Here is a 57,671-nt window from a genome sequence, read left to right as displayed (position 1 = left end):
CTTGCCGTCGTCCGCGAAGTGGCGGCGGCGCACGGCGGACACGCGCGCCTCGACGGGGGCGCCGCATTCGTGATTGAAATTCCATGGCAAACATCCTCATAGTCGACGACGACGCGGCCTTTCGCGATGGCCTCGCCGAAACGCTGGCCGATCTCGGTCATCGGGCCGTCGAGGCCGCATCCGGTCGGGCCGCGCTCAGCGCGCTGCGCGACGGCGGCGGCATCGAATGCGTCTTTCTGGATTTCCGCCTGCCGGATCTGGACGGGCTGGCCGTGCTCGCGCAACTGCGTGACGATCCCGCGCTGGCCGCGATTCCGGTCGTCATGCTGACGGCCCACGCGACCAGCGACAACACGATCGAAGCGATGCGGCTCGGCGCATTCGATCACCTGACGAAGCCGATCGGGCGTCGGGACATCGCGCAACTGCTCGAACGCATCGTGTCGGCGAATCAGCCGCCCGCGCCGGCGCCCTCCGACAGCGGTTTCGCGGGCGAACCTTCCGCGGACCGACCGCGATTGCTGGGCGTGAGCGCCGCGATGCGCGACGTGCAAAAGCAGATCGGCCGGGCCGCGATGAGCGACGCAACCGTGCTCCTGACCGGCGAGACGGGCACGGGCAAGGAGGTGGCGGCGCGCGTGCTGCATGCCGCATCGGCTCGCCATGCGGGGCCGTTCGTCGCCGTCAACTGCGCGGCCATTCCGGCCGATCTGCTCGAAAGCGAATTGTTCGGGCATCGTCGCGGTGCGTTTACCGGGGCGCATGCCGATCGCGCGGGGCGCCTCGTCGAGGCCGACGGCGGCACGCTCTTTCTCGACGAGATCGGCGACATGCCCGCCGCGATGCAGGCCAAGCTGCTGCGCGCGCTGCAGGAGCGCCAGGTGACGCCGCTCGGCGCGGACCGCGCGACGGCGATCGACATTCGCGTCGTGGCCGCGACGCACCGCGATCTCGCCGCGGCCGTCGCGGACGGCACGTTCCGCGAAGATCTCTTCTATCGGCTGAACGTCATTCCGCTGCACCTGCCGCCGCTCGCGGAGCGTGTGGCCGACATCCTGCCGCTGGCCGCGCATTTCCTGGGCAGCGCGGCAGGCATGCGCGCGCTGCATCTGACGAACGACGCTCAGCGCGCGCTGCTCGATCACCGCTGGCCGGGCAACGTCCGCGAACTGCGCAACGTGATGGAGCGGGCGGCCGCGCTCGCCCCCGGGCCGGCCGTCAGCGCGGCCGATCTCGGCCTAGGCGCCGTGCCGGCGCGCCAGTCGGGCGCCGATGCGGTGCCGGCGCACCTGCTCGACATGCCGCTGCCCGATGCGCTCGCGACGGTCGAGCGCGCGGCGATCCTGCACGCGCTCGAGCGCGCGAACGGCAATCGCGCGGAAGCCGCGAGGCAGCTCGGGATCGGCCGCCAGTCGCTCTATGCGCGGATGGCGAATCTCGGGATCGAGCGGGACGACTAGCCACGCCGCATCAACTGTCGGGATCGACGACATCCGGTGAATCGATGTGTCGGGAAATCCGACAGGTTTGGCGCGCGTCGTCGTTCGGCGCACGGCCACGCGGTGCGCCGCAGGTTGGCACGGGTATTGCGGATATCGATGCATCGCAACCCGTCGCCGGAGCCCGCCATGAACTCGTGCCTGCCTGTCATCCGATCGCGGCCGCGGTGCCGCGCCGCCGTTCACTGGTCGTATCGCACGCTCTGCGCTGCCGCACTCGTTGCCGTCGCAACGGTCAGCGTGGCGCAGGTGCCGCCCCCACCGCGCGCGGAAGACCCGGCCGGCGCCATGCCGCCGCCGCCTCCTCGGCCCCGTGCGCTTGTGCCTGCCATGCCCGGAAACGACACCGCCTCCGACGCGCTGGTGTCCGGCACGCTGTCGCGCCTGACGATCAATCCGGAAGGGGCGGTCGACGGCTTCGTGCTGACCGACGGCACGCTCGTCCGTCTGCCGCCGCATCTCGGTGCGCAACTGACCGCGCTCGTGAAAACGGGCGACCGCGTGACGGTAGCCGGCGAACGACGCGTCGACGATGAAATCCGCGCACGCGTGGTCCGCAACGACGGCACCGGCGCGTCGCTGTCAGATCAGCCGCCCGCGCCCGTCGCGCCCGTGCCGCCCACGCTGCGCGGGGTCAACCTTGCCCGCCTGAGCGTGTCCGGCGTCGTGCGCCGCGTGACGCGCGCGCCGCGCGGCGAGCCGGACGGCGTGATGCTCGACAGCGGAGCGATCGTCAAGCTGACCGTGCCGGCCGCCCAGCAATTCGGTGCGCTGCTCGCGCCCGGCGAGCGCGTGGCCGCGGTCGGCTACGGCACGCGCAACGCATACGGCGAAGCGCTGCAGGCGACGGCGTTCGGCGCGCCGGGCCATGTCGTGAATCTCTATGACGATGTCGCGCGCTGATCGCGCGACGCTGTTCCCCCCATCCATCGAAAGGAGTCCTGCCATGCATTGGATCGATCCCGCCTGCCTGCCCGAAACGCGCGGCCGCGTCACGCAGTTCCTGCTCAATCCGCACGGAGAAATCGACGGCCTGATCCTGAACGGCGACCTGCAGGTTCACGTGCCGCCGCATCTGGGCCGCGAACTCGCGCGCCGTGTCGCGGTCGGTGACCGCATCCGCGTGCGGGGCGTCAAGCCGCGTCGCGCGGCGATGATCGCGGCCGTGCAACTGACCGGGCGCGACGGCGTCGGCATCGTCGACGACGGGCCCGCCCACGCTGCGCCGCCGAAGCCGACGCACGCCGCTCGACAGCCGATGGAATCGAACGGCGAAGTCGCGTTCGGGCTGCATGGGCCGAAAGGCGAATTGAACGGCGCGTTGCTGACGAGCGGCGTCGCGCTGCGGGTGCCGCCGCATGCAGCTGAAGCGCTGCACGATTATCTGCGTCCCGGTGTTCATGTGCAGGCGTGGGGGCAGGGCGTCGTTACGCCGCACGGCACGACGCTCGACGTGAGCGAGATCGCCGAGCTCGTCGATGCGGATGCCGAATGATCGTGCGACGATGAGACGACCATGAGGGCGGCACGCGCGCTCGAAGCGCTCAACTTCTTCCTGGCCGACGTGCAGGCCGGCATCGGCCCGTTCATCGGCGTCATCCTGCTGTCGCGCGGCTGGGGCGCCGATGCGATCGGCTCGGTCATGACGCTGGCCGGCCTCGCCGCGATGGCCGCGACGCCGTTGGCCGGCGCGCTCGTCGACGCGGTGCGCGCGAAGCGGGCGCTGATCGTCGTCGCGGCCGCCGCGACGGCACTGGCGTCGCTCGCGCTGATGTTCGTCCACGGCTATCCGGCGGTGGCGGCGTCGCAAATCCTGGCCGCGGTCAGCGGCGCGGCGCTCGCGCCGGCCGTCGCGGGCGTGACGCTCGGCATCGTGCGGCGGCAGGGGTTCGACCGGCAGTTCGGGCGCAACCAGATGGCGAACCACGCCGGCAACGTCGTCGGGGCGGCGCTCGCGGGGTGGCTCGGCTGGCATGCCGGATTCGATGCCGTGTTCGCGCTCGTCGGCGTGTTTACGGTCCTCGCCATCGTGAGCACGCTGGCGATTCCCGGGCAGGCGATCGATCATGCGTCCGCCCGTGGTCTCGATCCTGCCGGCGTCACACCGGGCACGGATGCCGCGCATCCCGATGCGTCCGGCGCGGCGCCGACGTCGCGCGTCAGCGGTCTGCGCACGCTCGCCGAAAACCGGCCGCTGGTGCTGCTCGGTGCGTCGCTCGCGCTGTTTCATCTCGGCAACGCCGCGATGCTGCCGCTCTACGGGATGGGCGTCGTCGTCACGCATCGCAGCAATCCGAGCGCGTTCACCGCACAGACCATCGTCATCGCGCAGTTCGTGATGGTCGCGGCGGCGTGGCTCGCGCCCCGGCTGATTCGCTCGCACGGTTACTGGCGGGTGCTGCTGTTCTCGTACCTCGTGCTGCCGGTGCGCGGGGTGGTCGCCGCGGCGTGGATGAGCGAAGCGGGCGTGTGGCCGGTGCAGGTGCTCGACGGCATCGGCGCCGGCCTGCAAAGCGTGGTCGTGCCCGCGCTCGTGGTTCGGCTGCTGCATGGCTCTGGCCGCGTGAATGCCGGGCAGGGCGCCGTCGCGACCGCGCAGGGTATCGGCGCGGCGCTCAGCCCCGTGCTGGGCGGCGTGCTCGCGCAGCACTTCGGTTATCCGGCCGCGTTCGTCGTACTGGGCGCCGTGTCGACGGGCTCGCTCGCGCTGTGGCTCGGTCACGCGCGCTCGCTGAGCAGCGTATGCGGCAAGCCGGCCGACTTGTCGGCGACATCATTGTGAAAGCGATGTCGATTCCCATGCCTCCATCCACTTGCCCATGAATCCTGTTTCGCTTGCCTGGCTGATTTCCGCGCTCGCCACCGCGGGCGTCATCACGCGCCCGTTCGGCTGGCCCGAAGCCATCTGGGCCGTGAGCGGCGCGCTGCTGCTGGTCGTGTTGAACCTGTTGCCCGTCGCGCAGGCGCTGGACGCCGTCGCGAAAGGCGGCGACGTGTACCTCTTTCTGACGGGCATGATGCTGCTGTCCGAGGCGGCTCGTCGCGAGGGGCTGTTCGACTGGGTCGCGACGCACGTCGTCAATCTCGCGCAGGGCTCGCCGCGGCGGTTGTTCGCGCTGATCTACGGCGTCGGCGTCGTCACCACGGTGTTCCTGTCGAACGATGCGACCGCCGTCGTGCTGACACCCGCGATCCTGGCCGCCGCTCGCCGCGCGAAGGCCGATCCGATGCCGCTGCTGTACAGCTGCGCGCTCGTCGCCAATGCCGCGAGTTTCGTGCTGCCGATTTCGAATCCGGCGAATCTGGTGCTGTACGGCGCGCACATGCCGGCGCTCGGCGCATGGCTCGCGCACTTCGCGGCGCCGTCCGTCGCGTCGATCGCGTGCACGTTCGTCATGCTGAGGATCGTGCAGCGACGTGCGCTTGCCGGCCGTTGCGAGTCGGGGCTGCCGGTGCAGGCGCTGACGAGCGGCGGACGCATCGCGCTGGCCGGCATTGCCGCAACGGCCGTCGCGCTGATGACGGTGTCGGTGTTCGACCGCCCGCTCGGGTTGCCGACCGCGCTGGCGGGGGGCGTCACGGTCGCGTGCGTGGTGATGCGGGATCGCGCGGCCTGCGTGCCGATCGTTCGCGCGATTTCATGGAGCGTGCCGCCGCTCGTCGCAGGATTGTTCGTCGTCGTCGAGACGCTCGACCGGACCGGCGCGGTGCGCGTGCTGGCCGGGCTGCTGCATACGCTGATGCAAAGCGGCGAGCACGTCGCCGCGGCCGTGGCCGGCGTCGCGGTCGCGCTGGTGTCGAACGGGGTCAACAATCTGCCTGCCGGGCTGATCGCGAGCTCGACGATCCAGGCCGCGCACAGCCCGCAAACGGTGGTCGACGCGATTCTGATCGGCGTCGATCTCGGCCCGAACCTGTCCGTCACCGGTTCGCTCGCGACGATTCTATGGCTCGCGGCGATCCGGCGCGAAGGGCTGCAGGTCGGTTTCCGCGCATTCCTTGCGGTCGGGGCGTGCGTGATGCCGCCGGCGCTGTTGTTCGCGCTGGGCGCGCGGTTCGTGGTCGGCGGCTGACGGGCGATGCCGGTCAGCCGCCGCGGCTGCCCTAGAACGAGTAGGCGAGCGACGCGAACAGGCTGCGCGGCGCGCCCGGCGTGACCCACAGGCTGTTGTACGAGCTGACGTAGGTGGTGCGGTTGAACAGGTTGTTCAGCACGACCGACGCACGCAGGTGCTTGTTGACCTGCACGTAACCGTTGAGCTGCACGGTCGCGTAGGCCGGCAGCTCGAAGCCGTCCTGCGTGTTGGCCGTGTTGCCGGCGCGGCGCCCGACGTAGATCACGCCGGCACCCGCGCCGGCCTTGTCCGCGAACGGCAGGGTCGTCTCGTACATCAGCAGCGCGCTGCCGCTCAGCCGCGGTACGTCGACGAGGCGCGAACCGGGCGCCAGCACCGAATCGCGCGTGACCTCGGCGTCGACGTACGCGAGGTTCGCGATGCCGCGCAGGCCGTGACCGAGGTCGCCGCTCCATTCGAACTCGATGCCGCGGCTACGCACTTCGCCGGCCGCGCGCGAGAAGCCGGCATTCGCCGGATCGGCGGTGAGTACGTTGCGCTTGGTCACGTAGAACGCTGAGACGGTCGTGAGCCAGCGCGCGCCGGCCCATTTCGCGCCAGCTTCGTAGCCGTGGCCCTTTTCGGGATCGAACGCGCGGCCGTTGATGTCGGCACCGTTGTTCGGCCGGAACGAATACGCGGTGTTCGCATAGAACGACCACGCGGGGCTCATTTCATACACGACGCCGATACGCGGGCTCAGCGCGGTCTGCAACTGGCTCGTCGTCACACCCTTCAGGCGGTTGTCGATCGACTGGTGGAAGCGATCCCAGCGCAGCCCGGCCAGGATTTTCCAGTGCGGCCCGAACGCGAGCGTGTCCTGCGCGTAGACGCCTTGTCCGTCGTCGCGTTCGAGCAGGTTGGTCGCGGTGCGCGGCGTCGGTGCGGGCTGGCCGTAGACCGGATCGAAGATGTCGATCGCATACGGCGCGGCGGCGCTCGGCGTGGAGCGCGTGACGAACTGGTCGTAGTTGAAGCGATACGCGTCGACGCCCATCACGAGCGTATGGCCGATGCTGCCCGTGCGGAACGCGCCGGTGGTTTCGACGCGGCCTTGCAGGTCGTTCGAGTGAAACGCGACCTGCCGGTAGCGGCGCCACAGCGTGCGGCCGTCCGGCTGCAATGCGAAGGCCTCGGACGAGCGCCCCGTCAGGTCGGTGTTGCGTTGCGCGACGCCGGCATTGATCGACCAGCTTGAATCGATGCGATGCTCGAGCGTGAACTGGTGGCCCGTGTTGCGCACGTCGTAGTCGCCGTCGCGCGGCTCACCGAGAAAGCGCGACGCGGGGATCACGCCGAGCTGCCCGTTGACCGCCAGCACGCCGCGATCGAGCGGCGCGCGCTGACGCGCGCTCTCGAATTCGTAGTGGAGCGTCGTGTCCGCGCCGATGTCCCACGTGAACGACGGCGAGAACAGGTAGCGTTTGCTCGACACCGTATCGCGGAAGCTGCCGTTGTTCTCGTTCATCGCGACGAAGCGGTACGCGAGCGATTTCGTGATGGGGCCCGTCGAATCGAGTGTCTGGCGCAACGCGCCGTAGCTGCCGGCCGACACGCCGATGGTGTTCGCGCGGGCGAACTGCGGCTGCTTCGTCGTATAGCTGATGATCCCGCCCGGATCGCCGCGGCCGTACAGCGCGGACGCCGGCCCCTTGAGCACTTCCATGCGCTCGAGGTTGACGGTGTCGCGCGGCACGCTCATCCCGCGATTCCACGAGAAACCGTTGACCAGGTAGTCGGTGCCCGACGTGTTGCCGTCGCCGGCGAAGCCGCGCACCGCGTAGTTGTCCCACAGGCCGCCGAAGTTGTTCTGGCGCGAGACGCCCGCGACCCAGTCGTAAAGATCGTCGCCGCGCGTGGCGGCCACGGTCTGAATCAGCTTCGTGTCGACGCTGCTGACCGCGAACGGAATCTCCATCACGTCCGCCTCGCTGCGCGTCGCACTCGTCGATTCGCGCGTGCGAAACGGCGCCGCCGCGCGTTGCGCGGAGACCTCGATGGTGGGCAGCGCCGTTTCCTGCGCGTCGGCTGCGCCCACGCCGGTCGTGCCGACGACGATGGCCATCGGTGCGGCCGCCCAGTTCCTCCTGCTCATACCTCTCCCTTTCGTGTCGTTCGCGTTCGGGCACGGCGGGCGGCCTTGCGCCGACATCTGTGTTCCAAACAGTACATTTGCGCGGCAATTTAATGCAAATGAGAGGCATTTGCAATCGTAATTTTGAGATGGGTGATGGACAGGACTCCGGACGGCGCGGCGGCAGTCGCGGAATGCGCGGAATGCGCGGAATTGTGGCTTTAGCGGCGTCCGGGAGGGGGCTGTTCGTCGTTTAGGGGAACGCGCCGATCGGCAATGCCCGGTTCATTGCGGCCTGTATTGCTCGATTCGGCAAGGCGACGTCAAGCGACGTAACGCCGACGCGCGTGTCGTGTGGGCCGCGCGTTTTCGAAGCACGCATCAGCGGGTTGCATGAAGATCGACGCCGTTCGTCCCGTGATGCCGTCCGTCGTCGTGCGACGACGAGCGTGCCGGCGCCGGTACGCGGTCAATCCGGATCGGCTTTCAACCCACCCTCGATCCAGCGCGCTTCGGACGCACGAAGATGCGCGCGAATCGCCGTCTGGGCCGCGATCGGGTCGCCGGCCTGCAGCGCGAGCAGCACGTCCTCGTGCTCGCGCACGGCGGCGGTCCAGGTCTGCGGATTTTCCGCGTGACCGCGCATGGCGGCGGCGATCGGGTCGTGGCGGCTGTCGAACAGCTCGCCGACGAAGCGGGTCAGCACCGAATTGCCGGCGGCTTCCGCGATCAGCATGTGGAACTGCCGGTCGGCTTCGACCGGCGATTTCCCAGCCTCCGCGAGCCGCTTCATCCGCTGCACGGTGCGGCGCAGGCGCTCGAGCATCGCGGCCGTCATCCGCGCGGCGGCCAGCGCGGCGACGCTGCCTTCGACGGCCGCGCGGGCCTGCATCAATTCCGACGGACTGTCGCCGAGCGTGGCCATCGGGCCGACGTCGTCGGCCGCCGTGTCGCGCACATAGACACCGGAGCCCATCCGGATTTCGATCTGGCCGCCGATTTCCAGCGCGATCAGCGCCTCGCGCAGCGACGGGCGCGATACGCCGAGCGTCAGCGCCAGCTCGCGCTCCGGCGGCAACCGCTCGCCGATCGCGAATTCGCCCTGACGAATCAGCGCGACGATCTGGGCCGCGACCGATTGGTAAAGCCGCTTGGGTTCTGTCGATTTCATTCGATGGATCGGGATCAAGGCGCTTTGGGCGCAAGCGCGTGTCGCGGAGTCTATCACGCTGCTGCATCGCCCCGTGCGGCGGCGCGTTCATCCGGATGTCCGGGTTTTCACCATTGGTAAGATCAGATGTGAATAGTTAAATTGGCTTGACCAAAATGAGTTTGATTGCTGTAATTCATCCAAATTGGACTGACCAGGTGGTGTCGAGGTCGATCCACCCCAAGGAGACGCAATGGCAATGCCTCGCAATCTGCCCGGTCAGGCTGTGCACGACGAAGCCGACCGGGAGATCCTGCGCCTGGACGGGATTCGCAAGCGCTTCCCGGGCGTCCTCGCGCTCGACGGGATTCGCCTCGACCTGCGCCGCGGGGAGGTGCATGCGGTGTGCGGCGAAAACGGCGCGGGCAAATCCACGCTGATGAAGATCATCAGCGGCCAATACCTGCCCGACGAGGGTGTCGTTCACTATCGCGGCGCGCCGGTGCGGTTTCGTTCGGCCTCCGAAGCGCAGGCGGCCGGCATCTCGATCATCCACCAGGAACTCAATCTCGTCCCGCACCTGAGCGTGGCGGAGAACCTGTTCCTCGCGCGCGAGCCGCGGCGCGGGCCGTTCGTCGATACGAAACGCATGAATGCGGACGCGGCGCGCTGCATCGCGCGCATCGGCCTGAACGTCGCGCCGACGACGAAGGTCGGCGTGCTGTCCATCGCGCAGCAGCAGATGGTCGAGATCGCGAAGGCGCTGTCGCACGATGCGCGCGTGCTGATCATGGACGAACCCACGTCGTCGCTGACGGAAGCGGAAACGGTGCAGTTGTTTCGCATCATCGAGGAGCTGCGCGCCGACGGCGTGGCGATTCTGTATATCTCGCACCGGCTCGACGAAATGGCGCAGATCGTCGATCGCGTGACGGTGCTGCGCGACGGGCGTCACATCTCGACGGACGATTTCGCCGACGTGAGCATCGACGACATCGTCGCGCGCATGGTGGGGCGGACGCTCGACGACGCCTATCCGTCGCGGCAATCGGTGCCGACCGACGACGTGCTGCTCGACGTGCGGGACCTGCGTCGCGAGGGTGTGTTCGGGCCGGTGTCGTTCGCGCTGCGCCGTGGCGAGATCCTCGGTTTCGCGGGATTGATGGGCGCCGGGCGCACCGAGATCGCGCGCGCGATTTTCGGCGCCGACCGCCCCGACGGCGGCACGATCGCGCTGCACGGCCGGGCCGTGACGATCCGGTCGCCACGCGAGGCGATCCGGCACGGCATCGCGTATCTGTCGGAGGACCGCAAGAAGGAAGGGCTCGCGCTGCCGATGCCGGTCGCGGCGAATCTCACGCTCGCGAACGTGCGCGGCATCGCATCGCGCTTCGGATTCCTGCGTTTCGACGACGAGATCGACGTGGCGCGCCGCTACGTGCAGGACCTGGCGATTCGCACGCCGTCCGTGCACCAGCGCGTGCGCAACCTGTCCGGCGGCAACCAGCAGAAGGTCGTCATCGGCAAATGGCTGTATCGCGGCTCGAAGATCCTGTTCTTCGACGAGCCGACGCGCGGAATCGACGTCGGCGCCAAATTCGCGATCTACGGGCTGATGGACCGGCTCGCCGCCGACGGCGTCGGCGTGGTGCTGATCAGTTCGGAACTGCCCGAACTGCTCGGCATGACCGACCGGATCGCCGTTTTTCATGAAGGTCGAATGACCGCCATTCTCGATACGAAACACACCAGTCAGGAGGAGATCATGCACTACGCGTCGGGGCGTTCCCATGCTTGAAATGACATCCGAGCGAAGCCAGGCCGACGAACGGGCGGCGCGACAGCGGCGGCGCGACCTGATCCAGAAGTTCGCGGCGCTGGGCAGTCTCGTCGTGCTCGTGTTCGCGTTCTCGATATCGAGCGCGGCGTTCTTCTCGGTCGACAACCTGATGACCGTCGGCCTGCAGGTCACGTCCATCGCCTATCTGGGCGTGGCCGCCACCTGCGTGATCATCACCGGCGGCATCGACCTGTCGGTCGGCTCGGTGCTCGCGCTGGCCGGCGTCTGCGCCGCGCTGCTGGTCAAGGCCGGCGTGCCGGTGCCCGCCGCGATGGCGGCCGGCATCCTGGTCGGCGCGCTGTGCGGGCTCGTCAACGGCATCTGCGTGACGCAGATGGGCCTGCCGCCGTTCATCGCGACGCTCGGCATGATGCTCGTCGCGCGCGGCATCGCGCTCCAGATCACCGGTGCCCGGCCGGTATCGGATCTCGGCGACGCGTTCGGCGCGCTTGGCAACGGCGCGCTGCTGCGGATCTCGCGGATCGGCGCGGACGGGTTCCCCGACACGACCTTTCCCGGCATTCCGTATCCGGTCGTGATCATGGTCGTGCTGTTCGTCGTGGTGTCGGTCCTGCTGTCGAGAACGTCGCTCGGCCGTCACATCTATGCGGTCGGCTCGAACGCGGAAGCGGCCCGGCTGTCGGGCGTGAACGTGCAGGGCGTGAAGCTGTTCACCTACGTGCTGTCCGGCGCGCTCGCGGGCGTGACCGGCTGCGTGCTGATGTCGCGGCTCGTCACCGGGCAACCGAACGAAGGGGTGATGTACGAGCTCGACGCGATCGCCAGCTCGGTCATCGGCGGCACGTCGCTGATGGGCGGCGTCGGCACGATTTCCGGCACGGCGATCGGCGCGTTCGTGATCGGCGTGCTGCGCAACGGCCTGAACATGAACGGCGTGTCGAGCTTCATCCAGCAGATCATCATCGGCGTCGTGATCCTCGGCACGGTGTGGATCGACCAGTTGCGCAATCGCCGGCCCTGACCGGCAGCAAGCAGTCCCTACCAACGAGAAGCGGAGCGAGACATGAACAAATCCATCCTGCTGGCGGCATCGGCGTGCGTGTTCGCGGTGTGCAGCAGCGGCGCGTATGCGGCGGGCGGCGAGATCGCGGTGATCGTCAAGACGGTCAATTCGAACTACTGGCAGAACGTGCAGAAAGGCGCGAAGGCGGCGCTCGACGGCGCCAAGGGCTACACGATGACGTTCCAGGGGCCGGCGGCCGAGTCGGACATCAGCGGGCAGGTCAACATGGTCGACAACGCGGTCACGCGTCATGTGGCGGGCATCGTGCTCGCGCCGTCCGATCCCGATGCGCTCGTGCCCGCGATCAAGAAGGCGTGGGAAGCGCACATTCCCGTCGTGCTGATCGACTCGGCGATCGCCGACGCCGGCAAACCGTACTACCAGGCGTTCCTGTCGACCGACAACGAGAAGGCGGGCGCGCTGTGCGCGAAGGCGCTGATCGACCGCGTCGGGCAGTCCGGCAAGATCGCGATCATGTCGTACGTGCCGGGCGCGGGGTCCGAGGTCAGCCGCGTCGGCGGGTTCCGCAAGTACATCGAAAGCCACTCGAAGCTGCAGGTCGTCGGCCCGTACTACTCGCAATCGCAAATGGCGACCGCGCTGAACCAGACGACCGACGTGCTGTCGGCGAACCCGGACCTGAAGGGCATCTTCGGCGCGAACGAGCCGACCGCGGTCGGCATGGGCCGGGCGCTGAAGCAGTCGGGCAAGGCGGGCAAGGTGGTGGCGATCGGGTTCGACGGCAACGAGGACCTGCAGGGCTTCGTGCGCGACGGCACCGTGCAGGCGATCGCCGTGCAGGGCTCGTGGCAGATGGGGAACCAGGGCGTGCGCACGGCGCTCGACGTCATCGAGCGCAAGCCCGCGCCGAAGCTGATCGATACCGGCGTCGTGATGGTCGACAAGCAGAACCTCGATTCGCAGGCGGCGAAGAACGTCCTGTACTGATCGCCGTGTCTCCTTCCCGTAACCGGTCACGCCTCATGAACGCAAACGATACGCGCACCTTGCCGCGCAGCGGGCTGACGGTGTCCGCACTCGGCCTCGGCTGCTCGCAGCTCGGCGGCCTTTATCGGCCGATGTCGGCCGCCGATGCCGCAGCCCTCGTCGATGCCGCGTGGGCGGCCGGCCTGCGCTATTTCGACACCGCGCCGTATTACGGCTACACGCTGTCCGAGCGGCGCGTGGGGGCGGGGCTCGCCCCGCGCGAGCGCGGCGCCTTCACGCTCAGCACGAAGGTCGGGCGGCTGATGCGCGCCGACGCGAGCGTGCGGCCGGGCGATGACGGCTGGGCCGAGCCGCTGCCGTTCCGGCCGGTCTACGACTACAGCTACGACGGCATCATGCGCTCGTACGACGACAGCCGGCAACGGCTCGGGCTCGCGCGGATCGACATGCTGTACGTGCACGACATCGGCGCGATGACGCATGGCGATCGTCACGCGCACTACTGGGCGCAGTTGACCCGCGGCGGCGGGTTTCGCGCGCTGGATGCGCTGCGCTCGGGCGGCGAGATCGGCGGGTTCGGTCTCGGCGTGAACGAATGGGAAGTCGCGGCCGACGCGTTGAACGAAGCGGTGCTCGACGCCGTGCTGCTGGCCGGCCGCTACACGCTGCTCGAACAGACGGCGCTCGAACCGCTGCTCGACGCGTGCGCCCGGCAAGGGACGGCGATCGTGATCGGCGGCGTGTTCAATTCAGGCCTGCTCGCCGGCAACGGCAAGTTCAACTATGCGGATGCGAGCGCCGACGTGATCGACAAGGCGGCTCGGCTCGGCGCGCTGTGCAAGCGCTTCGACGTGCCGCTTCCCGCCGCCGCGTTGCAGTTCCCGTTCGGCCATCCGGCCGTCGTGTCGTGCGTGATCGGCGCGCGCAGCGTGGCCCAGTTGAAGCAGAACATCGACTGGTTCGAGCGCCTCGCGCCGGCCGAACTGTGGGATGCGTTGCGCGACGAAGGGTTGATCGCGGCGCACGCGCCGGTTCCGGGAGCCTGCGCATGACCACGCGGATCGACGCCCATCAGCACTACTGGCGAATCGGCGCGCGGGCCGGCTGCTGGCCGCCGGCCGAACTCGATGCGATTCACCGGGATTTCGGCCCCGCCGATCTGGCGCCGCTGCTCGACGCCGCGCGCATCGATACCACCGTCCTCGTGCAATCGCTGCCGAGCGAAGCCGACACGCGCTTTCTGCTCGATCTCGCGGTTGACACGCCGACCGTCGGCGCCGTGGTCGGCTGGGTCGACCTGAAGGCCGACGACGCACCGGCGCGGATCGCAGCATTCGCGGCCGCACCGAAAGCGCGCGGCTTGCGACCGATGCTGCAGGATCTGCCCGACGACGCATGGATCGACGATCCGCGCCTGGATCGCGCGGTCGCCGCGATGCTCGAGCACGGGCTGGGTTTCGATGCACTCGTGATGCCGCGCCATCTCGATGCGCTGCACGCATTCGCGCGACGCCATCCGGAGCTGCCGATCGTGATCGACCACGGCGCGAAGCCGTTCATCGAGCGCGGCGAATTGCAGCCGTGGCTATCGGCGATGACCCGGCTCGCGCGCCTGCCGAACCTTCACTGCAAGCTGTCCGGTCTCTGGACCGAAGCGGGGCCGTCGGCCGGCCCCGATGCCGTCCGCACGCGCACGCGGCCGTATGTCCACGCGCTGGCCGAACTGTTCGGGCCGACGCGTCTGATGTGGGGCAGCGACTGGCCGGTGCTGCGGCTGGCATCGGCATGCGGCGGCTACGGCGAATGGCTGGCCGCGTGCGAGGACGATTGCGCGCAACTGCTCGGCTCCGCGGCATTGCCCGACCTCTTCGGCGGTAACGCACGGCGCTTCTACCGGATCGACACCGCACGCCACGACGAATGAACCCGAACGAAAGGAAAACCGACATGCTCAGCGTGATCTGCGAATCCCCCGGCGTGCTGCGCGTGCAGCAGCGCGAACTGCCCGTGCGCGGCAGCGGCGAAGTGCTGTTGCGCGTGCAACGGGTCGGCATCTGCGGCACCGACCTGCACATCTTCACCGGCAACCAGCCGTACCTCGACTATCCGCGCGTGATGGGTCACGAGCTTTCAGCGGTCGTCGTCGAGGCGGAACCGGAGTCGGGTCTCGGTGCGGGCGACGCGGTGTACGTGATGCCGTATCTGTCGTGCGGACACTGCGTCGCCTGCCGTCACGGCAACACGAACTGCTGCGTCAACATCAAGGTGCTCGGCGTGCATCGCGACGGCGCGCTCGCCGAATACCTGAGCGTGCCTGCGCAGTTCGTTCACAAGGCCGACGGCATTTCGCTCGATCAGGCGGCGATGCTGGAATTCCTGGCGATCGGCGCGCATGCGGTGCGGCGCGCGGACGTCCGTGCCGGACAGCGGGCGCTGATTGTCGGCGCCGGGCCGATCGGCATGGCGGCGATGATCTTCGCGAAGCTGCGCGGCGCCGATGTCACGTGCCTCGATACGCGGGCGGATCGGCTCGCGTTTTGCCGGCAGCATCTCGCGGTCGATGCGACGGTGGAGGTGGGGGAAGCCGATGCGGCGCGTCTCGCGTCGTTGACGAACGGCGAGTATTTCGATGCGGTATTCGACGCGACCGGCAACCTCGATGCGATGAATCGCGGCTTCGAATTCGTCGCGCATGGCGGCAAGTACACGTTGATCTCGATCGTGCGCGGGCATGTCGCGTTCTCGGACCCCGAGTTCCACAAGCGGGAAACCACGTTGCTCGCGAGCCGCAATGCGACGGCCGAGGATTTCGCGACGGTGCTCGACGCGATGCGTGCAGGGCGCATTCCGGATCGCGCGCTGAACACGCACCGGATGCGGCTCGAGGAGGTGCCGGATGCGCTGCCGCGCCTGCTGGAGGCGGGGCAGACCGTCGTGAAGGCGCTCGTCGAATGCTGAACGATCGAATCCGGCACGCGGAGCGCACGCGATGACGCCGCCGATCCTGCAGTTCGGCACCAGCCGCTTCCTGCTGGCGCACGTCGACCTGTTCGTGTCCCAGGCGCTGGACGACGGCAACGCGATGGGCGGCATCGGCATCGTGCAGACGACCGGCAATCCGGCCAGCCGCGCCCGCATCGACGCGCTGCGCGCCACCGGTCGTTATCCGGTGCGAATTCGCGGGCGCGAGCGCGGCGGCGTGGTCGACGAAGTCGTCGAGTGCCGCGCCGTGCAGCGCGCGTGGGACGCCGAGCGGGACTGGGCGGAGATCCGCGCTGCCGCGATCGAGACGGTGCGCGTGATCGTGTCGAATACCGGCGACGCAGGGTATCGCCCCGATCCGCGCGACGCCGTGGACCTGCTGGCCCACCCGGCGCACGTACCGCACGGCTTTCCGGCGAAGCTGCTCGCGCTGCTGCATGCGCGCTGGCAGGTGCGGCCCGACGATGGCATCTCCATCCTGCCTTGCGAACTGGTGACGAACAACGGCGAAACGTTGCGCGACATCGTGCTGGGTCTCGCGCGCCAGTGGCGGCTGCCCGATGCGTTCACCGACTATCTGTGCAGCCGCTGCGTGTGGGTCAACTCGCTCGTCGACCGCATCGTGTCCGAGCCGCTGCATCCGGTCGGCGCGATCGCGGAGCCGTACGCGCTATGGGCGATCGAACGGCGTGCCGATATGGCGCTGCCGTGCACGCATGCGCAGATCGTCGTCACCGACGATTTGCGCAGCCACGAGCGCCTGAAGCTGTTCTTCCTCAATCTCGGGCACAGCTGGCTCGCGGAGCAGTGGCTCGCGGCAGGGCGCGACGCATCGGAAACGGTGCTGGACGCGATGAACGATGCGCGGCTGCGCGACGGTCTCGAAGCCGTGTGGCGCGATGAAGTCGCGCCGGTATTCGTCGCGCTGGGCTTGCGGGACACGGCGGAACGCTACGTCGACAGCGTGCGCGAGCGCTTTCTCAATCCGTTTCTCGCGCATCGCATCGCCGATATCGCGGTCAACCATCGGGAGAAGGTCGCGCGGCGGATCGAGCCGCTGCTCGCGCTCGCGGATTCGCTGGCGGTGCCGGTCGAACAAGCGCGGTTGCGGCAACTCGTCGCCCGCTACGAACCGGCGGCCGCAACGACAGGGAGAAGTCCATCGTGAAGCAACCGACCATCGTGATCCTTCACGGCAACGACAACGTCGCCGTCGCACTCGACGCGCTCGCGCCGGAGGTGCCGGTCGACGTGCACGGCGCACCGCTGCGGCCGGCGGCTGCGATACCGGCCGGCCACAAGATCGCCACCGCGCCGATCGCGCGCGGCGACGCGATCGTCAAATGCGGGCAGCCGATCGGTGTCGCGCTGCGCGACATCGCCGCGGGCGAGCATGTTCACGTGCACAACGTCGGGATGCCTGAGCGGCATGCGCACGACGACGGGTCGGTCGGCGGCACGCACGACGTTGCCGCGGATCGCCGCGATACCTTCGACGGATTCGTGCGGCCCGACGGCAGCGTGGGGACCCGCAACTACGTCGGCGTGATCGCGAGCGTCAACTGTTCGGCGAGCGTCTGTCATGCGATCGCCGATGCATACCGGCACGGCGTGCTCGATGCGTTCGGTCATGTCGACGGCGTCGTCGCGATTACGCATCAGAGCGGCTGCGGCATGTCGGCGACCGGTGACGGCATCGAACTGCTGCGGCGCACGCTCGTCGGCTATGCACGGAACCCGAATTTCGCCGGCGTGCTGCTGGTCGGCCTCGGGTGCGAGGTCAACCAGGTCGGCGCGCTCGCGCAACGGCTCGATGCGGCAGCGCCGGGCACCGTGCGCACGCTGGTCATCCAGGACGAGGGCGGGGTGCGCGACACCGTGGCCAAAGGCGTGTCGATCGTGCGCGAGTTGCTGGAGGCGGCCGACGGCGCGCGTCGCAGCGCCGTGCCGGCCTCGCGGCTGACGGTCGGCCTGCAGTGCGGCGGGTCCGACGGCTACTCGGGCATCACCGCGAATCCGGCGCTCGGCGCGGCCGTCGATCTGCTGGTCCGCAACGGCGGCACCGCGATTCTGTCCGAGACGCCCGAGATCTACGGCGCGGAGCATTTGCTGATCGCGCGGGCAGCCTCGCGCGAGGTGGCCGAGCGCTTGCTCGGCAGGTTGCAGTGGTGGGAGCGCTACGTCGCCGACAACGGCGGCGAAATGAACAACAACCCGTCGCCCGGCAACCTCGCCGGCGGCATCACGACGATTCTCGAGAAATCGCTCGGCGCGGTGTCGAAGGGCGGCCGCTCGCCGCTGCGCGCGGTCTACGACTATGCGGAGCCGGTGCGGCAAGCCGGGCTCGTGTTCATGGATACGCCCGGTTACGACCCGGTGTCGGCCACCGGGCAGATCGCCGGCGGTGCGAATCTCGTGTGCTTCACGACGGGCCGCGGTTCGGTGTTCGGCTCGAAGCCGGTGCCGACGATCAAGATCGCGACGACGACCGGCCTGTTCGAGCGGATGCAGTCGGACATGGATTTCGACAGCGGCGGGATCGTCGCCGGTTCGCTCTCGGTCGGCGAAGCGGGCGAGCGGTTGTTCCGGCTGATGCTAGACGTCGCCTCCGGACGCAGATCCCGCAGCGAGGACAACGGCATCGGCGAACGCGAGTTCGTGCCGTGGCGGCGCGGCGCGGTCATGTGACGCGCAAGGCGGTGCGCGAAGTGCGCGCAATCGGACAGCGAAGGAGAAGCCGCGATGGAAACCAGCATGAGCGAGCCGGTGATCGGTGAAATCAGTCACGACGGCTCGCTGTCGGAACTGGAGAAGGGCTTGCTCGGCGAGGCGCTGCGCTTGCTCGCCGAGACGCGCACGCGTGCGCTGGAACTCTGTGTCGAGGTGAGCCGGCGGCAGGGCGGCGCCACGCCGGACGTCCACGATTTCAACCTGCCGACGATCATCGAGTTGCAACGGCGCTTCGGTACGCGATCTGGCCCGGACGGCGCCGGCATGGCCGCCTCCGGTCGCTTCGCGTAGCCGAAGCCGAAGCCGCCCGGGGGCGGCACCGTTGCAGGATCGATCGTCTGCGCCGGTTATGCCGCCGACAACGTGATCGACACGCCCGTCGCGGTGTACCCCGGCGTGGCCTTGAACCCGTCGACCGTCACCGTCGCGAACTTCGCGGCAGCCGCTGCGCCGTCGATCAGCGTGATCGTGTCGCCGGCCTTCGGCGCGTAGCCGTTCACGAACTTCACGTGCAGCGTGCCGCCCGCGACGGTGAGCGGCCCGCCCACGCGCAGCCGCCCGCCGCCGTTGCCGTCGATGTCGAGTTCGAGCGTCGTGTTGTCGAGCTGCGTGTAGCGGGTCGCGATCGTCACCGGCGCGGCGGCCGCGATTCGCACGCTGCCGCCCGGGCCGACGTACACGTCGCCTTTGCCGAACGCCGTCGTCGACGCGGCCGCCAGCGTGCCGCCGCTCACCTGCGTGCCGCCCGTGTAGGTGTTGTTGCCCGCCAGCGTCAGCGTGCCGCTGCCCTGCAGCGTCAGCTTGCCGGCGCCCGCGACGTCGTTGCGCCACAGGTCGGCGGCATTGAGCCCGCCCTGCGACGCATCCATCGACACGATCACGTTGCCGTTGAATGCTCCGTAGCCGTCGGCCGCCGCGAACAGGTTCAGGCGCCCCCAGCCTTCCGCGTCGTCCATGACCGGATAGCCGGACGGCAGCTCGGTCGTCTTCAGCACGACGCGTCGCTGGTCGGCGCTCAGGTACGGGAAGCGCGTCTGCAGCAGGATCTCCGCGCCCTTCGGCACGACCGGCGGTGCGTTCGTCGATTCGATCGCGCCGAAGCCGAAGGTCATGCGGCGCAGGAACGCGGTCTTGTTCGCCGTGTAGTCGGCGAACCGGTCGGTGGCCGTCGTGCCCGAGTGCGCGAATGCGGAGAACGTGGTGGCGCTCGTGCCGGTCAGTTGCTGCAGCGTCTGATGCGCTTGCGTGTAGGCGGCCTGCGCGTCGCCGGCGTACGCGGTCAGGTTCGCCGCGCTGACCGCCAGTGCGAGCATGCGCCCGCCGATCACGTCGAGCGGCGAATGCATGCCGGCGAGAATCCGGTTCTCGCCCAGTTCGAGGCCGCGGCTCACCATTTCCTGAAAGCGTTCCGGCACGAGCCACGCCATCGTCGTCGCATCGCGCACGGCCTCGGCCGTGTGGCCGCTGATGAAGCCGCCGTCGGTCGCGGGCGTCGTGCTTTCGGCCGGCACGAGCGTCGGCGCGACGACCACGCTGGTGCTCCAGCGGTACGGGCGCGCGTATTTGAAGAAGCGCTTGGACGGTTCGGTCGACGCGTTGTTGCCCATTTCGTTGAGCAGGTCGACGACCTTCCCGAAGCCGGCGTTGCCGCCGCTGCTGCCGACGCCGACGTTGTTGCCGGAATCGTTGTACAGCACGGTCGTCGCATCGGCGGGCACGCTGGTGATGCTGGTCGACTGCTGGGCCGCGGTGCGCCACGCGGCGGTGAGCGGGCCCATGCCGTCGGTCACGCTGTATCCCTTGCCGCGCCGGTCGTCGTAGTACGCGGCATCGGCCTGTTGCGGCGTACGGGCGGTCGTCGCGTTGATCACGTACTGCACGTTGGCCGACAACACCGCATCGTTCAGGATCGTGCCGCACGGCACGCCGCTGGTCGGCAGTCCGGAGCACGTCGACGGCGAGATGGCCGGGAACGCGCCGTTCGCCGGCGCGGTCACGCCCGCGTCGACCAGCATCGTCGCCGGCTGCCACAGATCGAGGAAGCGGCTCAACACGCGCACCGCGGCGTTGGTCGACAGCGTCGCATAGCGCGCATCGCCGCGCTGGTTGGTCGCGATGTTGTCGACGAAAGCGGGTGCGCTCGGGATCGGCGCGCTGTCGACGAAGCCGGGGTCGGCGGGCGGCGCGGGAACGGCCGCGGCGATCGTGCCGGTCGACGTGACGTCGTCGCCGCCGCCGCAGGCAGCCAGTACGATCGCACTCGACAATGCTGCGACGTGCAGCGGGAAACGGCTTCGTGACGCAAACATGCAAGACTCCATCCTGATGGTAGAAGATGGAGGATTGTGGTGAACGATCGTTACGCGGTCGTTACGGAATTGTTTCGCGTCGCACGCGGCCGGCGAAAATTCCCACTATCTGGTTAATTTCCGATGCTTAACATGACGGACACCGGAATCCATGGCGTCCGTCATCGATACAGGGCGGCGGGCGCAGGCCTACGCGCCGGCCGTGCGCGTGTCCAGCCGGAACAGCGAGACGGCCTCGGCAAGCCGGTTTCCCTGTTCCTCGAGCGATTTCGATGCGGCAGCGGCCTGTTCGACGAGCGCCGCATTTTGCTGCGTGACTTCGTCCATTTGCGTGATGGCCAGATTGACCTGCTCGATGCCGCGGCTCTGCTCGCTCGACGCTGCGGCGATCTCGCCCATGATGTCGGTCACGCGCGAGATCGCATGCGTGACCTGGCTCATCGTATCGCCCGCGTTGTTCGCGATATGCGAGCCATCCTGGATTTTCTGAACCGATTGCGAGATCAGCTCGCGAATTTCCTTCGCGGCGCTCGACGAACGCTGCGCCAGACTCCTGACTTCGCTGGCCACCACCGCGAAGCCGCGGCCCTGCTCGCCGGCGCGGGCGGCCTCGACGGCCGCGTTGAGCGCGAGAATGTTGGTCTGGAATGCGATTCCTTCGATGATGCCGGTGATCTCGGCGATCTTGGCGGAGCTCGCGCTGATGTCCGTCATCGTGTCGACCATCAGGCCGACCGCCGTGCTGCCGCGCTGGGCGACCTCCGATGCATTGTTGGCCAGGCCGCTCGCCTGCTGCGCGTTGTCGGCGTTCAGGCGCACGGTGGACGTCAACTGCTCCATGCTCGACGCGGTTTCCTGCAACGAGGCGGCTTGCTGTTCGGTGCGGGACGAGAGATCCTGGTTGCCGGACGCGATTTCGCCGGCCCCGGTCGCGACGTTGCCCGATGCGGTACGGACTTCCGAGATCAGGCGAATCAGGTTCGCCTGCATGTCCCGCATGGAAGCCAGCACGCTGCCGGCCGGCGCGGCGCCGGTCGTGGATTCGGCGGCGAGGTTGCCGGCGGCGATATGGCCGGCGATCTCGCTGAGCGCGGCGGGCTCCGTGCCCAGCGCGCGCAGCAGGCCGCGGGTGATGAAGAGGCCCGAGATCGCGGCCGCCGCCGCGGCGGCGATGCAGATCGCGATCAGCATCAGCCGTCGCGAGGTATAGCGATCGTCCGATTCCTTCACCAGTTGGCCGGCCCGCAAGCGCGTGTACGTCGCATACGCGTCGGTGGCCGCGACGAGCTGGGCCAGCAGCGGTCGGCACTGTTCGTTGATCATCGTGATCGCCTGGTCGCGCCGGTTGTTCGCCGCTGCGTCGACGATGGCGCGCGCCACCGGGCCGTACTGCGCCTCGACCGCCCCGATTTGCCGAACCAGTTCGCGAGACTTGTCGGACGCGCCGCTTCCCTCGCGGACCGCATTCGTCAGTTCGCCCATCAGCGCGCCGACTTCGCGGTCGGCCTGCAGTGCGGCCTCCTTCTCGAGGTCCGCGTCGCGCGGGCTGGCCGCGAGCACCTGGTTGCGGGCGGCGATCGCGCGCCGGTCGACCGCGAAGCGAATCTTGTCCGCCAGGGTCGCACGGGCGTTGGTGCCGTTGACATAGTCGTCGAATGCCGCGTTCGCGTTGCCGAGCGAGACGATGCCGAGGAGGGAGACGAGCACGACCATGCACGTAAGCAGTCCGAAAGCCATCAGCAGCTTCGTACGAACCGTTAACCGTCGATCATTCATGGGAAAAGTCCAGTGGTTGATATCAAATAGCTTTCCTCATTATCGGAACGGTGAATGAACAATTTAGGATCGCTCCCCGGGGGCAATCGTTTGCGTGTTGCCTGTCGTCAAAAAAATCCGGCAGCGATCCGTATTTGCCACGATGAACGGGCGAACGGCGCCGTTTTCCGCACGACGCCCCAGGCCCCTGCGCTCCTCGCGATAGCGCGCCGTGTCGCCCTCTACGCGTCCGTGCCGGTCGCCGTCCTTCCGGCATCGCTCAACTTCCCGCTCCCGGTGCCGTTAAATGGATCAGGATCAGCCTGTTCACCGATCCAGTTCAATCACGCGGTAACGGAGACCGAAGTCATCATGCTGTCATCAATTCGCGCACGGATACTGGCGACGTGTGTCGCCATCGTAGTGACGGCGCTGGCCGTAACCGGGGGGCTGGTCTATTACGTCGTCAAGACCCACAACGACGAGGCCATCGACCAGAATCACAAGTCGATCCTCGCCGGGCATGCGCTCGCGATCGACGAATGGGTGGCCAGCCGCGCGCGCGAAACCCAGGCGCTGGCGGACACGATCGCGATCGGCGAGGGCGACCCGGTGCCGGCGTTGAAGCTGCTCGGCAAGTCGGGCGGCTTCGAGGTGCTGACGCTCGGCCTGCCGGACAAGACGGCGTTCTCCAACGTGCCGCTCGCGCCCGGCTACGATCCGACCGCGCGGCCCTGGTACAAGCAGGCCGTCGGCGCGGGCCGTCTGGTCGTGACGGCGCTCTACCGCGATGCGACGAGCGGCAAGCCGGCCGTGGCGTTCGCGGTGCCCGTGGTGCGCGACGGCGCGGTGAAGGGCGTGCTGGCAGCCAGCCTGTTCATGGAGAACGTGAGCTCGATCGTGACTTCCGTTCACCCGACCCCGGCGAGCTTTGCATTCCTGGTGGACAAGGGCGGCCGCGTGATCGCGTCGGCCAAGACCGACCTGATCATGAAGCCGGCCACCGGCCTTTCGCCGGAACTCGATGCCGACCATCTCGGCGCGCTGCAGACGGCAGCCGCGCCCGTCGCGGTCGACATCGACGGCGCCGCCAAATTGATGCGCGCGCAACCGATCGTCGGCACCGACTGGTCGCTGGTACTCGCGCTCGACAAGAGCGACGTGACGGCCGGCATGCGCGCGGTCGCGACGACGACGCTGCTGGCGATCGTGATCGTCGCCATCATCGCGGCCGCGCTCGTCGGCGCGATGACGAACGCGGCCTTCAAGCGCATCCTGATGGTGCGCGATGCGCTCACGGACGTATCGAGCGGCAGCGGCGACCTGACGAAGCGCCTGCCCGCCGATGGCACGGACGAAGCCGCGCAGATCGCGCGGGCGTTCAACGCATTCGCCGAGAAGATCAGCGCGATCCTGCTGCAGATCCGCGCGTTCAGCACGTCCGTCAACCTCGCGAGCGCCGAGATCGCCCAGGGCAACCAGGATCTGTCGGCCCGCACCGAACACGCGGCGTCGAGCCTGCAGGAAACCGCCGCCGCGCTCGAGGAGATCGCCGGCACGGCCCGCAACTCGGCCGATGCGGCGAGCCAGGTGAACCGTCTGGCGGAATCGGCGTCGGATGTCGCGCTGCGGGGCGGCACGGTCGTGCGCGAAGTCGTGTCGACGATGAGCGACATCACGCAGGCGTCGGCAGAGATCGCCAACATCGTCGGCGTGATCGACGGCATCGCGTTCCAGACCAACATTCTCGCGTTGAACGCCGCCGTCGAGGCGGCCCGCGCGAACGAGCACGGCCGCGGCTTCGCGGTCGTCGCCGGGGAGGTGCGTGCGCTCGCGCAGCGCAGCGCGCAGGCCGCGCGGGAAATCAAGCAGCTGATCCATTCGTCGGTCGAGAAGATCGAGGGCGGCTCCGGGCTGGTCCAGACGGCCGGGGCGACGATGGACGAAATCGTCGACGGCGTGCGCAACATCACGAGCGTGATCGCCGAAATCAGCGTCGCCGCGAAGGAGCAGAGCACCGGGCTCGAGCAGGTGAATCAGGCGGTGTCGCAGCTCGACGATACGACGCAGCAGAACGCGGCGCTCGTCGAGCAATCGGCGGCGGCCGCGACGTCGCTGCGCGAGCAGGCGGCGCGGCTCGCGCAGACGGTCGGGGAGTTCAAGCTGGCGGAGCGTGCGGTGCCGGCGTGATGGTCCGGTTGACGGGGGCCGGCAAGCCTCGGCTTCATGCGACGCACTGTCGGAGCATGGCGGCGGCGCGAAGCCGCGCCGTGCAGGCGAGCGCCGCTTCTCACACAGGCGACGCCGAACGCCGCGCCGTCCCGCCTTTGCGATACAGCGACAGGGTCGCGCACAGCCCGCAGCATGCGGCGAAGCTGAGCCAGTAGCCGGGCGCGGCCTTGTCGCCCGTCACCTCGATCAGATAGGTCGACACCGCGGGCGTGAAGCCGCCAAAGACCGCGGTCGCGAGACTGAATGCAAGCGAGAAGCCGGCCACGCGAACGCTGGCGGGCATGATTTCGGTCAGCGCCGCGACCATCGCGCCGTTGTACATGCCGAAGAAGAACGAGAGCCACAACAGCACGGCCAGCATGCGGCCGAAGCTGGGCGCGGATGAAAGCCACGCGAGCGCGGGATACGACGTCACGATGGCCGCGACCGCGATGGCCACGAGAATCGGCTTGCGTCCGATGCGGTCCGACAGCGCACCGCCGACGGGCAGCCAGAAGAAATTCGACACGCCCACGCACAGCGTGACGATCAGGCTGTCCGCCGTGGACAGTTTCAGGACGGCCCTGCCGAACGTCGGTGTGTAGACCGTGATGAGGTAGAACGTCGTCGTGGTCATCGCGACGAGCAGCATGCCGGCAAACACGGTGGGCCAGTTCCGCAGCATCGTCGCGAACACCTCGCGTGCACGCGGATGATGGGTGCGTGCCTTGAATTCGTCCGTTTCCTGCAGCGTCCGGCGAAGCACGAAAATGACCGGCACGATCGCGCAGCCGATGAAGAACGGAATGCGCCAGCCCCATGCACCGATTTCCTGGCTCGTCAGCAGATGGTTCAGCAGATAGCCCAGGGCCGCCGCGATGACGATCGCGACCTGCTGGCTTGCCGACTGCCAGCTCGTATAGAAGCCCTTGTGCCCGGGCGTGGCCATTTCCGCGAGATAGACGGACACGCCGCCCAGCTCGGCCCCGGCGGAGAAGCCCTGCAGCAGGCGCCCCAGCAACACCAGCGCCGGTGCGGCGAGCCCGATCGTCGCGTACCCCGGCACGCACGCGATCAGGATCGTGCCGCTCGCCATGATCGAGAGCGTGACGATCAGCCCTTTGCGTCTTCCCACTTCGTCGATGTAGGCGCCGAGTAGGATCGCACCGAGCGGGCGCATCAGGAAACCGGCGCCGAAGACGGCAAACGTCAGTAGCAGCGACGCGAACTCGCTTGCGGCCGGAAAAAAGACCCGCGAGATGCTGGTCGCATAGAAGCCGAACAGGAAAAAGTCGAATTGCTCGAGAAAATTGCCGCTGGTCACGCGCAGGACCGCGCCGAGCTTCGACGTGCCTGCGGCCGTGCTGTCCGGCGCGATCGACGGTGAGGGATGCATGGGGTGTCTCCGTTGGATGTATTGTGCGAAGCGGCCCGGAAGCGGACCGCTTCGATTGGCCCGATTCAGTCCGAGCCGAGTTGCAGGCGGTCGGCCTGGCGCTTTTCGATCGACGACTTGAGCAGCGCCGCGCAGCGAAAGATTCCGTGCGCGAATTTTCCGTACGGCAACGTGGCGAACAGCGCCATCACGATGCCGAGATGAACGGCGAGCAGGGTCGCCATCGCGCTGCTGTCGCGCCACGCGAGCAGCGCCAGTCCCGACGCGCTCACGAGCATCAGCAGCGCGATGAAGCCGCGGTCCATCGGGCGTTGTGCCGGATCGGTCCGCGCGGGGTCGCGCCGCAGGTTGAGCCACAAGAGGCCAGCAGGACCGATCAGCAGACCGATTCCGCCGGCCGTGCCGAGCAGCACGGGCAGGCTCAGGAACGCGTACGGCGCGTGCAGGTCCAGCGCGTAGTGATAGACGGTCGCCACGAGCGTGGCGGCAAAGCACAGCATGAAGCCGTAGAACGTGAAGTGATGAAACCGGCGCCGCGCGAGCGTGAACGCATCGTCCGATTCGTTGCAGCCGTCACCGTGGCCGCCGTCGAGATAGGTGAGCGCGAGCGCGTGCTTCGCCGCCTCGGCAACCGCCGGCATGCTTGCCGTGCCCGACGACACGTCGCGCCAGAAACGCGTCACGCCCACCCCGAGCGCGAGAATGGCGAGCCCGAACACCGAGCCGAACACTGCGGCGAGCAGGTTGTGCGGAAAGACCGCATAGAAACGGCCGCCCGACGGACCATTCAGCAGCGAGCCGTGCATCGCGACGCCGAGCATCAGGAAAAGCGCCAGCCCGATCGCGAGCGCGAGCGCGACGGTCGGGCCGTTGCGCCGGTAGAGCTTGCCCAGCGCGGCGGGCCACGCATATTCGACATACGTATCGAGCCGGACCTGCGCCATCGCCTTCGGCACATTCACCGCGAATTCGTGCGGCGGCGCATATTGGCAGGCGTGATAGCACGCGCCGCAGTTGTGGCACAGGTTGGCCAGGTAGTTGACGTCCGCCTTCGCGAACTCGAGCCGGCGCGTCATCGCCGGAAAGACCGCGCAAAATCCTTCGCAGTAGCGGCACGCATTGCAGATCTGCATCTGGCGCGCGACTTCCGCTTCGTGGTCGGTGACGGGCACGATGCGGATCACGGCGGCGCCGCTCGCGCGTGTCGACGGCCGGCCGGCGGGCGTGAGCGCGTGGGCGTCGCGAACTTGTTCTTCAATATCGTGCATGTTCAACTCCGGTCGTTTGCGCGGCCTTCGCCGCCTCGGTGCCCGCGATACGGCCGAACGCGGTGCCGATCGACATCCCGACGCCCGCCGTGTAACCCTTGCCCAGTACGTTGCCGGCCATCATCTCGCCGGCAACGAACAGGTTGCCGCTCGGCCGTCCGCCGAAGTGAACCTGCGCGCGCTCGTTGACCTTGAGCCCGAGATACGTGAACGTGATGCCGGGACGCAGCGCGTAGCCGAAGAAGGGCGGCGTATCGATCGGGCGTGCCCAGTGGGTTTTCGCGGGGCTGACGCCTTCGGTGCGACAGTCGTCGAGCGTCGTGTGATCGAACGTGCCTGCCCGGCATGCGGCGTTGTACGCGCGTAGCGTTTCCACGAACGCTCGTTCGGGCAGGTTCAGCCCGCGCGCGAGCTCCGGCAACGAATCGGCGCGGACACCCGGAAATACCGGTGGCATGAAGCGTCCGACGGCCTTGGCATCGATGATCGAGTAGGCGGTCTGCCCCGGCTGCTGCGCGACGAGGCGGCCCCAGATCGCGTAACGCTTCGGCCAGAAGTCTTCGCCTTCGTCATAGAAGCGCTGCGCATCGCGGTTGACGACGATACCGAGCGACACGCAATCGATCCGTGTGCAGATGCCGCCGTCGTAGAGCGGCGCGCGCGCGTCGATTGCGACGCAATGCGACTGCGACGGGTCGCCAATCGCATCCGCGCCGGCGTCGAGCATCGCCTTGAGCAGGACGCCCTGGTTGAACCGCGTGCCGCGGATGAGGAAATTATCGGCGGGCCATTCGCCACGCTCGTTTTGTCCCCACGCGTCGCGCAGCCATTCGCGGTTGGATTCGAAGCCGCCCGCCGCGAGCACGCAACTGCGCGCCTCGAAGCGCCGGTTTCCGCTACGCGCGGCGACGAAGCGTTCGCCGTCGAGTTCGATGGCGTCGACGGGCGTGTCGTAGCGAATCTGGACGCCCAGCGCTTCGGCGCTGCGGTAATACGCGTTCACGAGCGCTTTGCCACCGCCCATGAAGAATGCATTGGTGCGCGCCACGTGCAGTGCGCCGGACAGCGGCGGCTGAAACCGCACGCCATGTGCGCGCATCCACGAGCGACAGGTCGCCGATGCGCGGATCGCGAGCCGGGCCAACGCCTCGTTCGTGATGCCGCCCGTGACCTTCAGCAAGTCCTGCCAGTACTCTTCTTCCGGATAGGCGCCGACCAGCACGTCCTGCGGGCCGTCGTGCATGCAACGCAGGTTGCGGGTGTGCTGGGAATTTCCGCCGCGCCATTCGCGCGGCGCCGCTTCGAGCAGCAGCACCGACGCGCCGGCTTCGCGCGCCATCAATGCGGCGCACAGCGCCGCGTTGCCGCCGCCGATTACGAGAACATCGATCATCTGAGTCGTCTCCTTTGAGACGCACTCTACGGATTGGCCTCGCGTGCCGCCATCAGCGGAGCGGCAACACGTCTTCAGTTTTTGTGAAGAGGCGGCTCGCGCAGCGTGGCGCCGGGCCACCCGCGTGCCGCGACGATCTCGCGCGCCACGTCGGCGAGGACGACCCGCGCGGCGAGCCCGGCGGGCGACAACTCGTCGTCGGAGACGCTCGCGATCACGTTCGGCCGCGTCGCGTGGGCGTCCGCGACCGGGACGCTCGTAAGCGTGGCGTTCTCGAGCCGCGCAAGCGCCGCGCCCGGTTGAATGGTTGCCCCGAGCCCGCCGCGCACCGCATCCATCAACATCGCGAGGCCGTCGACTTCGGCGGCGATGTGCGGGGTGAAGCCGGTGCGGGCGAATGCGGCATCCAGCAAGGCGCGAAGGCCATGCGGGCCGCTCGGCAGGATCAGCGGCATGGCGCCGAGGTCCGCCAGACGGACGTGCGGGCCGTTGGGCATCCCCGGCAGGCCGGGGGCGCCGATCACGAACAGATGTTCGTCGAGCAACGGCATCACGCTCCAGCGCTGTGCGGGTTCTTCACGAAACAGGATCGCCAGGTCGATTTGGCGCGCACTCAGCATCGCGCCCAGATAGCCCGACAGGCTCTCGACCATGCGCAAGCGGACATCCGGATAGCGCTGTCGCATCGCCTGCATGAACGCGAGCCCGAGTACGCCGGTCGTACTGGGCGCAAGTCCGACGCTGACGTGTCCCGACAGGCGCGCCTGACGCGCGGCAAGCGCCGCATCGTCGACGTGGCGCAACGCGAGTTGCGCCTGTCTCCAGAAGGCAAGGCCGGCGTCCGTCGGCACGACGCCCGTGGAGGTGCGTTGCAGCAGGCGCGTGGACAACTCGCTCTCGAGCCGGCTGATCTGCTGGCTCAGGGCGGACGTCACCACGCCCAGTTCCAACGCGGCCTTGCCCATGCTGCCGTGTTCCACGACGCGGACGAAATAGCGCAGTTGCCTCAGTTCCCTCGATACCTCGAATTGACTCAGCCGCGGTATTGTCGCAGCCGACGAGGCATCGGTGGGGCGAATCGCGTCCGCCGAGGCCGTGGAGCGCCGCCGGAAAGACTTCGGGATGGCGGGATCGGCTGGCGGCGCCGTTCCGGCTCGGCGAGTGTTCGGGTCGCGCAGCGAAGGCCGGCTACGTGCATGCCGGCGCGAACGCCGATTTCACACCGCTTCGCCTACTGTCCGTCGACGTCGTTCGCGCAGGGCGTCATGTCGCCGCGTTTCCCGCTTTCATCCGGCAAGCAGCCCGCGTGCCGCCAGATTCGCATACAGCGCACGCACGCCGAAGGTCCACGGCGCGATCTCCGTGCAAAGCCGCACGGTGTTGACGAGCGCGCCGAGCGCGGGCGTGGAGATCGTCACGCGGTCGCCCAGGTGATGCGTGAAGCCGCCGCCGGGCGCGTCGCGATCCTGGATCGGCGAGAACATCGTGCCGAGGAACAGCATGAAGCCGTCCGGATACTGGTGATGCGCGCCGCAGGTCTGCGCGACGAGGTCGGCCGGGTCGCGGCTGATCTCGCGCATGTGGCTGATGCCGTCGAGCACGAAGCCGTCGTCCGCGCCTTCGACGCGCAGCGACACGCTGCATTCCCGCACGCTGTCGAGCGTGAAGCCGTCATCGAACAGCCTCACGAACGGACCGATCGCGCACGAGCCGTTGTTGTCCTTGCATTTGCCGAGCAGTAGCGCGGAGCGGCCTTCGATGTCGCGCAGGTTCACGTCGTTGCCGAGCGTCGCGCCTACCGGCCTGCCATCGCTGGCGATCGCCAGCACGATCTCCGGTTCCGGGTTGTTCCACACCGACACGGGCAGCAGCCCGACGTCCGCGCCGAAGCCGACCGCGGACATCGGCTGCGCCTTGGAGAACACCTCGGCATCCGGGCCGATGCCGACTTCCATGTATTGCGACCACGCGCCGCGGCGCTCGAGTTCCGCCTTCAGGCGCAGCGCGGCTTCCGAGCCGGGCACGATCTTCGACAGGTCGGTGCCGATGGTCGCGGCGATGGTGTCGCGTACCTCCCGCGCTTTCGCCGGATCGCCGCCGGCCTGTTCCTCGATCACGCGCTCGATCAGGCTGACCGCAAAGGTCACGCCGCACGCCTTGACGGCCTGCACGTCGCACGGCGCGAGCAGGTGCGTGGCACCCGGCGTGCCGTCGAGCGCCGCCTGCAGCAGCGGCTCGACGCGGCCGAGCGATTCGCCGGCAGCGGTGCGCGCGATGGCGACTGCGTCGGGCCGGTCGAACAGGTCCGCGGTGGTCGGCACGGCGTGCGTGATGTCGAACACTTCGCCGCCGCGCACGGCGACGACACTCGGGCCCGCGTGGGCGCCGTCGTGCCGCCAGACGCGGCCGATCAGCAGCGCGTGGTCGAGGTCGTGCGGCAGGCAGTCGGAAACGGAAGGAGTACGCATGGTCAGCTCGGCAAGAGTCGGAGGCGGTGGGGTCAGTGCGAATGGCGCGGGTTGCCGCGCTGCTCGATCACCTTCAGGTACAGCGTGGCCGGTTCGAGGCAGCCGCCGGTGGACAGCTGGCCGACGAAGCGGCGATAGAGTTCCTGCCACGGCGTTTGCGCCTGCGGCACGGTGAAGCTGGCGGTCTCGCGGCGGCGCGCGAGTTCGTCCTCGTCGACGAGCACGTCGACGCTGCGGCGGTTCAGGTCCACGCGCACGCGGTCGTTCGTGCGCAGCAGCGCGAGGCCGCCTCCCACTGCCGCTTCCGGCGACACGTTGAGGATCGACGGGCTGGCCGACGTGCCGCTCTGGCGGCCGTCGCCCAGGCACGGCAGCGACGTCACGCCGCGCTTTACCAGTTCGGCCGGCGGCGCCATGTTCACGACTTCCGAGCTGCCCGGGTAGCCGACCGTGCCGCAGCCGCGGATCACGAGGATGCAGCGCTCGTCGATGTTCAGCGCGGGATCGTTGATGCGGGCGTGGTAGTCCTCGGGGCCGTCGAACACGATCGCGCGCGCTTCGAACGTGTTCTCCGCGCCCGGCGCGGAAAGGTAGGTCCGGCGGAACGCGTCGCCCACCACCGACATCTTCATGATCGCGCTGTCGAAGAAGTTGCCCGACAGCACCATGAAGCCGGCGCCATGCTTGAGCGGCGCGTCGGGCGTACGGATCACGTCGCGGTCGGCGTCCTGCGCGGTGTCGGCGATCTCGCCGATCGCGCGGCCCGACACGGTCAGGCAGTCGCGTCGCAGCAGCCCCGCCGCATCGAGCTGGCGCAGCACGGCGGGCACGCCGCCGGCGCGGTGGAAGCTTTCGCCGAGGTATTCGCCGGCCGGCATGCAGTTGACGAGCAGCGGCACGGCTTCACCGAAACGCTGCCAGTCTTCCAGGCTCAGCTCGACGCCCATGTGGCGCGCAATCGCGATCAGGTGCGGCGGGCAGTTGGTCGATGCGCCGAGCGCGGACGCGACGACGATCGCATTCTCGAACGCCGCGCGCGTCATGATCGTCGACGGGCGCAGGTCTTCGCGAACGAGCTCGACCGCGCGCTTGCCGGTCGCGTAAGCCATCTGGCCGCGCTCGCGGTACGCGGCGGGAATGCTCGCACAGCCCGGCAACGACATGCCGAGCGCCTCGGCCAGGCTGTTCATCGACAGCGCGGTGCCCATCGTGTTGCAGTGGCCGATCGACGGCGACGAAGCCGTGGTCAGCTGCATGAAGCCTTCGTAGTCGATCTCGCCGGCGGCCAGCAGGTTGCGCGCATGCCAGATCACCGTGCCCGAGCCGACCCGCTTGCCCTCGTGCCAGCCGTCGAGCATCGGGCCGCCCGACAGCACGATCGCGGGCAGGTCGACGGTGGCGGCCGCCATCAGGCACGCCGGCGTGGTCTTGTCGCAGCCGGTCGTCAGCACCACGCCGTCCAGCGGAAAGCCGTGCAGCACTTCCACCAGCCCGAGGTACGCGAGGTTGCGGTCGAGCGCGGCGGTGGGCCGGCGGCTTTGCTCGGCCAGCGGATGCACGGGGAACTCCATCGGAATGCCGCCCGCATCGCGGATGCCGGCCTTCGTGCGTTCGGCCAACTCGATGTGGTGGCGGTTGCATGGCGCCAGATCGCTGCCCGTCTGTGCGATGCCGATGACGGGGCGGCCCGATTGCAGTTCCTCGCGCGTCAGCCCGTAGTTCATGAAGCGCTCGACATAGAGCGCGGTCATGTCTGCGTGCGCGGGGTCGTCGAACCATTCCTGGCTGCGCAGACGGCGAGGGGGGTGTGACATGGCAGGCTGTCTCCGAAGGGCCTTCTTGATTTTGCGTGCCGGATGGTACCGGTAACATCGATGGGATGTTAGCACGGGTTTTTTGCGTAGCGGAAGGGATTTCGTGTGCGCGTGGCGCAGATGCAGGCCAGGGGGCCGATGCGAGGCCGCGCACGTCGCGCGTCGGCGGGCGCCCGGCCGTCGGCCCGTCAGGCGCTTTCCCGCACGATGATCGTGTAGTCGATCCGGATGCTTTTCGATGCGGCCGGCTCGCCGCGGTCGCGCGCTTGCAGCGCCGCCAGCAACGCCTCGCCCGTGCGCAGCCCGATGCCGTACGCGTCGACCGACACGGTCGTGATGGTCGGGTGGCAGCAGGTCGCCACTTCGAAGTTCCCGAAGCCGGCCACTGCGATGTCGGCAGGCACTGACAGCCCGCGCCGATGACATTCCATGATCGCGCCGAACGCCGACATGTCGCTCACGCACATTACCGCGTCGGTGTCGGGCCAGCGCTCCAGCAGCGCCGCCATCGCCGGCCCGCCGTGGCTCATCGTGATCGGCGATTCGCCGAGCCGCACGACGCGCGGTTCGCCCAGGCCCAGCGCCTTGATCTCCGCCTGGTAGCCCTTGAGCCGATCGAGGCCGCGGCGATCGAGTTCGCTCGCACCGACGAGAAAGCCGATGCGCCGATACCCACGCTCGGCCAGGTGGCGCACCATCGCACGGGCGGCCCGCACGTTCGAGAAGCCCACGGCAGTATCGATCGGGCGCGTGGGCAGGTCCCACATCTCGACCACGGGAATCGCGGAGCGCTCCAATACCTTGCGCGTCGCGTCGGTGTGCTGCGACCCCGTCAGCGCGATGCAGCGCGGCTGGTGCCGCAGCATCGAACGGACCAGCCGCTCTTCACGTTCGAGGTCGTAGTCGGTGTCGCCGAGCAGCAGTTGCAGGCCATGCGGTTCGAGCGCATCGGTCAGGCCGCGCACGGTGTCCGAGAAGTTGGAGCTCGACAGCGACGGCACCAGTACCGCGACGAATTCCGAGCGCCCCGACGACAGCGCGCCGGCGGCGGCATCCGCCACGTAGCCGAGCCGGTCGATGGCCTCGCAGACCCGTGCACGCGTCTCGGCGGCCACGCTGTGGCCCGCGAGCACGCGCGATACCGTCATCTTCGATACGCCGGCGAGGCGCGCTACGTCGGACATGCGGGGCGGCCCGGCGGGCCGGACGGCGGTGGGGCTGGGCATCGGAATCGCGATCGGGAGAGAGCCGGAAAGGCTACATCATACCGGTGCGGCATATCGTTCAGGCACGGTCGCGGCGTGCCCGTCGCGGTGAGGGTCGTACTAGGGAAACCACGCGTCCGGCGACACTTGTACGTGTCTGTCGCGACGTGCTACCTTCGATTTTGTTACCGGTATCAACGTGCTGATCGCTCCCGTCGCCTCGCCGACTTTTTTTTGCCACCGAATGTTATCGGTAACATCGATGCGTCAAATGCACTCGCCGGTACGAAAAAGATCGACATAAACAGGAGACAGACCGATGCCATCCCTTACGCAGGCCGCTGCCGCACCGGCCGCGGCCGACTCGTCCGAAGACGCCCTTTATCGCAAGGTCATGCGGCGCATCCTGCCGTTGCTGCTGCTCTGCTACGTCGTGGCCTACCTGGACCGCGTCAACGTGGGCTTCGCCAAGCTGCAGATGCTCGACGACCTGAGCCTGAGCGACGGCGTCTATGCGCTCGGCGCCAGCATCTTCTTCTGGGGCTATTTCCTGTTCGAGATGCCCAGCAACCTGTTGCTGCACCGCTACGGCGCGCGCTTCTGGATCGCACGGATCATGATCACGTGGGGCATCGTGTCGTCGTCGATGGCGTTCATCGTGCCGCTCGCACAGTTCTTCCACGTGCAGACGACCACGATGTTCTACACGCTGCGCTTCCTGCTGGGGCTGTGCGAAGCGGGGTTTTTCCCGGGCGTCATCCTGTACATGAACTACTGGTTCCCCGCGCGGCGCCAGAGCGTGGCGATGTCGGGCTTCCTGGTCGCGATCCCGCTGAGCCTGACGCTCGGCAGCGTGCTGTCCGGCTGGCTGATGGAGCAGACGCACGGCTTGTCGGGCATGAGCGGCTGGCAGTGGATGCTGCTGCTCGAAGGGCTGCCGTCGATCGTGGTGGCGTTCATCGTGCTGGCGTGCCTGGGCGACGGCCCGCAGTCGGCGAAGTGGCTGTCCGGCGACGAAAAGGCGGTGCTGTCGCGCAACCTCGAAGCCGAGGCCGCGCACAAGTCGCACAGCATCGGCGCCGCGCTGCGCAGCCCGCGCGTCTGGCTGCTCACCTTCATCCTGCTGACCTTCAATACCGGCTTCTACGGGCTGGCGTTCTGGCTGCCGTCGATCATCCGCGCGTCGGGCGTGCAGAGCCCGCTGCACATCGGTGTGCTGACGGCCATTCCGTACCTGACCGCGATCTTCGCGATGGTGTGGAACGCGTCGCACTCGCGCAGGACCGGCGAGCGACGCCTGCATGCGGCGATTCCCGCGCTGATCGGCGGCGTCTTCCTGATCCTGAGCGCGGCGTTCGCGCACAACGTGGCGCTGTCGATCGTATTCCTGACCATCGCCACGTGCGGCATCCTCGCGCTGATGCCGATCTACTGGACCTTTCCGGGGCAGATCCTGTCCGGCACGGCCGCGGCCGCCGGCATTGCGCTGATCAACTCGGTGGGTAACCTGTCCGGCTTCACGGGCTCGATGATCACCGGCGTCGCCAAGCAGATGACCGGCAACATCAACAACGGGACCTACGCACTGGGCGCGTGCCTGCTGGTCAGCTGCGTGCTGATCGCGGCGATTCCGCGCGACATCCTGCGGCCGCCGGTGAGGCGGTAGGGCATTCGCACGACGTCAGGTCGCGGTGCGAGGCCTGCGCAACGGATGCGCCACGCGGCGAGTGGCCGGCGCGACACCCTGCTACGGCAGCGTCGCATCCGGGCGCTCACGACACGCTGCGTCGCATCCCTCGCACCTGCAACCAAATCGCGGATATCAGGAAATAAAGCGCACCGACTCCCGCGTAGCCCGCGATCTTGACGATCGCGGGCGGCATCGGCGCATGGCTTTGGACGATGAAGAACAGGCCGGCCAGTGCCGATTGCGCACCGCTCAGGATCATCACCCACTGTGCGCCGGCAAGCTTCCAGCGTCGCACGGCGGTGCCGAGCTGCATCGCGCCGGAGAGAATCGCCCAGACGCCGAACACCGTGAGCACCGCATGCATGCCCGCATTCAACGCCGGAAATACCGCCAGCGTCGTGACGGCGCTGATCGCGACGTTGAGCGCCTGCGTGCGGTTTGCCGCCATCCCGCCGCTGCGGGACAGGTCGACGAAATTGGCGAGCGCATCCCAGGCCGGATAAACCACCAGCAGGACCGCCGCGCCGGCCGCGCTCTGCCGGCCGACGGCAAACGCCAGCGCGACCCAGATCAGCGAGAATATCGCCCGGGAAAAGTAGTACCGTTTCAGCCATTGTTCGTCGGCAGGGGAACGAAATTCGGGGTAGCGGTCAGCCATTTGCACTCCTTTGTACATTGAATCGTCGTTCCGGCCGATATGCAGGGCTTCCGCCATGCGGATGCGGTGCCGCCCGGATCTCCAGTGCGCCGAGTATCGCAATCGCCCGGCCTTGCCGCTATCGGTCAGATGTCCGATGGCGACGTCCTCCGGTTGCCTGCACCGAGGCGGGCGCACTTCGCGCCGGGCCGGCTGCGGCGAGCCCCGAGCCCCGAGCCCCGACGCGCATGCGCATGCACGCCGCGACGCCGTCGCGTATGATCGTTTTCCCATCCTTGCAAACGTCCCGGCCCCGCCCGATGTCCGACGCCCAAGCCCGTCACGCCCTGCTGCGCATATTCGACGCCGTACGCGCGCTGGCCTTCATCGGCGACCTCAGCATGGGCCAGCCGACAGACCATTCGCCGCGCACCGGCTGGCTGGCGGCGCAGCTCGCGCACGCGGCACGATTCGACGCATCGGTGTGCGACACGGCGCGCGAAGTGGCGCTGTTGCGCTGGTCGGGCTGTACGGCGAACGCGGCGGGTTTCGCGCAGGTATTCGGCGACGACGTCGCGATCCGTGCCGCGATGCTCGAGGGCCGGCCCGGCATCGCCGAAGCGATCGGCGGGGCGGGCGTCGCGCTGATCCCGCTCGCACAGATCCATTGCGAAGTCTCGGGCGAGGTGGCGCGAATACTCGGTCTGTCCAGCGCGACGGAAACCGCGCTGCGGCATATCTTCGAAACCTGGGACGGCAACGGGCTGCCCGCCCGGCTCGTGCACGAACAGGTGCCGGCCGCCGTGTCGATCGTCGCGCTCGCGGGCGACCTCGACGTGTTCAGCCGCACGTACGGCATCGAGCGGGCCGTCGAACTGATCGGGCAACGCGCGGGGTCACGCTACCCGGCCATGCTCGTCGAGACGGCTGCGCGTGAGGCGCCGCGCTGGCTGGCGGCGCTCGAGCACATGGCGCCTGCCGACCTGGACGCCGCATTGGCCACGCCGGACATGCAGGGCGCGACGTCCGCCGAATTGATTGCAGACGTCATCGATCTGAAACTGCCGTGGATGACGGGTTTTTCGCGTTCGGTCGCCGCGACGGCGGCCGCGTGTTACGGCCGTCTCTCGCCGGACGAGGCGGCGCGCGAACGCGTGTACCGTGCCGGACTGATTCAGGGCATCGGCAGGGCCGCGGTGCCGAACGACGTGTGGAATCTGCCGACGCGGCTGCCTGCGAGCGCGTGGGAAAAGGTGCGGCTCGTGCCGTACTGGACCGAGCGCGCCGGCCGGCAGACCGGCGCGCTCGGCGAAGCCGCGGTGCTCGCGTCGTATGCCTATGAACGGCAGGACGGCTCGGGCTATTTTCGCGGCGCGCGCGAGGCGGCGCTGACGCTGGAGGCGCGCGTGCTGGCGGCGTCGCTGGCGTGGGTCGCGTTGCGCTCGGCGCGTCCGTGGCGCGCGGCGCTGAGCGATGCGGCCGCTGCCGGCCAGTTGCAGGAAGAAGTTGCGTGCGGCCGGCTATGCGGCGAAGCGGTGGCCGCGCTCGTGACGGGTGACGCGCCCTTGCTTCGGCGCACCGCCACGGGCGCGTCGCCCGCTGGCCCGCGCCTGTCCGCACGGGAAATCGACGTCCTGCGGGCGATCTCCCGCGGCGCGAGCAACAAGCAGGTCGCGCAGGCGCTCGCGATGAGTCCGAGCACGGTGCGAACCCATGTCGAGAAGGCGTTCCGCAAGCTCGAATGTTCGACGCGTGCCGCGGCGACCCTCAAGGCGTCGGCGCTGGGGTTGCTGTGACGCGCTCCGCGCTGCGGATTCGCCTTCGTGCGCGGAAGGACGGCCCGGCCTGCGCGGCCTTTGACGCTCCGCCCGTGCAGTGGTTTGTCCCGCTTGTCGGAAATGGCGGTCGTGCCGTTCAAGACGGCCAGTCGCTCACCCGTTTCCGGCGATCCGGGGCCGTTGCGTCGGTGTCGGCCCAGCCGTACCCCAACGCCGCGATCGCGAAGTAGACGGCGCCGACGGCTTCGCAGGAAAGCAGCGCGCCGGCCAGCGCCGTTCGCGCCCCATCCGGGATCGTTCGCGACGGCGTGCCGGCGTGCTTGCCGCGACGCACCGCGATGCCGATCCGAAACAGGCCCGACAGGATAGCGAGCACGCCGAACGCGCGGGGCAGGCCGCTCGCCAGTTCGACGATGAACAGCTGACGTACCGACATTGCAGTCATCCTCCCGGTTCGGGTAGTCACGTGACGTTGTCTATCCTGACACCCGATCGCTCGCGGCGCCATCGGACAAGTGACCGATGGCGCTCGCCGGAACCGATGCGTGGCGGCGCGCGATCGCCGTTACCGCGTGACCGCCGCTATGACATGCGCGAGAACACATCCGCGATGTGCCGATCGGGTTCGATATCGGTGAACGCATCGATATCGGCCATGACGTGAGCCGTCTCCGCGGACGCGAACGCGGCGTCCAATGCCGAGCTGTCCTTGAAGCGGCACATCGCCACGACGATCAGTTCGCTATCCTCACGTGCCGGGAAGAAAGCGTCGACGTATTCGAGTCCGTACGGTTTCCACGATTTTTCCACCAGCGGAATGTGTTGCTCGACGTAGTAACGGGAATCGAACCGCGTGCCCGCGGCTCGGCGATAGGAAACGACGAAAAACATGAAGGACCTCCAGGTCGGACTGCTACAGCGGCGAATGTCGATACGGGAGACGACTGGCGATGACGGGCGATCACGGCCGTTTGCGCGCCGGGCCGAAGGTCGGCCGGGCAGCGGCCGGCAGCGAGGTGGGCGCGGCGGGTGCACGAGCGAGCGAGAGGCCCAGCGCGGCGCCGATGGCGAGGAACGACGAGATCGACAGGAGTGCGACGATGAACGCATGCGCGATGGCCGCCGGGTCCTGGCGCGTGCCGAGCACCGTATAGAAAATTCCGCCGATGATCGCCACGCTGAGCGACGTGCTCACCTGCAGCGTCGAGCTGACGATGCCGGCGATCATGCCGGACAGCGCCGGTGCGACGCGTCCCGTCACCATGCGCATCAGGGTCGGCAGCGCGAGGCCTTGTCCGAAACCGATGACGAAGAGAACGGCGGCGAGCGGCACGGCAGCGAGCGGCATCCCGACCGGCGTGACGTCGATCAACCATGCGAGGCCGACGAGCCCGACGATCTCCAGGCTCATGCCGAACGGATTGACGTAAGCGCCGATGACACGCGAGCAGACAGGCGTCGACAGCGGCCCGAGCAGGAACCCCACGCCGAACGGCAGGAACACGAGGCCCGCGCTCAGCGCGTCGACGTGCAATGCATTCTGCAGATACACCGAGAACAGCAGGAAAAACGTGCCGATCGAGTACAGCAGCAGCGCGATCAGCAACGCCCGGCCCAGCCCCGGGGCTCGGAGCGCGGTCGGGTCGAGCAGCGGTGCGCCGCCGCGGCTGCCCAGCCGGCGCTCGTAGCGCCAGAAGCACCACGCGAGGGCCGGCACCGCGAGCAGCGACGCCCATGCCCATGCCGGCCAGCCCGCTTCGCGCCCTTCGATCAGCGGCACGATCAGCGCGCCCAGCGTCAGCATCGACAGCACGGTGCCGCGGAGGTCGAGCTTGCGCGCATGCTGCGCCCGCGTTTCCTTCAGCAGCGGAATCCCGAACAGGACGACCAGAATCGCCAGCGGCAGGTTGACGAGGAAGATCGTGCGCCAGCCCAGGTTCAACAGATTCAGCGAGATCAGAATCCCGCCCAGCGCCTGCCCGACCACGGCGGCGAGGCCGAACACCGCGCCGTACAGGCTGAGCGCGAGCGGCTTTTCCGATTCGGGGAAGATCGCCTGGATCGACGCGAGCGCCTGCGGCGCCATGATCGCGGCCGTCACGCCCTGCAACGCGCGGCCGACGATGAGCGTCCACGGCGAACTCGCGAGGCCGCACAGCGTCGAGGCGATCGCAAAGCCGATCAAGCCGAGGAAAAATACGCGCCCGCGGCCGAACAGGTCGCCCAATCGTCCGCCGGTGATCAGCGTCACCGCGTACAGGCCCGCATACGACGAAATGACGAGTTGCTCGGCCGACGACGAGGCGCCCAGTTCCGCGCGAATCGACGGCAGCGCGACATTGACGATGAAGAAATCCAGCGGCGGCAGGAACGCGCCGACGAGCAGGACCGAAAACATGGCCCAGCGACGCGGGTCGGGTGATACGGGGTCATTCCGTGACATGGACGGTTCTCCATACGGAACCAATCGGTTCCAAATTGGGTAAAAAAATATCAGTCGAGGATGCGCATCGTGCGGTCGACCAGCGCGAGCATGTCGTGCTCGGGGACGCCGGTTTTCCCCAGCACGCGCATGCCCTCGACCTGGCAGACGAGCAAACGCGCCAGCACCTGTTCGTCCTGCTCGGCGATCTCGCCGCTCGCCTGGCCGCGGACGATCGCGCCCGCATAGAGCTGCTGCAGGCGCCGGAACATGCGCCCGGTGCGTTCCGCGACATCGGCGTCGCGCGCGGCCAGCTCGGTGGTCATCGCGACCGCGAGACAGCCGCGCCGGCCGGCCTCGCCAACGGACAGCCGGGCGTAGCGCAGCAGCGAGTCGCGAATCGCGTCCTTCACGGGGCCGGGTTGCGACAGGATGTCGGCGGTCGCCTTGAGCCCGTCGGCCATGTACAGGTCGAGCGCCGCCAGCAGCAGCGCCTTCTTGTCGCCGAATGCCTTGTAGAGACTGCCGCGCGACAGGCCGGTGCCGGCGATCAGGTCGGGCAGGGACGCGCCTTCATAGCCGCGATCCCAGAAAACCTCCATCGCGTCGCGCGCGGCATCGCCCAGTTCGAATTCGCGCGGACGGCCCACGCCAGCCGGATTTGCCATTGATCGGTTTCGCAAACGATGCGGTGCCTGAAGTGGGATTCATTATATGGACCGATCGGTTCCGATGTCAACGTGCATGGCTTGACCGGGCACGGCGACGGCCGTCCTCGCGGACGGCCCGGATTCATCCGTTCAGTCGAGCCCGCCCTGGCACGGATTCCGGTATGGCCGCAGCCGCCGGTGGGGCGGTAGCGTGTTCGCCGTTCGTCGCGTCGCACGGCTGACGCACCGGCTGCGCCGCACGCCGATGCTCGTGGCACGCGCGGCCCGCGACGATCAACGCGGTGCCGCGCATCCCGTCGCCCGCCACCGGACCGGTCACGCACCCGACAGCCCGACGCACACCGGCGGGGTTCGATCGGCCCACGGCGCGGCGCGTTCGAGCTGGGCGGCGAGCGAGAACAGCAGCGATTCCGCGCCGAATGCCGCCGCGAAATGGCTACCGATCGGCAGACCTTGCTCGTCCCAGTAAAGCGGCACCGACATCGCGGGTTGGCCGGTCGCGTTGAACCACGCGGTGAAGGGCGAAAACCGGTGCGATCGATCGATGACTTCGCTCAACGATTGCGCGTCGTCCACCGTCGCGAGCGACGCCGGCGGCAGCGGCGGCATCGCGAGCGTCGGCGTCAGCAACACGTCGTAGCGCTCCATCAACTGGCCGAACGTCCTGCCCAATGCGTGGATCCAGTCGACCGCACCCGCATATCGCGCGCCGCTCACGTCGCCCTTTTCGCGCACGATGATGCGGGTGCGGGCCTCGATTTCGTCGTCGCGCACCGGCGCGCCGCGCTGATCGCCGATCATGTCGAGCAGTGCGCGCGTTTGTGCGCCGATGATCGTAAACACGCGGTCGTAGAACGCCGCCGAATCGACGGGACTGGCGAGCGGCTCGACGTCATGTCCGAGCGAGCGCAGCAACGCGACGGTATAGTCCAGCGCGGCCCGGCACGCCGGATGCAGCGGCCATGGCGGCGCCTGCTCGATCACGGCGATTTTCAGCGGCCGGGGATCGCGCTGCGTGGCCACGAGAAAACTGTCCGGCTGGCACGGCGCCGCATACGGCGCACCGGTATCCGCGCCCGCGGTCAGGTCGAGCAGCGCGGCGCTGTCGCGAACCGAACGCGTGATCGCATGGTTGATGCCCATGCCGGCCCATCCCTCGCCGATCATCGGGCCATTCGGCGTTCGGCCGCGCGTTGGCTTCAAGCCGAACACGCCGCAGCAGGACGCGGGCACCCGCAGCGAGCCGCCGCCGTCGTTGCCGTGCGCGAACGGCAGCACGCGCGCGGCAACGAGCGCGGCTGCCGCACCGCTCGAACCGCCTGCGCTGACGTGCGGATTCCACGGGTTGCGCGTCGTGCCGAAGCGCGCCGACGACGTGCAATACGACGTGCCCAGCTCCGGCGACAACGACGTTCCCGCGATCGGTATGCCCGCGCGCCGCAGGCGCGTCACCAGTTCGCCGTCGAAGTCCGGCCGATGATCGCCGAACACAAGCGATCCGTTCGCCATGCGTGCGCCGCGCACCGGCATGAACAGGTCCTTGATCAGCGTTGGGACGCCGGCGAGCACGCTTTCGTGCCCGGTGACGGACGACGCGGCCTGTCTTGCCGAGTCGTCGAGTCGTTCCGCCACCGCATTCAGCGCGGGATCCAGCGTATCGAGACTGGCTAGCACGGCGTCCAGCAATTCGGCGGGCTTCACTTCTTTCGCATGGACGAGCGCGGCGAGCGCGATGCCGTCGTGCGTGGCGATGAGCGTCTGAAAATCGTTCATGGGTCTATCGTTCAGGAACAGGAAAACGTGAAGGAGTCATTCGTCGTCGCGGCGGCGAAGCGCCGGCAACAACCACGACAACGCGGTGACGACCGTGCCCGACGCAATCGCGAACACCGCCGCGCGCAGCCCGCCGAAGGCCTGAGCACAGCCCAGCACGACGAGCGGGCTGACGAACTGGCCCAGATAGAGCGCGGCCGTGAAACCGCCCAGGCCGCGGCCACGCATCGCGAGCGACAGCCTGCGCATCAGCGGCAGGATGGCATTGGGCACCAGCATGCCGCCGCCGAAGCCGTGAATCACGACCGCCACGACGATGGCCGGCACCGTATGCGCGCGGGCCAGCAGCGTCAGCCCCACCGCGAGCAGCGCAAGTAGCACGACGTTGACGAAGCGGCGGCCGATCGCGTCGCGCAACCATGGCCACGCGATCGAGCCGGCGAGCGTCGACAGCAGGCCGGTGCCCGCGACCGCGCCGATCATCGTCGACGATCGCTGACCGATGTCGATCATCAGCTGCGGCATCTGCACGGGCACCACGAACGAACTGATCATGCCGATGCAGATCAGCCCGTAGCCGACCGCGAGCGTCGGCGCGAGCCGGTGTCCGGCCGACGGCGCGCCGCCGTCGCCTGGCTCGGCTGGCTGATCGTCGCGCAGCGGCTCCCACAGTACGGTCGCAATTGCCGGCACGAGCAGGATCGGCAACAGGTACAGATAGAACGGATAGCGCCACGCGTGCTCGCCGGCCGCACCGCCGAGCACGAAAAAAGCCGTGCCGACGATACCGATCGTGACGACCTGCCGGTTCACGTAGCGCACCCGTTGTTCGCCGCGCCAATAGTCGCCGATCAACGTCGTGCAGCAGGTCATCACGCAGGCTTCCGCTGCGCCGAGCGCGAACCGGCAGACGAGGATCGCGGTGAGGCTGTCGAGCCACGCCGGCGCCGCGCCGACGAGCCCGTACACGAGCGTCGCGAGCAACAGCAGCATCTTGCGTCCGACGCGATCGGCCAGCCAGCCGGCGAGCGGCGCACACAGCGCGATCGCGAGGGCGGGGCCCGTCGCGACGAGCGGGACGAGCGCGGCCAGCCGCGGGTCGGCCGGCACGAATTCGGCCGCGAGTTTCGGCTGGACTGGCGCGATCATCACCGCGCCCATCACGGTGAGACTACTGCCGAGCAGCAGCACGGCGCCCTGGCTCGCGCCGGCCTGTCGGGCGGCACGCATGCAGGGCGCGGTTTGCGTTGAAGCAAGCGGATTCATCGACAGCTCCCGAATCGGAACATCAGAACGACAGCGCGGCACGTAGCGCGATCTGGTACCCCTGCGCGTGGTTTTGCGCACCGAATTCCTTGTAGGCATGCAGCCATATCGCGGGCTTGCCCGGCTCGACGTAGCTGATCGCCGGGCCTAGCGCATTCACGCGCGCGCGGTTGCCGTCGACATTCGGGCCGTGGTCGTTGCCCAACTGACGCTCGATGTAGCCGCCCAGGCCCGCCGTGAACGGGCCGATGTGCTGGCCGAGCGCGAATTCCTGGCGGAACCCGGTGCCGCTTCGATAATTCGTTGCACGGTTGGTCGTGTTCTGGTCGATCTCGATGCTGGTCGAGATTTCGAATCCGCCGTCGGTGATGTATGTCGCGCCGATGATCGGCGAGAAGGTCCAGTGGTTGACGCCGGGATTGAAGAGCCGCGTGGCGCGATACGCGCCCGTCGGCGCCTGGACCTGCAGCGCGACGTTGACGAACAGGTTCGGCAGCGTCCATGCAAGGATCAGCGGCTGGAAGTCCGCATCGCCGATGTTGGTTGGATTGGCCGACATCGCGAGCGTGCCTGCGGGCGTCGGCACGTTCATGTGTCCGTTCAGGTTCAGGAACGGCACGACCGCGCCGAAGCCGACGTTCGCACCGAACAGTTTCGCGTTCGTCATCCGGATATACGCGACGCTCCAGGACGCGACCGTCAGCGAGAAGTCGGCGTTGCCGCCGTTGCGGATCGTGCGTGTCGAGTAGTACGCGAAGCGTGTGGCGAGCGTGCCGTTCGGCGTGGGCGGGGGCATGATGCCCGCGCCGAAATCGAATACGCCGAACGGCGTGATCGGTCCGTCGTTTTCGAGTGCCTGGGTGCGCGTGCAGGCGAGCGTGGCTGCCAATGCGCCGATCGCGACGGCGGCGGAGCGTGTGCGGCAGCGCCGCGTGCCGTGCGGACGTCTGAGGATTTCCATCGAGCCGTTCCCCGTACAGTTGAAATGTGTACGGAGTCTAGGAACGTCAAAATCCGGGGCGTTATCCGCTTTTGGTAATTATCGTGGGGGCCGTTTGAGCGTGTCGGACGGCAGTTCGCCGAACAGTTCCCGATAGTGCGACGCGAACCGGCTCAGATGCCAGAAGCCCCAACGGCACGCGACGTCGCTGACCGACGCGCTGGCGGGGGAATGTTCGCGCAGTTCGCGGCGCACCGCGTTCAGCCGCAGCACGCGCAGGTACCACGCGGGATGCGTGCCGAGAATTTCCTCGAAGCAATACTGCAGTTTGCGCCGGCTCGCGCCGACTTCGCGGCATACGTCGAGCACCGTCAGCGGCACACCGGGTCGCGACACGACGAGTTCGCGCACGCGATCGACCACACGGCGACGAGCGGACGGATCGAGCCGGACGCGGTGGTCGGCCGCTTCCATCGCGTGCGCCAGTTCGACCAGAATGGCGTCGTGCAGCGTCTTGCGCGTGTGCGGCCGCGCGAGCGGGCGCTCCGGCGTATCGGCCGCCCCGAAGCCGGTCATCAGCAATGCCGTCAGCGCATCATGGCGTGCTGCGGGGATCCGCAGGATGCGGGTTTCGCTCGACGCCATGCCGTCGCCGTCTTCGTCCCGATCGCCAAGCCACGCCAGTTGGCGCAGTGTGTCGCTGGGCACCGTCAGCAGTACGACGTCCTGATGGTCTGGCGTGCGTAGTTCCGGCAGCGACGTGCCGCCGGAGACGAGCAATGCCTTGTCGCGCAGCGGCGCGCCGCCGCAGAAGCCGGCGCCGGCGGTTTCCAGCGGGATGCTGAACGACGTTCTGCCGGCGCACTGGTTGCCGCGCTTGAGCAGCGCCCGATTGACGCGTTCGCGCAGCAATTGCATGCCGTCGAAGCGGATTTCGTGCAGCGTTCCATGGAACGGTCCGGGCGACAGTTGATCGAGCCGGATCGACCAGCCGTGCGTGCACTCCGCGTGGGTATCCACGTCCTGGCTGGCGAAGCGCCGGACCGACGGCAGCGTGTCGGGCGGGGTGTCGGCGACGCATACGGCGGACGGCAATGGAGCGGGATGCATGGCGAGTGGGGCGATGGACAAGGCGTCCGTCGACAATGCGCACACAATTTCTCGTTGGCAATGCGTTTTTACCCGGGGCTGCGGGCGCGATTGCGCCACGGACGGCGTGCCGGGCACGCATGATTCGGCACGGCGCCCACACGGATCGCTTCGTCGCGCTCGAACCCGCAAGGCACGCAAGCGGGAGCGGAGCACACAACGGGAAATCGAACGTCCGGCGACGCCGGTTCAGTCGAGCCCGCCCTGGCACAGGTACTTGATCGACAGATAATCGTCGAGCCCATAGCGCGAACCTTCGCGGCCGTAGCCCGATTCCTTCACGCCGCCGAACGGCGCGGCCTCGCTCGCGAGCGCGCCTTCGTTGATCCCGACGATGCCCGTTTCGAGCCGCGCCGACACGCGCGCGATGCGCCGCACGTCCTGCGTGTAGAAATACGCGGCGAGCCCGAACGGCGTGTCGTTCGCGGCATCGACCGCTTCGTCCTCGGACTCGAAGCGAAACAGCGCGGCGACCGGGCCGAAGGTTTCCTCGCAGGTCAGCTGCATGTCGGCGGTGGCGTCGGCGAGCACCGTCGGCGCGTAGTAGTTCGCGCCGAGCTCGGTCAGGCGCTTGCCGCCCGTCAGCACACGCGCGCCGCGTTCGACGGCGTCGCCGACATGGCGCGCGATCTTGTCGACCGCGCGCGCGTTGATCATCGGGCCGATCTGCGCGGCCGGGTCGGTCGCCGGCGCGACCTTCAGCGCGGCGACGCGCGCGGCGAGCTTCGCGGCGAACGCGTCGTAGACACCGGCCTGCACGTACACGCGATTCGGCGACACGCAGGTCTGCCCGCCGTTGCGGAACTTGGCGGCCATCAGCCCGTCGACCGCGGCATCGAGCTCGGCGTCGTCGAACACGATGAACGGCGCATTGCCGCCGAGCTCCAGCGACAGCTTCTTCAACGTCGCCGCCGATTCGCGCGCGAGCAGCTTGCCGACGGGCGTCGAGCCGGTGAACGTGATCTTGCGCACGCGGCCGTCGGCGAGCCAGTCGGCCGCGGCTTCGACGCCGCGTTCGCGCGACGCGGTGATCAGGTTCAGCACACCGGCCGGCACGCCGGCTTCCTGCGCGAGCAACGCGAGCGCGAGCGCGGTCAGCGGCGTGTCCTCCGCCGGCTTCGCGACCACCGTGCAGCCGGCCGCGAGCGCGGGTGCGATCTTGCGCGCGATCATCGCGAGCGGGAAATTCCACGGCGTGATCGCGGCGACGACGCCGATCGGCTCCTTCACCGCGCTCAACCGCTTGCCGCGCTGCTGCTGCGGGATCAGGTCGCCGTACGTGCGGGTCGCTTCCTCCGCGAACCACAGCACGTACGACGCACCGTACGCGACTTCGCCGCGCGCTTCGGCAAGCGGCTTGCCCTGTTCGCGCGACATCAGCTTCGCGAGATCGTCGGTGTGCGCGACGATCGCCGCATGCCAGGCGCGCAGGATCGCGGCGCGTTCGCGCGCGGGCGTCGCACGCCACGCGGGCAGCGCGCGAGCCGCCGCGTCGGTTGCCGCGCGCGCGTCGGCGGCGCCGCTGTCGGGTGCGTGGGCAACGGTCTCGAGCGTGGCGGGATCGGTGACGGCGAAGCGGCGGCCGTCGAACGCATCGCGCCAGGCGCCGTCGATCAGGTTGGCGGTGCGAACGAGTTCGGTTCGGGACAGCGTAAGCGGCATGACAGGTCCTTGAATGAAGCGGTTCGACGACGACGACGGCGGAGCGGGCGCGACTTCCCCCGCGCGGGCAGCGGGCTGCCGCGTGACGGGATGACGCACACCGGGTGTCAGTGACGTTCGCCGAACAGCGATTCGAGCGGGTAGTGCCGTTTGACGAACGGCGACTTGATGATCACGTAACTGAAATACTTCTCGATGCCGATGTTCTGCTCGAGCAGCCCTTCGACGATCGTCTGGTAATGGCTCACGCTGCGCGTGATGAACTTCAGCAGGTAGTCGTAGCCGCCGCTCGCGAGGTGGCATTCGACGATCTCGTCGACGTTGCGGATCGCCGCGACGAAGCGGTCGAAATCCTCGCGCCGGTGGTCGGCCAGCGTGACCTCGGTAAACACGACCTGCACGTCGCCGAGTTTCTCGAGCTGGATATGCGCGCCGTAGCCGCCGATGTAACCGGCCTTCTCGAGCCGCTTCACGCGGATCAGGCATGGGCTGGGCGACAGCCCGACCGCATCGGCCAGCTCGACGTTGGTCATGCGGCCGCGCTTCTGCAACTGGGAGAGGATGCGCAGGTCGATGCGATCCAGCTTGCTGTCCGTCATGTTCACGTGAGAAGGCAAAAATGGAATGTCCGGTTACTTTAGAGTCGAACGATGGCGGCCACAAGCCCGGCTTTCCCTTGGCCGGTCAGGCCGGCTGCGCGTGCGCGGCGTCGAGCGCGCGCTGCACGCCCGAATCGGCCAGCACGTCGTCGAGCGTCTTGCGCACGCGTTCGAACAGCAGGTCGAACTCGCCCGCGGTGAAACTCAGCGCCGGCGCGAAGCCGAGCACGCCGTCGCCGAACGCGCGGAACACCACGCCGTTCGCGTACGCGGCGGCCGCGATCTTGTCCGGCACGTTCAGCGCCGCGTCGAAGCGCGTCTTGTGCGCCTTGTCGGCCACCAGTTCGAGCGCGCCGAGCAGGCCGACCGAGCGGGCGTCGCCGACGAGCGGATGCGCGCGCAGCGCATCGAGCCCCGCGGCGAAGCGCGGCGCGAGCGCCTGGCCGTTCGCGAGCAGCCCGCCTTCGTGATAGAGCTTCAGCACCTCGAGACCGATCGCCGCGCTCACCGGATGCGCGGAATACGTATGGCCGTGGCCGACCACCGGCGAATCGGCGCGGTCGCCCGCGATTCCTTCGTAGATTTCGTCGGACATCAGCACCGCGCCCATCGGCGCATAGCCGGCGGTCAATCCCTTCGCGACGGTCATCAGGTCGGGGTCGACCCGTTCGGCTTCGCAGGCGAACAGCGGGCCGGTGCGGCCGAAGCCGGTGATCACCTCGTCGGCGACGAACAGGATGCCGAGGCGCCGGCACGCGTCGCGCATCGCCTTCAGCCAGCCGGCCGGCGGCACGATCACGCCGCCCGAGCCTTGCACCGGCTCGCAGAAGAACGCGGCGACGTTGTCCGCGCCGAGTTCGGCGACCTTCGCTTCGAGCGCGGCGACCGACGAGGCGATCAGCGCCTGCGGATCGTCGCCGAGCGGATGGCGGTACGGGTAGGGCGACGGAATATGGTGCTGGTCCGCGCGCGGCAGGTCGAAATGGCGGTGGAATGCCGGCAGCGCGGTGAGGCCGGCGCCGAACGACGACGAGCCGTGATAGCCGCGCTCCAGCGCGATCATCTGCTTTTTCGACGGGCGGCCGGTCGCGTTGAAATAGTGCGTGATGAAGCGCACCGCGGAATCGACCGCGTCCGAGCCGCCGAGCGTGAAGTACACGCGGTTCAGCGACGGCGGCGCGAGCGCGGCGAGCCGTTCGGCGAGCTCGATCGCCGGCTGCGAGCCGAAATGGAAATAACCGGTCGCGTAGGGCAGCTTCGCCATCTGGTCGGCGGCGGCCTTCACGATGCTGTCGCGGCCGTAGCCGACGTTCACGCACCACAGGCCGGAGAACGCGTCGAGCAGCGTGTGGCCGGCGGCGTCGCGCAGGAACACGCCGTCCGCGGATTCCAGCACGGTGACGCCGCGCGCTTCGTGCGCACGGTAATTGACGACGGGATGGATCAGGTGTTGACGATCGGCTTCGATCAGCGCGGCTTGGTTCATGGGAAGGCGGGACTCTCGTCAGGTGTCAGCGGTGAGTTCATGCTAACGGGCGAGAATTCCGCATGCGTCTTCAATTTGCGGCCCGAAACGTATGCGCGTGGCGTTTGCACGGGGTGCTTCGGCATTTTCTGCTGCGCGCCCGGCGGGCCGGGGCGCGCAGCAGGTCAGTAGCCGCGCGTGCGGTCGACGACGCCGATCATCGGCTGGCCCGCGCGATGGCGCGCGAGGTTCGCGAGCACCGCGTCGACCGCGGTGTCGGGCCGCGTCGCGCTGGCGATGTGCGGCGTGATGCGAATGCGCGGGTGCGTCCAGAACGGATGGCCGGGCGGCAGCGGTTCGGGGTCCGTCACGTCGAGGATCGCGCTGTCGAGGTGGCCGCTCGCGAGCGCCGCGAGCAGCGCCGCCGAATCGAGCTGCGGGCCGCGCCCGACCTGCACCAGCGATGCGCCGGCCGGCAGCGCATCGAACACGCGCGCGCCGAGCAGGCCGCGCGTGCTGTCGGTGAGCGGCAGCAGGCAGATCAGGATGTCGGTGCGGGCGAGGAACGCGTCGAGCGCCGCGTCCCCCGCGTAGCAGTCGACGCCGTCGAGCGTGCGCGGCGTGCGGCTCCAGCCGGCGCACGGGAAACCGAAGCGCCGCAGCGTGTCCAGCACGGCCTGGCCGAGCGTGCCGAGCCCGAGCACGCCGACGCGCCGCGACGCGGCCGCGCGCACGGGATGCTCGCGCCACACCTGGTCGCGCTGCTGGGCCGCATAGTCGAACAGGTCGCGATGAATCGTCAGCACGGCCTGCGTCACGTATTCGACCATCCCTTCGACGATGCCCGGCTCGATCATCCGCACGACGGGGATGTGCGAAGGCACGCGCGACAGGTCGAACTGGTCGATGCCGGCGCCGACCGAGAACACGACCTCGAGATTGGGCAGCAGCGCGGCCGGATCGTCAGGCGGCTGCCATGCGGCGAGATAGCGGACGGCTGCGGCGTCGCCGAGGTCCGGCCAGATCCGGAACGGCAGATCGGGCGCCTGTTGCGCGAAGCGCGCCGCCCACTGCGCGCCGCGCACCGGGTCGGCCTTGTAGAGGAAGCTCATCGTGCGCGCCCCCTCAACCGAGCGCCTGGTTCACGATCGCGAACGGGCGCAGCGCCGGGTCGCGGGCCGGCGGCGTGCCGCGCGCCATCGCGACGACGGTATCGACGCGCGGCAGCCCGAGCCCCTGCAGCCAGTCGGACAGCCCGCTGTCGCCCGGCACGTCCAGCCGCACGAACATGCCCTCGTGCAGCGCGAGCCAGTGGCTGATCAGCGCCTGCGCGCGCAGCGCATCGGGCGCGACCACCGGGCCGATCACGTGGCCGCGGCCGAAGCGGCGGAACAGCGCGAAGCCGAGCAGTTCGCCGTCGCGATCGAGCGCGATGCCGTTCGCGACGTCGAGCAGCGCGTCGATCACCGCGCCGCGCTCGTAGCCGGCCGCGCGCGAGGCGAGCGCGGCGAGGCGCGGCCCGTCGTTGGTGCCGAGCGGGCGCAGCCGCTCGCCGGGCGGCAGCGAGATCAGCGGCGGCTGGAACGCTGCGCCCTGGTGCTGATCGACCGTGCCGATCGCTGCGAAGCCGAACTTCGCGTAGAGCGGTTCGCCGGACGGCGTCGCATGCAAAAACACGGTCCGCTCGCCAAGACTGTCGACCACGCGGGTCATCAGCTCGCGGCCGATGCCGCAGCCCTGGCGCTCGGGCGACACGATCACCATGCCGAGGGACGCATGCGCGTCGTCGAAGCGCCAGCCGAGCGCGGTGCCGACGACGCCGGATTCATCCTCGGCGACGAAGCCGCCGCCGAGCTGGAACGCGAAGCGCCAGTCGTCGATGCGGTGCGGCCACTTGACGGCTTCCGACAGCCGATGCGCGGCGGGCAGGTCCGTTTCGGTGAACGGGCGATAGGTAAGCGTGCGGGAAGGATTGAGGTCGGACACGCCGGACTCCGGATGGGTGGAAATGACAGGTCGACTCTGCCAGCGCGGGTGCGGCGCGGATAGGACGATTCGCCTGTTTTCGGGGCACGGCGGCCGCTCGCGCACGATCGATGCAAACCCGCATGATCGGCGCGCGCGAACGCGCGGATCGTGCCGGCGCGGCCGGCCAATCCGGCCACTCCTGCTGTGGGAATGCCTCTACGATGCATGCACGGCGGCGCTGCCGCCGCCGAAGGGCCGCACCGGCAGGCGCGCCCGCCGCGGTGGCGCGGTGCTCATCGGCCGGCGCCGCGGCGCCACGCCCGATCGCGCCGCAGATCGTGCTGCATGTGCCGGGCAACACGCGGCGATTCTGCGTTTTGAGCGGCGCCGAACGATGCGCGAACGACTTTTTGCCCTGATTCAATTTCGTTGAACCCAGCCCATCCCCGGCCCTGCCGGGGCTTCACACCGACAGGACCCGACCATGATCCAGTTTGAACCGAAGTACATCACCTTCGACTGCTACGGCACGCTGACCCATTTCCGGATGGCCGAGACGGCGCGCGAAATCTATGCGGACCGGCTGTCGCCGGCCACGATGGAGGCCTTCGTGCGCGCGTTCGCCGCCTATCGGCTCGACGAGGTGCTCGGCGCGTGGAAGCCGTACCGCGACGTCGTCGTCAACGCGATCCGCCGCACCTGCGCGCGGGTCGGCGTGACGTTCGACGAAGCCGAGGCCGAGCTTTTCTATCATGCGGTGCCGACCTGGGGCCCGCATCCGGACGTGCCGGCCGGGCTGTCGCGGCTCGCGACGAAGTACAAGCTCGTGATCCTGTCGAACGCGATGGACGAGCAGATCATGAGCAACGTCGACAAGCTCGGCGCGCCATTCCATGCGGTGTTCACCGCGCAGCAGGCGCAATCGTACAAGCCGCGGATGCAGGGCTTCGAATACATGTTCGACAAGCTCGGCTGCAAGCCGGAGGACGTGCTGCACGTGTCGTCGAGCCTGCGTTACGACCTGATGACGGCCGAGGATCTCGGGATCAAGCACAAGGCGTTCGTGAACCGCGGCCACGAGCCGGGCACGCCGTTCTACAACTATTACGAAGTGTCGGACATCGGCCAGCTCGCGACGCAGCTCGGGCTGTAAGCCGGTTCGTCGATCGCCATGACGTGACGGGACGCGGCCGCGAGGCCGCCGGAGCCCGTCGCGTCCCGGTGCGCGTTCGATCAGCGCACGAAGCGAGGGTAATTACCGATATTGAATCGTTCAAGGCCGGGCCGCCCGGGCCGATATATGTACCGAACGGTTAATATTGCGAGGCCCCCGCATGAAGTTGTCCACCAAACTGCTGATGCTCGTCGTCGCGGCGCTGCTCGGTATCGTCCTGCTCGCCGCGTTGTCGCTGCATACGCTGCGCGACGCGCTGATCGACAGCCGCCGCGAAGAGATCGTCATTCTGCTGACCAAGGCCGAGCACCTGGTCGATTCGTATCGCGCGATGCAGACGAGCGGCACGCTCACGCAGGAGCAGGCGCAGCAGCAGGCCAAGGCCGCGCTGGCGGCGCTCAACGCGAATTCGAAGAGTTACTTCTGGGTCACGACGTCCGACGGCGTCAACCTCGTCCATCCGAACGCGAAGTTCATCGGCACGCGCGCGAAGGGCAACCGCACGACCAGCGGCATGACCGACAGTGAGGCGTACCGCGCGGGCATGGCGCAGGCGCATTTCGCGCTCGTCGACGTGCTGATCAAGCGCAGCCCCGACGCGGACCTCGAGCCGAAGCTCCAGGGCGTGGTCGCGATTCCGGACTGGGACTGGTGGATCGGCACGGGATTCTTCTACGACGACATCAATGCGGCGTTTACCCGGCTCGCGACGGTGCTGGGCGCCGTCACGCTCGTCATCGCCGCGGCGCTCGCGGCGATTGCGTGGGGCGTGCTGCGCAGCGTCAGGCGCACGCTCGGCGGGGAGCCCGCGCAGGCGGCGCAGATCGCGGCCCGCATCGCCGCCGGCGAACTGGACGTGCAGTTCGATACGGCGCACGCCGCGCCCGGCAGCCTGCTCGTCGCGCTGGGCGACATGAAGGCGCGGCTGACCGACACCATCGCCGAAATCCAGACCACGACCCACTCGATCGCCACCGGCACCGGCGAGATCGCGCAAGGCAACCTGGATCTGTCGCAGCGCACGGAGCAGCAGGCCGCGTCGCTGCAGGAAACGGCCGCCAGCATGGAGCAGATGACGTCCACGGTCAAACAGAACGCCGACAACGCACGCCAGGCGAATGCACTCGTGACCCAGGCGAAGGATGCGACCGAACTGGGCGGCGCCGCCGTGCAGGCGGTCGTCGAGACGATGCGGCAGATCTCGGACGGATCGGTGCGGATCGCCGACATTACCGTCGTCATCGAAAGCATCGCATTCCAGACCAACATCCTGGCGCTCAACGCCGCGGTGGAAGCCGCGCGGGCCGGCGAGGAGGGGCGCGGGTTCGCCGTCGTCGCATCGGAAGTCCGCTCGCTCGCGCAACGCAGCGCCGCGGCCGCGAAGGACATCAAGGGATTGATCGACGCGTCGGTCGAGCGGGCCGGCAGCGGCAGCCGGCTCGTCGAGACGGCCGGCGAGCGGATGACCGAGATCGTTCGGTCGATCGACCGGGTGGCCGACATCATGGGCGAGATTTCGGCGGCATCGGTCGAGCAAAGCACTGGTATCGAACAGATCGGGCTGGCGGTCGCCCAAATGGACGAAGTCACCCAGCAGAACGCCGCGCTTGTCGAGCAGGCGGCCGCCGCCGCATCGTCGCTGGACGAGCAGGCGGCGCGCCTGCGGGCCGCCGTGTCGGTATTCCGGCTCGCTGCGTGACGGCTTCGTGCCGTCCGCGGACAGCCGGCGCATCGTTCAACCTCCTTCACGCAGCGCCGGCGCACGCCCGGCGTGCGCGCCGGCATGCCGGTGACGGACGCGTCGCCGCACGGGATCACCACGGTTCCTGACGGCTGCACGGCTCGCGTGTGCACGGTCGCCGGCCAGTCCCGTCCTCTTCCTGCCTTCTCGCCAAGCTGCTCCGATCGAGCGGCATTCTTCTGAACTTTCATCCGCGACGTGCCGTCGCGACCGTCACCGCCGACGCCCGTGCATGCGGCGATCTGCCGCACCGCGCGGCGCGTTTCAGCCGTCGTCGGCATGCAAGCCCCCATTCGATACAAACGTGCGGTTTGCGCGAGTCAAACGCGCGCCGGATGCCGAACGGGCAATTTTGTCGACGCAATCTGCGGCGGCTGCGGCCTTACGATTTCCTGCATCGACACGGGTTCGGCAGCCGCCGCGACACACCGCCGGGCACACGGCGACACGGATGCGCATGCAGCAATTCATGCTGCGCGGGCGGCTCAAAACGGTCGATTCGTATCGTGCGGGCCGCCCGAATCGCGACAAACCGCATTTTGGCGATGCTTAAATGAATTGCATGTGTACGACGTCGCGTCCGCCACCAGCAAGCGGACGCAGCGGGATTGAACAACCACGCTGGACCCTTGGACCCACTTTCCACAGTCAGGAGCAGTTCGGATGAGCGACGATATCGACAACGGCGGCAAGGGCGGCTTCACGCGCCGCGACATGATGAAGGTCATGGCGGCGGGCGGCATGATGGCCGCCGGCGCCGGCGGACTGCTGATGACCCCCGACTCCGCCTTCGCCGCGCCCGCGCCGAAGCGCGGCGGCAAGATCAGGGTCGCGAACGAAGCCGGCTCGACGGCCGATACGCTCGACCCGGCCAAGGGTTCGACGGGCGCGGACTATACCCGCTTCTTCATGTTCTACAGCGGCCTCACGCAGCTCGATGCGAGCCTGACGCCGCAGATGAACCTCGCCGAGTCGCTGCAGACGACCGATGCGAAGACCTGGATCATCAAGCTGCGCAAGGGCGTCACGTTCCACGACGGCAAGCCGGTCGGCCCGGCCGACGTGGTGTATTCGCTGATGCGCCACAAGAACCCGGCCACCGCATCGAAGGTCAAGCCGCTCGCCGAACAGTTCGCGGAGGCGAAGGCGACCGGCCCCGACGAAGTCACGTTGACGCTCGCCAGCGCGAACGCGGACCTGCCGGTGATCCTCGCGACGCCGCAGCTCGTGATCGTCAAGGACGGCACGACCGACTTCAGCACCGGCATCGGCTGCGGCCCGTACAAGCTCAAGTCGTTCAAGCCGGGCGTGTCGACCGTCGGCGTGCGCAACGACAGCTACTTCAAGCCGGGCAAGCCGTATCTCGACGAGATCGAGCTGATCGGCATCAGCGACAGCGCCGCGCGCCTGAACGCGCTGCTGTCGGGCGACGTGCACCTGATCAACGCGATCGATCCGCGCTCGACGCAGCGGGTCTCGTCGACGCCGGGCTACGCGCTGAAGGAAACCAAGTCGGGCCTCTATACCGACCTGATCATGCGTAGCGACAACCCGATCGTCGCGAACCCCGATTTCGTCGAAGGGATGAAGTACCTGTTCGATCGCGAGCAGCTTCGCACGGCGGTGTTCCGCGGCTATTCGGTGATCGGCAACGACCAGCCGATTCCGCCGGGGCATCGCTACTTCAACGCGTCGCTGCCGCAGCGCGCGCACGATCCGGACAAGGCGAAGTTCCTGCTCCAGAAGGCCGGGGCGCTCGGCGCCACGCTGCCGCCGATCTATGCGACGTCCGACGCGAACGGGTCGATCGAAATGGCCGTGCTGCTGCAGCAGGCCGGCCAGAAGATCGGGCTGAACCTGCAGGTCAACCGCGCGTCGCCCGACGGCTACTGGTCGAACCACTGGATGAAGCATCCGCTCACCTTCGGCAACATCAACCCGCGCTCGAGCGCCGACGTGCTGTTCACGCAGTTCTTCAAGTCGGATGCGCCGTGGAACGAGTCGGGCTGGAAGAACGCGAAATTCGACCAGCTGCTGCTCGCCGCGCGCTCGGAAACCGACGACGCGAAGCGCAAGCAGATGTACGGCGACATGCAGGTGATCGTGTCGCAGCAGGGCCGGGTCGGCATTCCGGCGTTCATCAGCTTCCTCGACGGGTACGACAAGCGGCTCGCGGGCCTCGGTTCGATCCCGACCGGCGGGATGATGGGCTTCATGTTCGCCGAGAACGTGTGGTGGAACGCATGACGTTGTGGTTGGCCGCCGCCGCGCGGCCGGTGCGGACCCCCGCGCCGGCCACGCGCGGTTTTTTCGGGAGTGTCGCTCCATGAACCGAATTCTTATCGGGCTGATCGGCCGGCGCGTCGCGGTCACCGCGCTGACGCTGCTGATCGTGTCCGCGATCATCTTCACGATCACGAACCTGCTGCCGGGCGACGCCGCGCAGGCCGCGCTCGGCCAGTCGGCGACGCCGGAGACGGTCGCCGCGCTGCGTCAGCAGTTCGGTCTCGACATGCCGGCGCACGTGCGTTACGTGCACTGGCTCGGCGGGCTGC

At 68.4% G+C, this 57,671-nt stretch carries 46 protein-coding genes and 1 pseudogene (1 of these 47 running past the window's edge); 22 read left to right on the top strand and 25 right to left on the bottom strand.

The features are described from left to right. The 6 genes from H3O04_RS05080 to H3O04_RS05055 all read left to right on the top strand — a co-directional run. Positions 1-102, top strand: partial view of a sensor histidine kinase gene (locus H3O04_RS05080; RefSeq protein ID WP_202587259.1) — the 3' portion only. 1,389 nt of this gene lie to the left of the window's left edge; 102 of the gene's 1,491 nt are visible here — the last part of the coding sequence; the start codon falls outside the window, past its left edge; its stop codon occupies positions 100-102. After that, positions 84-1,460: a sigma-54-dependent transcriptional regulator gene (locus H3O04_RS05075; RefSeq protein WP_202587258.1), complete on the top strand. Its 1,377-nt coding sequence runs from the start codon at positions 84-86 to the stop codon at positions 1,458-1,460. The genes H3O04_RS05080 and H3O04_RS05075 overlap by 19 nt, the downstream gene beginning before the upstream one ends. Before the next feature lie 369 nt (positions 1,461-1,829). Next, positions 1,830-2,402: a hypothetical protein gene (locus H3O04_RS05070; RefSeq protein ID WP_226134514.1), complete on the top strand. Its 573-nt coding sequence runs from the start codon at positions 1,830-1,832 to the stop codon at positions 2,400-2,402. Between the two features lie 43 nt (positions 2,403-2,445). Beyond that, the gene (locus H3O04_RS05065) at positions 2,446-2,994 is read left to right on the top strand and encodes a hypothetical protein (RefSeq protein ID WP_202587256.1); all 549 of its coding nucleotides are present in this window, start codon (positions 2,446-2,448) and stop codon (positions 2,992-2,994) included. 21 nt (positions 2,995-3,015) lie between these two features. Beyond that, positions 3,016-4,281, top strand: coding sequence for an MFS transporter (locus tag H3O04_RS05060; protein WP_202587255.1), 1,266 nt, complete (start codon positions 3,016-3,018; stop codon positions 4,279-4,281). A gap of 37 nt (positions 4,282-4,318) precedes the next feature. Beyond that, complete coding sequence (locus H3O04_RS05055; protein ID WP_202587254.1) at positions 4,319-5,572, top strand: arsenic transporter; 1,254 nt, start codon at positions 4,319-4,321, stop codon at positions 5,570-5,572. Positions 5,573-5,603: 31 nt separating this feature from the next. On the opposite strand, the gene H3O04_RS05050 is transcribed toward H3O04_RS05055, so the two are convergent. Together H3O04_RS05050 and H3O04_RS05045 are read right to left on the bottom strand one after the other, a co-directional pair. Next, the gene (locus H3O04_RS05050) at positions 5,604-7,709 is read right to left on the bottom strand and encodes a TonB-dependent siderophore receptor (RefSeq protein ID WP_202587253.1); all 2,106 of its coding nucleotides are present in this window, start codon (positions 7,707-7,709) and stop codon (positions 5,604-5,606) included. Between the two features lie 448 nt (positions 7,710-8,157). Further along, complete coding sequence (locus H3O04_RS05045) at positions 8,158-8,859, bottom strand: FadR/GntR family transcriptional regulator (RefSeq protein ID WP_011549869.1); 702 nt, start codon at positions 8,857-8,859, stop codon at positions 8,158-8,160. A gap of 232 nt (positions 8,860-9,091) precedes the next feature. Here H3O04_RS05045 and H3O04_RS05040 point away from each other — a divergent pair, with 232 nt between their 5' ends. The 9 genes from H3O04_RS05040 (at position 9,092) to H3O04_RS05000 (ending at position 18,653) form a co-directional block, all read left to right on the top strand. Then, a complete protein-coding gene (locus H3O04_RS05040) occupies positions 9,092-10,636 on the top strand; it encodes a sugar ABC transporter ATP-binding protein (protein WP_202587252.1) in 1,545 nt (514 codons plus the stop codon). Then, a complete protein-coding gene (locus tag H3O04_RS05035; protein WP_124476507.1) occupies positions 10,629-11,660 on the top strand; it encodes an ABC transporter permease in 1,032 nt (343 codons plus the stop codon). The genes H3O04_RS05040 and H3O04_RS05035 overlap by 8 nt, the downstream gene beginning before the upstream one ends. 42 nt (positions 11,661-11,702) lie before the next feature. Then, entirely contained in the window at positions 11,703-12,650 is a 948-nt protein-coding gene (locus H3O04_RS05030) for an ABC transporter substrate-binding protein (RefSeq protein ID WP_011549866.1), read from the top strand. A gap of 35 nt (positions 12,651-12,685) precedes the next feature. Further along, positions 12,686-13,702, top strand: coding sequence for an aldo/keto reductase (locus H3O04_RS05025; RefSeq protein WP_105798066.1), 1,017 nt, complete (start codon positions 12,686-12,688; stop codon positions 13,700-13,702). Further along, the gene (locus tag H3O04_RS05020; RefSeq protein ID WP_202587251.1) at positions 13,699-14,574 is read left to right on the top strand and encodes an amidohydrolase family protein; all 876 of its coding nucleotides are present in this window, start codon (positions 13,699-13,701) and stop codon (positions 14,572-14,574) included. Before H3O04_RS05025 ends, H3O04_RS05020 begins: the two co-directional genes overlap by 4 nt. A 23-nt stretch (positions 14,575-14,597) precedes the next feature. After that, positions 14,598-15,608 carry a zinc-binding alcohol dehydrogenase family protein gene (locus tag H3O04_RS05015; RefSeq protein ID WP_202587250.1) on the top strand — a complete coding sequence of 337 codons (1,011 nt, stop codon included), beginning with the start codon at positions 14,598-14,600 and terminating at the stop codon, positions 15,606-15,608. 31 nt (positions 15,609-15,639) lie between these two features. Further along, on the top strand, positions 15,640-16,800 hold the full coding sequence (locus H3O04_RS05010; RefSeq protein WP_202587249.1) for a mannitol dehydrogenase family protein: 1,161 nt from the start codon (positions 15,640-15,642) through the stop codon (positions 16,798-16,800). Continuing rightward, positions 16,797-18,320 (top strand): UxaA family hydrolase, encoded by a 1,524-nt coding sequence (locus H3O04_RS05005; protein WP_202587248.1) that lies wholly within the window; start codon positions 16,797-16,799, stop codon positions 18,318-18,320. Before H3O04_RS05010 ends, H3O04_RS05005 begins: the two co-directional genes overlap by 4 nt. 66 nt (positions 18,321-18,386) lie before the next feature. After that, complete coding sequence (locus tag H3O04_RS05000; protein WP_226241413.1) at positions 18,387-18,653, top strand: hypothetical protein; 267 nt, start codon at positions 18,387-18,389, stop codon at positions 18,651-18,653. Between the two features lie 56 nt (positions 18,654-18,709). On the opposite strand, the gene H3O04_RS04995 is transcribed toward H3O04_RS05000, so the two are convergent. Continuing rightward, positions 18,710-20,671, bottom strand: coding sequence for a phosphatase PAP2 family protein (locus tag H3O04_RS04995; RefSeq protein ID WP_202587247.1), 1,962 nt, complete (start codon positions 20,669-20,671; stop codon positions 18,710-18,712). A gap of 189 nt (positions 20,672-20,860) precedes the next feature. Further along, positions 20,861-22,447 (bottom strand): methyl-accepting chemotaxis protein, encoded by a 1,587-nt coding sequence (locus H3O04_RS04990; RefSeq protein ID WP_043886364.1) that lies wholly within the window; start codon positions 22,445-22,447, stop codon positions 20,861-20,863. 351 nt (positions 22,448-22,798) lie between these two features. Here H3O04_RS04990 and H3O04_RS04985 point away from each other — a divergent pair, with 351 nt between their 5' ends. Further along, positions 22,799-24,616 carry a methyl-accepting chemotaxis protein gene (locus H3O04_RS04985; RefSeq protein WP_202587246.1) on the top strand — a complete coding sequence of 606 codons (1,818 nt, stop codon included), beginning with the start codon at positions 22,799-22,801 and terminating at the stop codon, positions 24,614-24,616. Between the two features lie 100 nt (positions 24,617-24,716). On the opposite strand, the gene H3O04_RS04980 is transcribed toward H3O04_RS04985, so the two are convergent. The 7 genes from H3O04_RS04980 to H3O04_RS04950 all read right to left on the bottom strand — a co-directional run bounded on the left by H3O04_RS04980 (position 24,717) and on the right by H3O04_RS04950 (position 34,202). Further along, entirely contained in the window at positions 24,717-26,033 is a 1,317-nt protein-coding gene (locus tag H3O04_RS04980; RefSeq protein ID WP_202587245.1) for an MFS transporter, read from the bottom strand. 65 nt (positions 26,034-26,098) lie between these two features. Further along, positions 26,099-27,301 (bottom strand): tricarballylate utilization 4Fe-4S protein TcuB, encoded by a 1,203-nt coding sequence (tcuB, locus tag H3O04_RS04975; protein ID WP_234621841.1) that lies wholly within the window; start codon positions 27,299-27,301, stop codon positions 26,099-26,101. Beyond that, positions 27,288-28,694: an FAD-dependent tricarballylate dehydrogenase TcuA gene (gene tcuA / locus H3O04_RS04970; protein WP_023474593.1), complete on the bottom strand. Its 1,407-nt coding sequence runs from the start codon at positions 28,692-28,694 to the stop codon at positions 27,288-27,290. The genes tcuB and tcuA overlap by 14 nt, the downstream gene beginning before the upstream one ends. Before the next feature lie 74 nt (positions 28,695-28,768). Next, entirely contained in the window at positions 28,769-29,659 is an 891-nt protein-coding gene (locus H3O04_RS04965) for a LysR family transcriptional regulator (RefSeq protein WP_202587244.1), read from the bottom strand. A 321-nt stretch (positions 29,660-29,980) separates the two neighbouring features. Continuing rightward, positions 29,981-31,162 (bottom strand): fumarylacetoacetate hydrolase family protein, encoded by a 1,182-nt coding sequence (locus tag H3O04_RS04960; RefSeq protein WP_202587243.1) that lies wholly within the window; start codon positions 31,160-31,162, stop codon positions 29,981-29,983. Positions 31,163-31,194: 32 nt separating this feature from the next. Beyond that, positions 31,195-32,976, bottom strand: a complete 1,782-nt coding sequence (locus H3O04_RS04955) for an IlvD/Edd family dehydratase (protein ID WP_202587242.1) — start codon at positions 32,974-32,976, stop codon at positions 31,195-31,197. A gap of 188 nt (positions 32,977-33,164) precedes the next feature. Beyond that, positions 33,165-34,202, bottom strand: coding sequence for a LacI family DNA-binding transcriptional regulator (locus tag H3O04_RS04950; RefSeq protein WP_202587241.1), 1,038 nt, complete (start codon positions 34,200-34,202; stop codon positions 33,165-33,167). 298 nt (positions 34,203-34,500) lie between these two features. Here H3O04_RS04950 and H3O04_RS04945 point away from each other — a divergent pair, with 298 nt between their 5' ends. Further along, positions 34,501-35,847 carry an MFS transporter gene (locus H3O04_RS04945; RefSeq protein ID WP_202587240.1) on the top strand — a complete coding sequence of 449 codons (1,347 nt, stop codon included), beginning with the start codon at positions 34,501-34,503 and terminating at the stop codon, positions 35,845-35,847. Between the two features lie 106 nt (positions 35,848-35,953). On the opposite strand, the gene H3O04_RS04940 is transcribed toward H3O04_RS04945, so the two are convergent. After that, the gene (locus H3O04_RS04940) at positions 35,954-36,529 is read right to left on the bottom strand and encodes a DUF308 domain-containing protein (protein WP_200160354.1); all 576 of its coding nucleotides are present in this window, start codon (positions 36,527-36,529) and stop codon (positions 35,954-35,956) included. Positions 36,530-36,828: 299 nt separating this feature from the next. Between H3O04_RS04940 and H3O04_RS04935 the strand changes: the two genes are divergently transcribed. After that, positions 36,829-38,304, top strand: coding sequence for an HD domain-containing phosphohydrolase (locus tag H3O04_RS04935; protein WP_202587239.1), 1,476 nt, complete (start codon positions 36,829-36,831; stop codon positions 38,302-38,304). A gap of 118 nt (positions 38,305-38,422) precedes the next feature. Here H3O04_RS04935 and H3O04_RS04930 read toward each other — a convergent pair whose 3' ends face one another. The 13 genes from H3O04_RS04930 to H3O04_RS04870 all read right to left on the bottom strand — a co-directional run bounded on the left by H3O04_RS04930 (position 38,423) and on the right by H3O04_RS04870 (position 52,219). Next, positions 38,423-38,722 (bottom strand): hypothetical protein, encoded by a 300-nt coding sequence (locus tag H3O04_RS04930; protein WP_034175954.1) that lies wholly within the window; start codon positions 38,720-38,722, stop codon positions 38,423-38,425. A gap of 146 nt (positions 38,723-38,868) precedes the next feature. After that, positions 38,869-39,177: an EthD family reductase gene (locus H3O04_RS04925; RefSeq protein WP_202587238.1), complete on the bottom strand. Its 309-nt coding sequence runs from the start codon at positions 39,175-39,177 to the stop codon at positions 38,869-38,871. A gap of 70 nt (positions 39,178-39,247) precedes the next feature. Further along, positions 39,248-40,729 (bottom strand): MFS transporter, encoded by a 1,482-nt coding sequence (locus H3O04_RS04920; RefSeq protein ID WP_202587237.1) that lies wholly within the window; start codon positions 40,727-40,729, stop codon positions 39,248-39,250. Between the two features lie 50 nt (positions 40,730-40,779). Continuing rightward, positions 40,780-41,376 carry a TetR/AcrR family transcriptional regulator gene (locus tag H3O04_RS04915; protein WP_043886360.1) on the bottom strand — a complete coding sequence of 199 codons (597 nt, stop codon included), beginning with the start codon at positions 41,374-41,376 and terminating at the stop codon, positions 40,780-40,782. Between the two features lie 318 nt (positions 41,377-41,694). Then, positions 41,695-43,152, bottom strand: a complete 1,458-nt coding sequence (locus H3O04_RS04910) for an amidase (protein ID WP_202587236.1) — start codon at positions 43,150-43,152, stop codon at positions 41,695-41,697. 36 nt (positions 43,153-43,188) lie between these two features. Continuing rightward, on the bottom strand, positions 43,189-44,382 hold the full coding sequence (locus tag H3O04_RS04905; protein ID WP_237666179.1) for an MFS transporter: 1,194 nt from the start codon (positions 44,380-44,382) through the stop codon (positions 43,189-43,191). 58 nt (positions 44,383-44,440) lie between these two features. Continuing rightward, positions 44,441-45,379 carry a SphA family protein gene (locus H3O04_RS04900; RefSeq protein ID WP_202587234.1) on the bottom strand — a complete coding sequence of 313 codons (939 nt, stop codon included), beginning with the start codon at positions 45,377-45,379 and terminating at the stop codon, positions 44,441-44,443. A gap of 78 nt (positions 45,380-45,457) precedes the next feature. Further along, positions 45,458-46,585: a helix-turn-helix domain-containing protein gene (locus tag H3O04_RS04895; protein ID WP_334028487.1), complete on the bottom strand. Its 1,128-nt coding sequence runs from the start codon at positions 46,583-46,585 to the stop codon at positions 45,458-45,460. Positions 46,586-46,696: 111 nt separating this feature from the next. Continuing rightward, positions 46,697-48,169, bottom strand: coding sequence for an NAD-dependent succinate-semialdehyde dehydrogenase (locus H3O04_RS04890; protein WP_043886357.1), 1,473 nt, complete (start codon positions 48,167-48,169; stop codon positions 46,697-46,699). A 107-nt stretch (positions 48,170-48,276) separates the two neighbouring features. Beyond that, positions 48,277-48,768: an Lrp/AsnC family transcriptional regulator gene (locus tag H3O04_RS04885; protein ID WP_006749694.1), complete on the bottom strand. Its 492-nt coding sequence runs from the start codon at positions 48,766-48,768 to the stop codon at positions 48,277-48,279. 85 nt (positions 48,769-48,853) lie between these two features. Beyond that, positions 48,854-50,254 carry an aspartate aminotransferase family protein gene (locus H3O04_RS04880; RefSeq protein ID WP_202587233.1) on the bottom strand — a complete coding sequence of 467 codons (1,401 nt, stop codon included), beginning with the start codon at positions 50,252-50,254 and terminating at the stop codon, positions 48,854-48,856. A gap of 164 nt (positions 50,255-50,418) precedes the next feature. After that, entirely contained in the window at positions 50,419-51,345 is a 927-nt protein-coding gene (locus H3O04_RS04875; protein ID WP_202587232.1) for a 2-hydroxyacid dehydrogenase, read from the bottom strand. A 13-nt stretch (positions 51,346-51,358) separates the two neighbouring features. After that, on the bottom strand, positions 51,359-52,219 hold the full coding sequence (locus H3O04_RS04870) for a GNAT family N-acetyltransferase (protein WP_074807591.1): 861 nt from the start codon (positions 52,217-52,219) through the stop codon (positions 51,359-51,361). Positions 52,220-52,685: 466 nt separating this feature from the next. Between H3O04_RS04870 and H3O04_RS04865 the strand changes: the two genes are divergently transcribed. The 4 genes and pseudogenes from H3O04_RS04865 to H3O04_RS04850 form a co-directional block, all read left to right on the top strand. After that, the gene (locus H3O04_RS04865) at positions 52,686-53,354 is read left to right on the top strand and encodes a haloacid dehalogenase type II (RefSeq protein WP_012336806.1); all 669 of its coding nucleotides are present in this window, start codon (positions 52,686-52,688) and stop codon (positions 53,352-53,354) included. A gap of 181 nt (positions 53,355-53,535) precedes the next feature. Next, the gene (locus H3O04_RS04860) at positions 53,536-55,074 is read left to right on the top strand and encodes a methyl-accepting chemotaxis protein (RefSeq protein WP_023474570.1); all 1,539 of its coding nucleotides are present in this window, start codon (positions 53,536-53,538) and stop codon (positions 55,072-55,074) included. Between the two features lie 705 nt (positions 55,075-55,779). Continuing rightward, a complete protein-coding gene (locus H3O04_RS04855; protein WP_011549839.1) occupies positions 55,780-57,363 on the top strand; it encodes an ABC transporter substrate-binding protein in 1,584 nt (527 codons plus the stop codon). Positions 57,364-57,442: 79 nt separating this feature from the next. After that, positions 57,443-57,671: pseudogene (locus tag H3O04_RS04850) on the top strand (ABC transporter permease); the annotation flags it as partial.

This window comes from Burkholderia sp. KCJ3K979 (assembly GCF_016759955.1).
GTDB lineage: Bacteria > Pseudomonadota > Gammaproteobacteria > Burkholderiales > Burkholderiaceae > Burkholderia > Burkholderia orbicola.
This window is presented reverse-complemented; position numbering and strand designations above follow the sequence as displayed.

Coding starts and splice junctions, on each gene's coding strand:
- H3O04_RS05050 (WP_202587253.1), bottom strand. CDS start 7,709: ATGAGCAGGAGGAACTGGGCGGCCGCACCGATGGCCATCGTCGTCGGC.
- H3O04_RS05025 (WP_105798066.1), top strand. CDS start 12,686: ATGAACGCAAACGATACGCGCACCTTGCCGCGCAGCGGGCTGACGGTG.
- H3O04_RS04920 (WP_202587237.1), bottom strand. CDS start 40,729: ATGTCACGGAATGACCCCGTATCACCCGACCCGCGTCGCTGGGCCATG.
- H3O04_RS05045 (WP_011549869.1), bottom strand. CDS start 8,859: ATGAAATCGACAGAACCCAAGCGGCTTTACCAATCGGTCGCGGCCCAG.
- H3O04_RS05040 (WP_202587252.1), top strand. CDS start 9,092: ATGGCAATGCCTCGCAATCTGCCCGGTCAGGCTGTGCACGACGAAGCC.
- H3O04_RS04995 (WP_202587247.1), bottom strand. CDS start 20,671: ATGTTTGCGTCACGAAGCCGTTTCCCGCTGCACGTCGCAGCATTGTCG.
- H3O04_RS05030 (WP_011549866.1), top strand. CDS start 11,703: ATGAACAAATCCATCCTGCTGGCGGCATCGGCGTGCGTGTTCGCGGTG.
- H3O04_RS04905 (WP_237666179.1), bottom strand. CDS start 44,382: ATGCGTGCCGCCCGACAGGCCGGCGCGAGCCAGGGCGCCGTGCTGCTG.
- H3O04_RS04935 (WP_202587239.1), top strand. CDS start 36,829: ATGTCCGACGCCCAAGCCCGTCACGCCCTGCTGCGCATATTCGACGCC.
- H3O04_RS04985 (WP_202587246.1), top strand. CDS start 22,799: ATGCTGTCATCAATTCGCGCACGGATACTGGCGACGTGTGTCGCCATC.
- H3O04_RS04875 (WP_202587232.1), bottom strand. CDS start 51,345: ATGAGCTTCCTCTACAAGGCCGACCCGGTGCGCGGCGCGCAGTGGGCG.
- H3O04_RS04980 (WP_202587245.1), bottom strand. CDS start 26,033: ATGCATCCCTCACCGTCGATCGCGCCGGACAGCACGGCCGCAGGCACG.
- H3O04_RS04865 (WP_012336806.1), top strand. CDS start 52,686: ATGATCCAGTTTGAACCGAAGTACATCACCTTCGACTGCTACGGCACG.
- H3O04_RS05065 (WP_202587256.1), top strand. CDS start 2,446: ATGCATTGGATCGATCCCGCCTGCCTGCCCGAAACGCGCGGCCGCGTC.
- H3O04_RS04915 (WP_043886360.1), bottom strand. CDS start 41,376: ATGGCAAATCCGGCTGGCGTGGGCCGTCCGCGCGAATTCGAACTGGGC.
- H3O04_RS04860 (WP_023474570.1), top strand. CDS start 53,536: ATGAAGTTGTCCACCAAACTGCTGATGCTCGTCGTCGCGGCGCTGCTC.
- H3O04_RS04965 (WP_202587244.1), bottom strand. CDS start 29,659: ATGGGCAAGGCCGCGTTGGAACTGGGCGTGGTGACGTCCGCCCTGAGC.
- H3O04_RS04910 (WP_202587236.1), bottom strand. CDS start 43,152: ATGAACGATTTTCAGACGCTCATCGCCACGCACGACGGCATCGCGCTC.
- H3O04_RS05000 (WP_226241413.1), top strand. CDS start 18,387: ATGAGCGAGCCGGTGATCGGTGAAATCAGTCACGACGGCTCGCTGTCG.
- H3O04_RS05055 (WP_202587254.1), top strand. CDS start 4,319: ATGAATCCTGTTTCGCTTGCCTGGCTGATTTCCGCGCTCGCCACCGCG.
- H3O04_RS04890 (WP_043886357.1), bottom strand. CDS start 48,169: ATGCCGCTTACGCTGTCCCGAACCGAACTCGTTCGCACCGCCAACCTG.
- H3O04_RS05075 (WP_202587258.1), top strand. CDS start 84: ATGGCAAACATCCTCATAGTCGACGACGACGCGGCCTTTCGCGATGGC.
- H3O04_RS04880 (WP_202587233.1), bottom strand. CDS start 50,254: ATGAACCAAGCCGCGCTGATCGAAGCCGATCGTCAACACCTGATCCAT.
- H3O04_RS04930 (WP_034175954.1), bottom strand. CDS start 38,722: ATGTCGGTACGTCAGCTGTTCATCGTCGAACTGGCGAGCGGCCTGCCC.
- H3O04_RS05060 (WP_202587255.1), top strand. CDS start 3,016: ATGAGGGCGGCACGCGCGCTCGAAGCGCTCAACTTCTTCCTGGCCGAC.
- H3O04_RS04960 (WP_202587243.1), bottom strand. CDS start 31,162: ATGCGTACTCCTTCCGTTTCCGACTGCCTGCCGCACGACCTCGACCAC.
- H3O04_RS05070 (WP_226134514.1), top strand. CDS start 1,830: ATGCCCGGAAACGACACCGCCTCCGACGCGCTGGTGTCCGGCACGCTG.
- H3O04_RS05015 (WP_202587250.1), top strand. CDS start 14,598: ATGCTCAGCGTGATCTGCGAATCCCCCGGCGTGCTGCGCGTGCAGCAG.
- H3O04_RS04885 (WP_006749694.1), bottom strand. CDS start 48,768: ATGACGGACAGCAAGCTGGATCGCATCGACCTGCGCATCCTCTCCCAG.
- H3O04_RS05035 (WP_124476507.1), top strand. CDS start 10,629: ATGCTTGAAATGACATCCGAGCGAAGCCAGGCCGACGAACGGGCGGCG.
- H3O04_RS04900 (WP_202587234.1), bottom strand. CDS start 45,379: ATGGAAATCCTCAGACGTCCGCACGGCACGCGGCGCTGCCGCACACGC.
- H3O04_RS04925 (WP_202587238.1), bottom strand. CDS start 39,177: ATGTTTTTCGTCGTTTCCTATCGCCGAGCCGCGGGCACGCGGTTCGAT.
- H3O04_RS04955 (WP_202587242.1), bottom strand. CDS start 32,976: ATGTCACACCCCCCTCGCCGTCTGCGCAGCCAGGAATGGTTCGACGAC.
- H3O04_RS05020 (WP_202587251.1), top strand. CDS start 13,699: ATGACCACGCGGATCGACGCCCATCAGCACTACTGGCGAATCGGCGCG.
- H3O04_RS04950 (WP_202587241.1), bottom strand. CDS start 34,202: ATGCCCAGCCCCACCGCCGTCCGGCCCGCCGGGCCGCCCCGCATGTCC.
- tcuA (WP_023474593.1), bottom strand. CDS start 28,694: ATGATCGATGTTCTCGTAATCGGCGGCGGCAACGCGGCGCTGTGCGCC.
- H3O04_RS04855 (WP_011549839.1), top strand. CDS start 55,780: ATGAGCGACGATATCGACAACGGCGGCAAGGGCGGCTTCACGCGCCGC.
- tcuB (WP_234621841.1), bottom strand. CDS start 27,301: ATGCACGATATTGAAGAACAAGTTCGCGACGCCCACGCGCTCACGCCC.
- H3O04_RS04990 (WP_043886364.1), bottom strand. CDS start 22,447: ATGAATGATCGACGGTTAACGGTTCGTACGAAGCTGCTGATGGCTTTC.
- H3O04_RS05010 (WP_202587249.1), top strand. CDS start 15,640: ATGACGCCGCCGATCCTGCAGTTCGGCACCAGCCGCTTCCTGCTGGCG.
- H3O04_RS04945 (WP_202587240.1), top strand. CDS start 34,501: ATGCCATCCCTTACGCAGGCCGCTGCCGCACCGGCCGCGGCCGACTCG.
- H3O04_RS04940 (WP_200160354.1), bottom strand. CDS start 36,529: ATGGCTGACCGCTACCCCGAATTTCGTTCCCCTGCCGACGAACAATGG.